This window comes from Cellulomonas humilata, from assembly GCF_030814415.1.
Classification (GTDB): domain Bacteria; phylum Actinomycetota; class Actinomycetes; order Actinomycetales; family Cellulomonadaceae; genus Cellulomonas; species Cellulomonas humilata_A.
Genome location: NZ_JAUSVB010000001.1, coordinates 1 through 57671, shown reverse-complemented (window position 1 = coordinate 57671; position 57671 = coordinate 1). Strand labels below are relative to the sequence as shown.

At 72.4% G+C, this 57671-nt stretch carries 51 protein-coding genes and 1 pseudogene (1 of these 52 running past the window's edge); 45 read left to right on the top strand and 7 right to left on the bottom strand.

The window, feature by feature from the left end:
• On the top strand, positions 1-1026 hold the 3' portion of the coding sequence (locus tag J2X26_RS00260; RefSeq protein WP_307488789.1) for a glycoside hydrolase family 68 protein. Its footprint begins 753 nt before the window's first position; the window shows 1026 of its 1779 coding nt (coding positions 754-1779); its start codon lies off the left edge, out of view; the stop codon is at positions 1024-1026.
• Between the two features lie 12 nt (positions 1027-1038).
• Positions 1039-2598 (top strand): glycoside hydrolase family 32 protein, encoded by a 1560-nt coding sequence (locus tag J2X26_RS00255; protein WP_307488787.1) that lies wholly within the window; start codon positions 1039-1041, stop codon positions 2596-2598.
• A gap of 24 nt (positions 2599-2622) precedes the next feature.
• Here the strand turns inward: J2X26_RS00255 and J2X26_RS00250 are convergent, their stop codons facing one another.
• On the bottom strand, positions 2623-3273 hold the full coding sequence (locus J2X26_RS00250) for a FadR/GntR family transcriptional regulator (protein WP_307488786.1): 651 nt from the start codon (positions 3271-3273) through the stop codon (positions 2623-2625).
• Between the two features lie 116 nt (positions 3274-3389).
• Here J2X26_RS00250 and J2X26_RS00245 point away from each other — a divergent pair, with 116 nt between their 5' ends.
• The 7 genes from J2X26_RS00245 to rho all read left to right on the top strand — a co-directional run bounded on the left by J2X26_RS00245 (position 3390) and on the right by rho (position 13428).
• Positions 3390-4646 (top strand): MFS transporter, encoded by a 1257-nt coding sequence (locus J2X26_RS00245; protein ID WP_307488784.1) that lies wholly within the window; start codon positions 3390-3392, stop codon positions 4644-4646.
• Between the two features lie 30 nt (positions 4647-4676).
• Positions 4677-6356, top strand: a complete 1680-nt coding sequence (gene argS, locus J2X26_RS00240; RefSeq protein ID WP_307488782.1) for an arginine--tRNA ligase — start codon at positions 4677-4679, stop codon at positions 6354-6356.
• Entirely contained in the window at positions 6353-7714 is a 1362-nt protein-coding gene (gene lysA, locus J2X26_RS00235) for a diaminopimelate decarboxylase (RefSeq protein ID WP_307488780.1), read from the top strand. Before argS ends, lysA begins: the two co-directional genes overlap by 4 nt.
• A 90-nt stretch (positions 7715-7804) precedes the next feature.
• A complete protein-coding gene (locus J2X26_RS00230) occupies positions 7805-9127 on the top strand; it encodes a homoserine dehydrogenase (RefSeq protein ID WP_307488779.1) in 1323 nt (440 codons plus the stop codon).
• Positions 9127-10218 carry a threonine synthase gene (gene thrC, locus J2X26_RS00225; protein WP_307488776.1) on the top strand — a complete coding sequence of 364 codons (1092 nt, stop codon included), beginning with the start codon at positions 9127-9129 and terminating at the stop codon, positions 10216-10218. The genes J2X26_RS00230 and thrC overlap by 1 nt, the downstream gene beginning before the upstream one ends.
• Before the next feature lie 8 nt (positions 10219-10226).
• A complete protein-coding gene (gene thrB / locus J2X26_RS00220) occupies positions 10227-11159 on the top strand; it encodes a homoserine kinase (RefSeq protein ID WP_307488774.1) in 933 nt (310 codons plus the stop codon).
• 280 nt (positions 11160-11439) lie between these two features.
• Positions 11440-13428 carry a transcription termination factor Rho gene (gene rho, locus J2X26_RS00215; protein WP_307488772.1) on the top strand — a complete coding sequence of 663 codons (1989 nt, stop codon included), beginning with the start codon at positions 11440-11442 and terminating at the stop codon, positions 13426-13428.
• 57 nt (positions 13429-13485) lie between these two features.
• On the opposite strand, the gene J2X26_RS00210 is transcribed toward rho, so the two are convergent.
• A complete protein-coding gene (locus J2X26_RS00210; protein WP_307488769.1) occupies positions 13486-13974 on the bottom strand; it encodes a DUF6326 family protein in 489 nt (162 codons plus the stop codon).
• A 160-nt stretch (positions 13975-14134) separates the two neighbouring features.
• On the opposite strand from J2X26_RS00210, the gene J2X26_RS00205 reads away from it, so the two are divergent.
• The 23 genes from J2X26_RS00205 to J2X26_RS00095 all read left to right on the top strand — a co-directional run bounded on the left by J2X26_RS00205 (position 14135) and on the right by J2X26_RS00095 (position 33601).
• Complete coding sequence (locus tag J2X26_RS00205) at positions 14135-15283, top strand: sensor histidine kinase (protein ID WP_307488767.1); 1149 nt, start codon at positions 14135-14137, stop codon at positions 15281-15283.
• Positions 15280-15927 (top strand): response regulator, encoded by a 648-nt coding sequence (locus J2X26_RS00200; RefSeq protein ID WP_307488766.1) that lies wholly within the window; start codon positions 15280-15282, stop codon positions 15925-15927. The genes J2X26_RS00205 and J2X26_RS00200 overlap by 4 nt, the downstream gene beginning before the upstream one ends.
• A gap of 133 nt (positions 15928-16060) precedes the next feature.
• A complete protein-coding gene (locus tag J2X26_RS00195) occupies positions 16061-16915 on the top strand; it encodes a polyphosphate kinase 2 family protein (RefSeq protein WP_307488764.1) in 855 nt (284 codons plus the stop codon).
• Positions 16916-17038: 123 nt separating this feature from the next.
• Positions 17039-17254 (top strand): 50S ribosomal protein L31, encoded by a 216-nt coding sequence (rpmE, locus tag J2X26_RS00190; RefSeq protein ID WP_055918063.1) that lies wholly within the window; start codon positions 17039-17041, stop codon positions 17252-17254.
• Positions 17255-17370: 116 nt separating this feature from the next.
• The gene (gene prfA / locus J2X26_RS00185; protein ID WP_307488761.1) at positions 17371-18459 is read left to right on the top strand and encodes a peptide chain release factor 1; all 1089 of its coding nucleotides are present in this window, start codon (positions 17371-17373) and stop codon (positions 18457-18459) included.
• Entirely contained in the window at positions 18456-19343 is an 888-nt protein-coding gene (prmC, locus tag J2X26_RS00180) for a peptide chain release factor N(5)-glutamine methyltransferase (RefSeq protein WP_307488760.1), read from the top strand. The genes prfA and prmC overlap by 4 nt, the downstream gene beginning before the upstream one ends.
• Entirely contained in the window at positions 19340-19990 is a 651-nt protein-coding gene (locus J2X26_RS00175; protein ID WP_307488758.1) for an L-threonylcarbamoyladenylate synthase, read from the top strand. Before prmC ends, J2X26_RS00175 begins: the two co-directional genes overlap by 4 nt.
• A complete protein-coding gene (locus J2X26_RS00170; RefSeq protein ID WP_307488756.1) occupies positions 19987-21111 on the top strand; it encodes a glycosyltransferase family 4 protein in 1125 nt (374 codons plus the stop codon). Before J2X26_RS00175 ends, J2X26_RS00170 begins: the two co-directional genes overlap by 4 nt.
• Entirely contained in the window at positions 21108-21545 is a 438-nt protein-coding gene (locus J2X26_RS00165; protein WP_307488755.1) for a hypothetical protein, read from the top strand. The genes J2X26_RS00170 and J2X26_RS00165 overlap by 4 nt, the downstream gene beginning before the upstream one ends.
• A 147-nt stretch (positions 21546-21692) precedes the next feature.
• Positions 21693-22511, top strand: coding sequence for a F0F1 ATP synthase subunit A (atpB, locus tag J2X26_RS00160; RefSeq protein ID WP_307490667.1), 819 nt, complete (start codon positions 21693-21695; stop codon positions 22509-22511).
• An 88-nt stretch (positions 22512-22599) separates the two neighbouring features.
• Positions 22600-22806: an ATP synthase F0 subunit C gene (gene atpE / locus J2X26_RS00155; RefSeq protein ID WP_055918092.1), complete on the top strand. Its 207-nt coding sequence runs from the start codon at positions 22600-22602 to the stop codon at positions 22804-22806.
• Positions 22807-22844: 38 nt separating this feature from the next.
• Entirely contained in the window at positions 22845-23390 is a 546-nt protein-coding gene (locus tag J2X26_RS00150) for a F0F1 ATP synthase subunit B (RefSeq protein WP_307488751.1), read from the top strand.
• The gene (locus tag J2X26_RS00145; RefSeq protein ID WP_307488748.1) at positions 23390-24202 is read left to right on the top strand and encodes a F0F1 ATP synthase subunit delta; all 813 of its coding nucleotides are present in this window, start codon (positions 23390-23392) and stop codon (positions 24200-24202) included. Before J2X26_RS00150 ends, J2X26_RS00145 begins: the two co-directional genes overlap by 1 nt.
• Before the next feature lie 81 nt (positions 24203-24283).
• Entirely contained in the window at positions 24284-25912 is a 1629-nt protein-coding gene (atpA, locus tag J2X26_RS00140; protein WP_307488746.1) for a F0F1 ATP synthase subunit alpha, read from the top strand.
• 1 nt (position 25913) lies between these two features.
• A complete protein-coding gene (locus J2X26_RS00135; RefSeq protein WP_307488744.1) occupies positions 25914-26807 on the top strand; it encodes a F0F1 ATP synthase subunit gamma in 894 nt (297 codons plus the stop codon).
• 34 nt (positions 26808-26841) lie between these two features.
• A complete protein-coding gene (atpD, locus tag J2X26_RS00130; protein WP_307488742.1) occupies positions 26842-28329 on the top strand; it encodes a F0F1 ATP synthase subunit beta in 1488 nt (495 codons plus the stop codon).
• A gap of 80 nt (positions 28330-28409) precedes the next feature.
• A complete protein-coding gene (locus J2X26_RS00125; RefSeq protein WP_307488741.1) occupies positions 28410-28703 on the top strand; it encodes a F0F1 ATP synthase subunit epsilon in 294 nt (97 codons plus the stop codon).
• Positions 28704-28716: 13 nt separating this feature from the next.
• The gene (locus tag J2X26_RS00120) at positions 28717-29124 is read left to right on the top strand and encodes a DUF2550 family protein (protein WP_307488737.1); all 408 of its coding nucleotides are present in this window, start codon (positions 28717-28719) and stop codon (positions 29122-29124) included.
• A 20-nt stretch (positions 29125-29144) separates the two neighbouring features.
• Entirely contained in the window at positions 29145-29840 is a 696-nt protein-coding gene (gene nucS / locus J2X26_RS00115) for an endonuclease NucS (protein WP_307488735.1), read from the top strand.
• A 60-nt stretch (positions 29841-29900) separates the two neighbouring features.
• Positions 29901-30548: a TetR/AcrR family transcriptional regulator gene (locus J2X26_RS00110; RefSeq protein WP_307488733.1), complete on the top strand. Its 648-nt coding sequence runs from the start codon at positions 29901-29903 to the stop codon at positions 30546-30548.
• 64 nt (positions 30549-30612) lie between these two features.
• On the top strand, positions 30613-31947 hold the full coding sequence (locus tag J2X26_RS00105) for a YndJ family transporter (RefSeq protein WP_307488731.1): 1335 nt from the start codon (positions 30613-30615) through the stop codon (positions 31945-31947).
• Entirely contained in the window at positions 31944-32420 is a 477-nt protein-coding gene (locus tag J2X26_RS00100) for a hypothetical protein (RefSeq protein ID WP_307488730.1), read from the top strand. Before J2X26_RS00105 ends, J2X26_RS00100 begins: the two co-directional genes overlap by 4 nt.
• The gene (locus tag J2X26_RS00095) at positions 32399-33601 is read left to right on the top strand and encodes an N-acetylglucosamine-6-phosphate deacetylase (RefSeq protein ID WP_307488729.1); all 1203 of its coding nucleotides are present in this window, start codon (positions 32399-32401) and stop codon (positions 33599-33601) included. Before J2X26_RS00100 ends, J2X26_RS00095 begins: the two co-directional genes overlap by 22 nt.
• Here J2X26_RS00095 and J2X26_RS00090 read toward each other — a convergent pair.
• Both J2X26_RS00090 and J2X26_RS00085 read right to left on the bottom strand, forming a co-directional pair.
• Complete coding sequence (locus J2X26_RS00090; RefSeq protein ID WP_307488727.1) at positions 33598-34053, bottom strand: nitroreductase/quinone reductase family protein; 456 nt, start codon at positions 34051-34053, stop codon at positions 33598-33600. The genes J2X26_RS00095 and J2X26_RS00090 overlap by 4 nt on opposite strands.
• Before the next feature lie 19 nt (positions 34054-34072).
• Positions 34073-36820: a glycoside hydrolase family 3 protein gene (locus tag J2X26_RS00085; protein ID WP_307488726.1), complete on the bottom strand. Its 2748-nt coding sequence runs from the start codon at positions 36818-36820 to the stop codon at positions 34073-34075.
• Positions 36821-37068: 248 nt separating this feature from the next.
• Here J2X26_RS00085 and J2X26_RS00080 point away from each other — a divergent pair, with 248 nt between their 5' ends.
• The 4 genes and pseudogenes from J2X26_RS00080 to J2X26_RS00065 all read left to right on the top strand — a co-directional run.
• The gene (locus tag J2X26_RS00080) at positions 37069-38727 is read left to right on the top strand and encodes a sugar ABC transporter substrate-binding protein (protein WP_307488723.1); all 1659 of its coding nucleotides are present in this window, start codon (positions 37069-37071) and stop codon (positions 38725-38727) included.
• Positions 38727-39725 carry an ABC transporter permease gene (locus J2X26_RS00075; protein WP_307488722.1) on the top strand — a complete coding sequence of 333 codons (999 nt, stop codon included), beginning with the start codon at positions 38727-38729 and terminating at the stop codon, positions 39723-39725. Before J2X26_RS00080 ends, J2X26_RS00075 begins: the two co-directional genes overlap by 1 nt.
• Positions 39722-40672, top strand: coding sequence for a carbohydrate ABC transporter permease (locus J2X26_RS00070; RefSeq protein WP_307488720.1), 951 nt, complete (start codon positions 39722-39724; stop codon positions 40670-40672). The genes J2X26_RS00075 and J2X26_RS00070 overlap by 4 nt, the downstream gene beginning before the upstream one ends.
• Positions 40669-42615: pseudogene (locus tag J2X26_RS00065) on the top strand (beta-galactosidase); the annotation flags it as partial. The gene J2X26_RS00070 and the pseudogene J2X26_RS00065, both read left to right, overlap by 4 nt.
• A 9-nt stretch (positions 42616-42624) precedes the next feature.
• Here J2X26_RS00065 and J2X26_RS00060 read toward each other — a convergent pair.
• Positions 42625-43629: a LacI family DNA-binding transcriptional regulator gene (locus J2X26_RS00060; protein ID WP_307490666.1), complete on the bottom strand. Its 1005-nt coding sequence runs from the start codon at positions 43627-43629 to the stop codon at positions 42625-42627.
• A gap of 179 nt (positions 43630-43808) precedes the next feature.
• On the opposite strand from J2X26_RS00060, the gene yicI reads away from it, so the two are divergent.
• The 6 genes from yicI (at position 43809) to J2X26_RS00030 (ending at position 50544) form a co-directional block, all read left to right on the top strand.
• Positions 43809-46076, top strand: a complete 2268-nt coding sequence (gene yicI, locus J2X26_RS00055; protein WP_307488718.1) for an alpha-xylosidase — start codon at positions 43809-43811, stop codon at positions 46074-46076.
• A gap of 141 nt (positions 46077-46217) precedes the next feature.
• Positions 46218-47660: a GH1 family beta-glucosidase gene (locus J2X26_RS00050; RefSeq protein WP_307488716.1), complete on the top strand. Its 1443-nt coding sequence runs from the start codon at positions 46218-46220 to the stop codon at positions 47658-47660.
• Positions 47661-47853: 193 nt separating this feature from the next.
• Positions 47854-48153 (top strand): hypothetical protein, encoded by a 300-nt coding sequence (locus J2X26_RS00045; protein WP_056022526.1) that lies wholly within the window; start codon positions 47854-47856, stop codon positions 48151-48153.
• Positions 48150-48995, top strand: coding sequence for an HAD family hydrolase (locus tag J2X26_RS00040; protein WP_307488712.1), 846 nt, complete (start codon positions 48150-48152; stop codon positions 48993-48995). The genes J2X26_RS00045 and J2X26_RS00040 overlap by 4 nt, the downstream gene beginning before the upstream one ends.
• Positions 48992-49756, top strand: coding sequence for an alpha/beta hydrolase (locus tag J2X26_RS00035; protein ID WP_307488709.1), 765 nt, complete (start codon positions 48992-48994; stop codon positions 49754-49756). Before J2X26_RS00040 ends, J2X26_RS00035 begins: the two co-directional genes overlap by 4 nt.
• Entirely contained in the window at positions 49753-50544 is a 792-nt protein-coding gene (locus tag J2X26_RS00030) for an alpha/beta fold hydrolase (protein WP_307488708.1), read from the top strand. The genes J2X26_RS00035 and J2X26_RS00030 overlap by 4 nt, the downstream gene beginning before the upstream one ends.
• On the opposite strand, the gene J2X26_RS00025 is transcribed toward J2X26_RS00030, so the two are convergent.
• Together J2X26_RS00025 and J2X26_RS00020 are read right to left on the bottom strand one after the other, a co-directional pair.
• Positions 50541-50960: a hypothetical protein gene (locus J2X26_RS00025; protein WP_307488706.1), complete on the bottom strand. Its 420-nt coding sequence runs from the start codon at positions 50958-50960 to the stop codon at positions 50541-50543. The genes J2X26_RS00030 and J2X26_RS00025 overlap by 4 nt on opposite strands.
• 28 nt (positions 50961-50988) lie before the next feature.
• Positions 50989-53229, bottom strand: a complete 2241-nt coding sequence (locus J2X26_RS00020) for a hypothetical protein (protein WP_307488705.1) — start codon at positions 53227-53229, stop codon at positions 50989-50991.
• 217 nt (positions 53230-53446) lie between these two features.
• Here J2X26_RS00020 and J2X26_RS00015 point away from each other — a divergent pair, with 217 nt between their 5' ends.
• From J2X26_RS00015 to J2X26_RS00005, 3 genes are read left to right on the top strand one after another with little or no spacing between them, the layout of a single operon-like run.
• Positions 53447-55054: a hypothetical protein gene (locus J2X26_RS00015; protein WP_307488703.1), complete on the top strand. Its 1608-nt coding sequence runs from the start codon at positions 53447-53449 to the stop codon at positions 55052-55054.
• A complete protein-coding gene (locus tag J2X26_RS00010; protein WP_307488702.1) occupies positions 55051-56058 on the top strand; it encodes a hypothetical protein in 1008 nt (335 codons plus the stop codon). Before J2X26_RS00015 ends, J2X26_RS00010 begins: the two co-directional genes overlap by 4 nt.
• 52 nt (positions 56059-56110) lie before the next feature.
• The gene (locus J2X26_RS00005; RefSeq protein ID WP_307488700.1) at positions 56111-57049 is read left to right on the top strand and encodes a tetratricopeptide repeat protein; all 939 of its coding nucleotides are present in this window, start codon (positions 56111-56113) and stop codon (positions 57047-57049) included.
• Positions 57050-57671 lie beyond the last annotated feature (622 nt).

The following is a 57671-nucleotide window of genomic DNA, read 5'->3' as shown; positions in this document are numbered from 1 at the left end:
CTCATGGACGGCAACAAGCTGCGGCTCTTCTACACCGCGGTGGCCTTCTACCGGAACGCGAACGACGAGGACATCAAGCCCGCGGACCCGCGGATCGTGCAGACGGAGGGCCGGATCTTCGCCGACGAGAACGGCGTCTGGATGACCGGTTTCCGGGACCAGCACCAGCTCCTGGTGCCGGACGGCACGTACTACCAGACCAAGGAGCAGAACCCGTTCGTCAACTTCCGCGACCCGTTCACCTTCGAGGACCCTGCCCATCCGGGAAAGACCTACATGGTGTTCGAGGGCAACACTGGGGGTCAGCGCGGGGCTGTGACCTGCACCGCGGCCGACCTGGGCTACCGCGACGGCGATGCGTACGCCGAGGACCCGGCGACCGTGACGGCGAACGGTGCCAACTTCCAGATGGCCAACGTCGGTCTGGCGGTCGCCGAGAACAAGGCGCTGACGCAGTGGCGGTTCCTCCCGCCGATCCTGTCCGGCAACTGCGTGAACGACCAGACCGAACGGCCGCAGATCTACCTGGAGAACGGCAAGTACTACCTGTTCACGATCAGCCACCGCAGCACCTTCGCGCGGGGTCCCGGGGTGGACTCCACCGATCCTCGGTTCTGGTACATGGACGGACCGGACGGCGTGTACGGGTTCGTCGGCAACGGGATCCGGTCGGACTTCCAGCCGCTCAACGAGGGCAGCGGGCTCGCGCTCGGCAACCCGACCAACCTCGCCTACGGGATCGGCACGTCGGCCGCGCCCGCCGAGGGTCAGTCGCCGTACACGTTCCAGGCCTACTCGCACTACGTGATGCCGAACGGGCTCGTCGAGTCGTTCATCGACGCGATCGGCAACCCGGACGTGCGACGCGGCGGGACGCTCGCCCCGACCGTGCACCTGTCCATCGCGGGGGCGTCGGCCGTGGTCGACCGCAGCTACGGGGACGGCGGGCTCGGCGCGTACGGGGACATCCCGGCGAACAAGGTCCAGCCGGTCGATCCGGCGCCCGATCCGAGGCCGGTCCCCTGACGGCGTCGGGCCATGTGCGCAGCTGACCCCCGCGTCAGCGGGGGTCAGCTGCGGCGCGCACTCCGAGGGCTCGTCGTCGCCGTCGTCGCGCCGGTCCTCGTCCTTTGCGCGTGCACGCCGCCGCACGATCCGCGTCCGGCCCCGTCGCCGCTGACCTCGTACGCCGAGCCGTGGCGCCCGCAGTTCCACTACACGCCGCCCGACGGGCGGCTCGCCGACCCGAACGGCCTGGTGTTCGACGCCGGCGAGTGGCACCTGTTCCACCAGCAGGGCGGCACGTGGGCGCACGCGGTCAGCCCGGATGCGGTGCACTGGACGACCCTGCCGAACGCGCTGCAGCACGACGATCTCGGGCAGGCCCTCTCGGGCAGCGCCGTCGTCGACGGCGCGAACACGAGCGGGCTGTTCGACGGACCGGACGGAGGCCTCGTCGCGATCTACACGAGCACCACGGGCGGCGAGGCCCAGAGCCTGGCGTACTCGTCCGACGCCGGGCGCACGTGGGACCGGTATGGGGGCAACCCCGTCATCCCCAACGACGGGCGCAAGGACTTCCGTGACCCGAAGGTGTTCTGGCACGAGCCGACCCGCCGCTGGGTGATGGCCGTGAGCCTGGGCGACGAGATCGGGCTGTTCTCGTCGACCGACCTGCTCGACTGGGAGGAGCTCAGTCGGTTCGGGGCGGGGCACGGGCTGCACAGCGCCGTGTGGGAGTGTCCCGACCTGTTCCCGCTGCGTGTCGACGGGGACCCGGACCAGGTGCGGTGGGTGCTGACCGTCTCCGTCGGGGCCAGCGATGCGACGGACGGTTCGACGGCGCAGTACTTCGTCGGCGACTTCGACGGGACCACGTTCGTCCGCGACCCCGCGGTCCCACCGGAGACGGTCCAGGAGACCGACGTCGGGCAGGACTTCTACGCCGCGCAGTCGTACGAGCAGGCTCCCGACGGGCGACGCGTGTGGATCGGGTGGATGGGCAACTGGCGGTACCCGTATTCCGCGCCGACACGCCCCTGGACCAACGCCATGAGCGTGCCGCGCGACCTGGGTCTGCGTACCGTCGACGGTCAGGTGCGGCTCGTCCAGGCGCCGGTGCCGGAGCTCGGGTCGCTCCGCGGCGAGCCGACCCGCATCGGCCCGCGGGCGATCGGGCCCGACACGGTCCTGCCGTTCACGGGCTCGACGTTCGAGCTGGAGACCGAGATCGAGACCCGCGGCGCGCGACGGGTGAGCGTGCGGCTGCTCGAGAGCCGGGACGCGGCGGAGCGCCTCGTGGAGGCTGTCGAGGTCGGCTACGACGACGGGCAGCTCGTCATGGACCGCACTCGCGGCGGGACCACCGGCTTCAGTGTCCGACGCTCCGTGCCCTACCACCCCCGCGGCGGCGTCATCCGGTTGCACGTCCTGGTCGACGAGTCCTCGGTCGAGGTGTTCGTCGACGACGGGGCGCTGACCGGCACGATGGTGGTGTTCCCGAAGCGGGACGGTCGGGGGATGTCGTTGACCGCCGAGGGCGGTGATCCTCGCGTGCGCGAGCTGACGTACTGGCCGCTCCGCTCGATCTGGCGCTGAGCCCGGTGCCCGACGAGCCCCCGCTCACTCTCCCAGGAGTGCGGACAGGTACCGGGTGGTCTCGTCGGCGGCCACGCCGTCGTCGCCCGCGACGATGGCCTCGACCAGGTGGTCGTGCGCGTCGTGGCCGTGCGCGTCGGTGACGAAGTTGAACCGGATGTTCTCGCCGATGGCGTCCAGCAGGTTCTCGTAGAGGGTCACCAGCAGAGGGTTCGCGGTGGCGCGGACGATCGCGCGGTGCAGGTCGAGGTCGGTGGCGACCATCGCCTCCAGGTCGCCCGCGTGGTACGCGGCGGCGCGTTCGTCGCGACGCTGGAGCAGCGCGGCGGCGTCGGTCGCGCTGCGCCGCCGGGCGGCCAGCCGGGCGGCCTCCACCTCGAGGGCGCGACGCACCTCGACGACGTCGCGCTGGCGGGCGTCGGCGATCTGCCGGCCCATGGTCACCGCGAGCTCGGAGCGGGACAGCACGTAGGTGCCCGATCCCTGCCGACGTTCGAGCAGACCCGCGTGGACCAGGGACTGCACGGCCTCGCGGACGGTGTTGCGTCCGACCCCGAGGAGGTCGACGAGCGCAGGCTCCGGCGGGATCCGCGTCCCCACGGGCCACTGCTCGGTCTCGATCCGTCCCCGGAGCTCCTCGACCGCGGTGTCGATCAGTCCGGTCCGTCGCACCATCCGGTTAGGCTCCGTTCCGAGGCATGCGGTGCAGTCAACACCGGTGGTCGGGCGCACGCCAGACCCCCGGACGGATGATTCCGGTCGCCGCGGCGCCCGGATCAGGAGTCTTCGTCGTGCAGTCCGTCATGCCGCCGCTCGCCCCGTGGCGCGGCCGGCTCGTCGTGCTGGCCGGCATCGTGCTCGTCGGCCTCAACCTGCGCATCGCGGTCGCGGCGGTCTCGCCGATCATCCAGGTGGTCCGGCAGGACTTCGCGCTGACCGACACCCAGGTCGGCCTGCTCGGCACCGTCCCCGTCGCGTCGTTCGCCCTGTTCGGCTCGCTGGCCACCCCGGTGGCCCGGCGCCTCGGCCTCGAGCCGACGATGATCCTCGCGCTGCTGCTCTCGATGACCGGCGAGCTCCTGCGGGCGCTGGCCGGTGGCGCACCGGCGTTCATCGGGTGGTCGGTGATCGCGCTCGGTGGCCTGGGGATGGGCAACGTGCTGCTCCCGCCGTTGGTCAAGCGGTACTTCCCCGACCGCATCGGCACCGTCACCGCGTCGTACTCGGTGGCGATGTCCGTGAGCGCGGCGGTGCCGCCGCTGGTCGCGCTGCCCGTGGCGCAGGCCGCCGGGTGGCGCTGGTCGGTCGGGATGTGGGCGATCCTCGGGTTCGCGGCCGTGGTGCCGTGGGTGGTCGTCATCGTGCAGTCCGTCTCGGCCCGCTCGCACCTGAGAAAGCTCTTGCGACGAGCACCGCGCAGCGACCGACCTGCAGCCCTCGTCCGGGCGGGTGCACAGGAGAGCCGGATCGTGTGGCGCTCGCGGCTGGCCTGGGCGCTGGTCCTCGCGTTCTTCGCCAACACCACCTGCACGTACGTGCTGTTCGCGTGGCTGCCGGAGATCCTGGCCGACGCCGGTCTGGGGGCTGACGTGGGCGGGCGGTGGCTGGCGGTCTTCGCGATCCTCGGGCTGCCGGCGTCGATCGTCTCCCCGGTCCTCACCGCCCGGATGCGCAACCCGTTCCCGCTGGTCGTCGGCTTCGCCGCGTGCTGGGTGGCCGGGCTCCTCGGCCTGATGCTCGTGCCCGCGCAGGGGACCGCGCTGTGGATGGTCCTGGTCGGCATCGGGCCGGGGACGTTCCCGATCATGCTCGCGCTCATCGGCCTGCGGTCCCGGACGCCGGCGATCGCCGTCGCGCTGTCGGGGATGGTGCAGGGTCTGGGGTACGCGCTCGCGGTCGTGGGGCCGGTGGGCATCGGCGTGCTGCACGTCGCGACGGGCTCGTGGCGCGAGCCGTTCCTGGTGCTGCTCGGCCTCGTGGCGCTGCTGCTCGTGGCGGGCTGGTTCGCCTGCCGGCCGACGATGCTGGGTCCCGAGCCCGCTGCATAAGGGCTCCCCCCGGCTCGGTACCCTTCTCCGGTGACTCCCGCCCAGCTCTCCGAGGCCCTCCGGGCCGCCCTCGTGCACGCCGTCGACGACGGAACCTTCGCCCTCGACCCCGCCGCGATCCCCGCGACCGTGCACCTCGAGCGACCCCGGCAGCGCGACCACGGCGACTGGGCCACCAACGTGGCGATGCAGCTGGCGAAGAAGGCCGGCACCAACCCGCGCGCGTTCGCGGAGGAGCTCGCGCGGCGTCTCGCGCAGACCGAGGGTGTGGCGACCGTCGAGGTGGCCGGCCCCGGCTTCCTCAACATCCGGCTCGACGCGGCCGCCGCCGGCGAGCTGGCCCGCTCCGTCGTCGAGCAGGGCAACGAGTACGGGCAGAACGAGACGCTGGCCGGCGTCGCGCTCAACCTCGAGTTCGTGTCCGCCAACCCGACCGGCCCGCTGCACATCGGTGGCGTGCGCTGGGCGGCGGTCGGCGACAGCCTGGCGCGCGTGCTGCAGGCGTCCGGTGCCGCCGTGAGCCGGGAGTACTACTTCAACGACCACGGTGCACAGATCGACCGGTTCTCCCGCTCGCTGCTCGCCCGTGCGCTGGGGGAGCCGGCACCCGAGGACGGCTACGGCGGCGGCTACATCTCGGAGATCGCGGAGCAGGTGGTGGCCGACGCGCTCGCCGCCGGCGAGACCGACCCGCGCACCCTGCCGTTCGACGACGCCAACGAGGCCTTCCGGGCGCGCGGCGTCGACCTGATGTTCGCGGAGATCCGCAAGTCGCTGGAGGACTTCGGCGTCGAGTTCGACGTCTACTTCCACGAGGACTCGCTGCACAAGTCGGGTGCCGTCGACCACGCGGTCGCACGCCTGCGGGAGCTCGGCCACGTCTTCGAGGCCGACGGCGCGACCTGGCTGCGCACCACCACGTTCGGCGACGACCGCGACCGCGTGATCATCCGGTCCAACGGCGAGGCCGCCTACATCGCGGGCGACATCGCGTACTACCTGGACAAGCGGGAGCGCGGCTTCGACCGCGTCGTGATCATGCTCGGCGCCGACCACCACGGGTACATCGGCCGTATGATGGCGATCTGCGCGGCGTTCGGAGACACGCCGGGCGTCAACCTGGAGATCCTCATCGGGCAGCTGGTGAACCTGGTCAAGGACGGCGCCCCGGTCCGGATGAGCAAGCGTGCCGGCACGGTCGTGACCATCGACGACCTCGTGGACGCCGTCGGCGTGGATGCTGCCCGGTACGCGCTGGCTCGCTCGTCGGCGGACTCGATGATCGACCTGGACCTCGACCTGCTGTCCAGCGCGAAGAACGAGAACCCCGTCTTCTACGTGCAGTACGCGCACGCCCGCACGGTGAACGTCGGCCGCAACGCCGCCGAGGCGGGAGTCCGCCGCGAGGACGGCTTCGACGCCTCCCTGCTGGACCACGAGAGCGAGTCGGTGCTGCTCGGACGCATCGCCGAGTTCCCGCGGGTGGTCGCGCAGGCGGCCGAGCTGCGCGAGCCGCACCGCGTCGCGCGGTACCTCGAGGAGCTCGCCGGCAGCTACCACAAGTGGTACGACCAGCGCCGCGTGGCCCCGTTCGGCGACGAGGTCGTCGGCGACGTGCACCGCACCCGCCTGTGGCTGAACGACGCCACCCGCCAGGTCCTGGCCAACGGCCTGGGGCTGCTGGGCGTGTCCGCCCCGGAGCGCATGTGAGCACGTCGATCCCCGGTGAGCCCTGGTCCACCGGGGTCGCCCGGGCGTCCGACGGTGCCGTGACGGTCGCCGGGGTCGGCGTCCGCGCGTTCGCCGACGAGCACGGCACCCCGGCCTACGTCCTCGACGAGAGCGACCTGCGCGCCCGCGCGCGTGGGTACCGCCGTGCGTTCGAGACGGCGTTCGCGGAGATCGGTGCGGGTGTCGACGTCTACTACGCGGGCAAGGCGTTCCTGTCCGTCGCGGTCGCGCGCTGGGTGCACGAGGAGGGTCTGCGCGTCGACACCGCCACGGGCGGTGAGCTCGCGGTCGCGCTGCGGGCCGGCATCCCCGGTGCGGACATCGGCCTGCACGGCAACAACAAGTCGGACGCGGAGATCGCTCGGGCGCTCGACGCGGGGGTCGGCCGGATCATCGTCGACTCGCTGGTGGAGATCGACCGGGTGGCCGACGCCGTCGCCGCCCGTGGGGGAGACCCTGCGCCGGTGATGGTCCGCGTGACCACCGGGGTGCACGCGGGCGGTCACGAGTACATCTCGACGGCCCACGAGGACCAGAAGTTCGGCCTCTCGATCGCGTCGCCCGACGGGGACTCGCCCGCGATGCTCGGGCTGCTCGCCGTGCTGGCGCGGCCCGAGCTGCGGCTGCTGGGCATCCACTCGCACATCGGCTCGCAGATCCTGGACCCGTCCGGGTTCGAGGTCGCCGCCCGCGCGGTGCTGACCCTGCGCGCGCAGCTCGCGGAGCGCACCGGGGTGCTCGTCGACGAGGTCGACCTCGGCGGCGGCTACGGCATCGCATACCTGCCGGGGGAGGTCGCCCTCGACCCCGACCGGATCGCGAAGGACGTCGCCGCGTCGGTCCAGGCGACCGCCGCGGAGCTGGGCACCCCGCTCCCGCGCTTCTCCATCGAGCCCGGCCGCGCGATCGTCGGCCCGGCAGGCCTGACGCTCTACACGGTCGGCACGGTCAAGCCCGTGCGGATCGACGACGGCAGCGTCCGGACCTACGTGTCCATCGACGGCGGGATGAGCGACAACATCCGCCCCGCCCTGTACGGCGCGAGCTATCACGCGGAGGTCGTCGGCCGGCTCTCGGACGCCCCGACGGTGCTGGCGCGCGTCGTCGGCAAGCACTGCGAGAGCGGCGACATCGTCGTGCACGAGGTGCAGCTGCCCGCCGACGTCCGCGCCGGGGACCTGCTCGCCGTCGCGGCGACGGGGGCGTACGGGCGGTCGATGGCGTCCAACTACAACCACGTGCCGCGCCCGCCGGTGGTCGCCGTCGCGGACGGCGCGTCCCGCGTGCTGGTCCGTCGCGAGACCGAGGACGACCTCCTGGCGCTCGACCTCGGCTGACCGGACCACCCGTCGGACCGCACGTCCCGACAGGCGGGACGCACCCCTATCCTGGGGGCGCTCCCGCCCGATCCGACTGGAGGCCGTCCCGTGCCCTCGCCCGTGCCCGCCCACCCGCCCCTGCGCGTCGCCGTCCTCGGCTGCGGCGTCGTCGGCACAGAGGTGGTGCGGCTGCTCACGACGCAGGCGACGGACCTGGCCTCGCGCGTGGGCGCGCCGCTGGAGCTCGTCGGCGTCGCCGTCCGTGACGTCGATGCCGAGCGGGACCCCGTGGTCGACCGCGCGCTGCTCACCGCCGACGCGGAGTCGCTGGTCGAGCGCGCGGACGTGGTCGTCGAGGTCATGGGCGGCATCGAGCCGGCGCGGAGCCTGCTGCTGCGGGCGATCGCGGCCGGCGCGTCCGTCGTGACCGCCAACAAGGCCCTGCTCGCGCAGGACGGTCCCACGCTCTACGCCGCCGCCGACGAGGCCGGCGTGGACGTGTACTTCGAGGCCGCCGTCGCGGGTGCCATCCCGATCGTCCGCCCGGTGCGCGAGTCGCTCGCGGGGGACCGCGTGACCCGCGTGCTCGGCATCGTCAACGGCACCACCAACTACGTGCTGGACAAGATGGCGTCCGAGGGGCTGGACCTGGACCAGGCCGTCAAGGAGGCCCAGGCGCTGGGCTACGCGGAGGCGGACCCGACGGCGGACGTCGAGGGGTACGACGCCGCCGCGAAGGCCGCGATCCTCGCCTCGCTCGCGTTCCACACCCGGGTGTCCATCGAGGACGTCTCCCGCGAGGGGATCACCTCCCTGACCGCCGACGACGTCCTGTGGGCGCAGCGCACGGGCTACGTGCTCAAGCTCCTCGCGATCGCCGAGCGCGGCACCGCGGACGGTGTCGAGGGCGTGCAGGTCCGGGTGCACCCCGCCCTGGTCCCCGTCAGCCACCCGCTCGCGAACGTCCGGGGTGCCTACAACGCGGTGTTCGTCGAGGCGGAGGCCGCGGGCGAGCTCATGTTCTACGGCCGCGGCGCCGGCGGCGAGCCCACCGCGTCCGCCGTGCTCGGCGACGTCGTCTCGGTGGCCCGCCACCGCGTGCTCGGCGGCAAGGGCCCGATCGAGTCCCGCTACGCCGAGCTGCCGGTCCTGCCCGCGGCCGCCGCGCGCACCCGCTACCAGGTGCGGCTCGAGGTCGCGGACCGCCCCGGCGTGCTCGCGCAGGTGTCCTCGGTGCTGGCGTCGCACGACGTCTCGATCGAGGCCGTGCGTCAGACGCCGGTGCTCGACGCGCCCGACGCCGACTTCGCGCGCCTGGTGATCACCACGCACGCGGCCCCCGAGCACGCGTTGCGCAGCACCGTCGAGGCCATCGCCGACCTCGACGTGGTGCGTCGTGTCGTGTCCGTCCTGCGAGTCGAGGGAGCCTGATGGCCCACCAGTGGCGTGGCGTGATCGCCGAGTACGCCGACCGTCTGCCGGCCCACGTCCAGGAGCGCGTCATCACGCTCGGGGAGGGCGGCACGCCGCTCGTCCCGTCGCCGACGCTCTCGCAGCGCACGGGCGCCGAGGTGTTCATCAAGGTCGAGGGCATGAACCCGACCGGCTCGTTCAAGGACCGCGGCATGACGACCGCCATGTCGGCCGCGGCCGGTCGCGGTGCCAAGGCCGTGGTCTGCGCGTCCACCGGCAACACGTCGGCGTCGGCAGCGGCCTACGCCACCCGCGCGGGCATGCTCTGCGCGGTGCTGGTGCCGGACGGCAAGATCGCGATGGGCAAGCTCAGCCAGGCCATCGCGCACGGGGCCACCCTGCTGCAGGTCGACGGCAACTTCGACGACTGCCTGGTCGCCGCCCGCAAGCTTGCCGAGTCGTACCCGGTCGAGCTGGTGAACTCGGTCAACCCCGACCGCATCGAGGGCCAGAAGACCGGTGCGTTCGAGATCGTCGACGCCCTGGGCGACGCCCCCGACATCCACGTGCTCCCCGTTGGCAACGCCGGGAACATCACCGCGTACTGGAAGGGCTACCGCGAGTACGCGGGGCTCGACGCCGGTGCCGCGCACACCGCGGTCGCCACGCGCACCCCGATCATGTGGGGCTTCCAGGCCGCCGGCGCCGCCCCCATCGTCAAGGGCCACCCGATCGACCAGCCCGAGACCATCGCCACGGCGATCCGGATCGGCAACCCCGCCTCGTGGCAGCAGGCCGAGGAGGCCCGCGACGTGTCCGGCGGCCTCATCGAGGCGGTCACCGACGAGCAGATCCTCGCCGCGCACCGCGTCCTGTCGGCCGAGGTCGGGATCTTCGTCGAGCCCGCCTCGGCGTCCGGCGTGGCGGGGCTGCTGAGGCTGAGCGACGAGGGTCGCGTCCCGGCCGGCGCGCGCATCGTCATCACGGTCACCGGGCACGGGCTCAAGGACCCGCAGTGGGCGCTGCGCACCCCCGACGGCAGCGACGTCGTGCCGGTGCGGATCTCGTCCGACGTGGTGTCCATCGCCACCGCTCTCGGCCTGGACTGAGGCCCGCGATGCGCCTGGGTGCGGACCACGTCCGCGTCCGCGTCCCCGCCACCAGCGCCAACCTCGGTCCCGGCTTCGACGCGTTCGGCATCGCGCTCGGGCTCTACGACGAGCTCGAGGTGCGGGCGCTCGCCTCACCGGGCGTCACCGTCGCGGTCACGGGGGAGGGTGCCGGGCAGGTGCCCGACGACGAGCAGCACCTCGTCGTCAGCTCGCTGCGCGCCGCCCTCGACCAGGTCGGTGCGTCGCAGACCGGCCTGCACCTCGTCTGCCACAACCGCATCCCGCACGGCCGCGGGCTCGGGTCCTCGGCCGGGGCGGTCGTCGCGGGGATCGTCGCGGCCCGCGGGCTGATCGCGGAGCCCGAGGCGCTGTCCGACGACGTCGCGATCGACCTGGCCGGCCGGATCGAGGGGCACCCCGACAATGCCGCGCCGGCGGTGCTGGGCGGGGCGACCCTCGCGTGGAGCGACGACGCCCGGTTCCGCGCCATCGACCTCCAGGTCCACGACGACGTCGCCCTGCTCGCGATCGTCCCCCCGAACCACCTGTCCACGAAGGCCGCCCGCGGCGTGCTCCCCGCGACCGTCCCGCACGCGGACGCCGCGTTCCAGGCGGGTCGCGCGGCCCTGCTGGTCGAGGCCCTGGGCCGCCGCCCCGAGCTGCTCCTGACCGCCACGCAGGACCGGCTGCACCAGGAGTACCGGCGGTCGGTGATGCCGGGCTCGTTGGCGCTCGTCGACGTCCTGCGGGCCGCGGGCGTCGCCGCCGTCGTGTCGGGCGCGGGGCCGACGGTGCTGGTGCTCGCACGACGCGACGGCGACGAGAGGACCGACGCCGACGACGCCGTGCGTGCTGCCTTCGGAGGCGCCATGGGGGGCTGGCAGATCCTGCCGCTGCCGGTGGACCGCACGGGCGCGACTGTCCAACGGGTGACATGACCGGGTGAAGTACACCCGCGTCGTTCACCCTGCCAGGTGACCGAGCCGACAGTGGTAGCATCGACGCGTTCCCCGGATCTCGACCTCTGGTGGCCCGCGTCGTACGTGACCGGCCGCCTCAGAATGAGTAGACGAGCCGGGAGCGATCCAGCCCACCGTGCGCAGACGTCGTCGTACGCAGCGCGTGTGTGGCTCCAGCACCGTCTCGGTCACCTCGACCGGACGTCGGCCGATCCCCGAACCATCGGGTCCCGGCCACCGACGAGGGGAAGGGTCCTTCGTGACAGACATCATCGAACCCGCCGTGAGCAGCTCCGGCGGGTCCGCCCGCAGCGCAGGCATCTCGGCACTCCGCCTGCCCGAGCTGCAGGCGATGGCGTCCGACCTGGGCGTCAAGGGCACCTCCAAGATGCGCAAGGGCGACCTCGTCCAGGCCATCTCGGACGCCCGGGGGGGTTCGCGCCCGCAGGCGCTGGAGCCGCGCCGCGACCAGAGTGTCGCCGTGGCCGACGCGCCGCCGGCGCGCCGCGCCCGCGCACCGCGGACGCAGGCCCCGCAGCTCGACCTCGGTGGCGACGTCACCGCCGCGCCGACGCAGGACACGGCCTCCCAGGACGGGTCGCGCGCCCCCCGCGGCGACGCGCTGGCCGGCCTCGAGGCCGCGCTGGACGCCAAGCTTGCCCCCGTCGAGCAGCGTGACGACCGCGCCGCACGGGCGGCCGACGCCGTCGGCGGCGTGACCGGTGAGCGGCGCTCGCGCCGGGCCGGCCGCGGTGCCGGTGCGCCGCAGGGCGACGAGGGCGACCGCACGCAGAGCAATGGTCAGCAGAGCAACGGCCAGCAGGGCGACCGCCAGCAGGGCCAGCAGCGCGACAACCAGCAGGGCAACCGCCAGCAGGGTGGCAACCAGCAGGGCGCCGCGCAGCAGGGCACCACCCAGCAGGGCACCCAGCCGCGCCGCGACGGCGACGAGGACGGTCTCGACGAGCGCGGCGGTCGCCGTCGCCGGTCGCGCGACCGCTACCGGGACCGCGACCGTGACCGCAAGGGCCGCGGTACGCGCGGTCGTCCCGGCGCCGGCGAGCTCGCTGGTCTCGACGACATCGAGGTCACCGACGACGACGTGCTGCTTCCCGTCGCGGGCATCCTCGACCTGATGGACAGCTACGCGTTCGTCCGCACGACGGGCTACCTGCCCAGCGCCAACGACGTGTACGTGTCCCTCAACCAGGTCAAGCGTTACGGCCTGCGCCGCGGTGACGCGGTCACCGGTGCCGTCCGGCAGCCGCGCGAGGGCGAGCAGCCGCCGCAGGGCAACCGCCCCAGCAAGTTCAACGCGCTGGTCCGGCTCGACTCGGTCAACGGCCTGGAGCCCGACGGCGCCCGCGTGCGCCCCGAGTTCAACAAGCTGACGCCGCTCTACCCGCAGGAGCGCCTGCGCCTCGAGAGCGAGCAGAACCGGCTGTCGCCGCGTGTGATCGACATCGTCGCGCCCATCGGCAAGGGCCAGCGCGGCCTCATCGTCGCGCCCCCCAAGGCGGGCAAGACGATCATCATGCAGCAGATCGCGAACGCCATCACGACCAACAACCCCGAGGTCCACCTCATGGTCGTGCTCGTCGACGAGCGCCCCGAAGAGGTCACGGACATGGAGCGGACGGTCAAGGGTGAGGTCATCGCCTCGACCTTCGACCGCCCCGCCTCCGACCACACGATCGTCGCCGAGCTCGCCATCGAGCGCGCCAAGCGGCTGGTCGAGCTGGGCCAGGACGTCGTCGTGCTCCTCGACTCGCTCACGCGACTGTCGCGGGCCTACAACCTGGCCGCCCCGGCGTCCGGGCGCATCCTCTCGGGTGGTGTCGACGCCTCGGCGCTGTACCCGCCCAAGCGGTTCTTCGGTGCGGCGCGCAACATCGAGCACGGTGGCTCGCTGACCATCCTCGCCTCGGCGCTGGTGGAGACCGGCTCCAAGATGGACGAGGTCATCTTCGAGGAGTTCAAGGGCACCGGGAACATGGAGCTCCGGCTCTCCCGCTCGCTCGCGGACAAGCGCATCTTCCCGGCGGTCGACGTCAACGCGTCGGGCACCCGCCGCGAGGAGATCCTCATGCCGCACGACGAGCTGAAGATCATCTACAAGCTCCGCCGGGTCATGGGTGCGCTCGACCAGACGCAGGCCATCGAGCTGCTCATCGGCAAGCTCAAGGACACCAAGTCGAACGTCGAGTTCCTGCTCCAGGTCCAGAAGACCACCCCCGGCAGCGACTGACCGCCGACGCACGGCCGACGGCCCCGTTCCCCGAGAGGGAGCGGGGCCGTCGTCGCGCTAGTGACGCTGCGTCTGCAGAGGCTCGTGCGCGCTCGCGACCGCGGTCACCGGCGGTGCGACGCGGCGGGGCCAGGTCCAGGCCACCCGAAGGATGACGGCGAGCAGGACCACCTCCAGGACGACGGCGAGCCCGTAGTAGTACGTCCAGGACTCGCCCACCGCGTTGAACATCGCGAAGGGGACCTGGACCGATGCCACGACAAGGTTCGTGATCCGGGCCGCGCGGGCCGGCAGCATGGCGGACAGCACCACCATCAGGATCGGGATGGCCATGAGCACGAGGAACGTGGTCATCAACGTCTGGGTGATGTCGAACTCGAAGACGACGCCGACCAGGATGTCGTCGATCTTGCCCGGCACGAAGAAGCCCAGGATGTCCACGTAGGCGTACAGGAACATGACGCTCGTCCACGCCCCGACGAGCTTCGCTCTCACGGGTAGGCGCGAGTCGTCCAGCGCGGTGGTGGTGTCTCGGCGAGTGCTCATCACGTGCTCCGATGTCTGGGTGAGGTGGCTCCTCCACGATCGCGGACCCCCGTGCTGGGCAGACCCGCCCCAGAGCCCGACCTGTACTGGCCTCTTGCTCAGTCGCCCTCTTGTGCTTTCGGCTGATCCGCCGCGCACGGCGCATCCCTAGGCTGACCGGATGGTCACCGACGTGCTGCGCGCGCTGTGGGCCGAACCTCGACCGGCGAACCCTCCCGCCCGGATCCCCCGGGACTGGGCGCTCGTCGCCGTGCTGACCATCTGGTCCGTGGCCGAAGCGGTGCTCCGTGACGGCCTTGCTCCGCTCCCGCTGGTCCTCGTCGCAGCGCTCGTGATCATCGCCCCCCTGCTCTGGCGACGCACTCACCCGCTCGGCGCGGTCGTGCTCTGCTTCGGCGCGTTGACCGTGGTCGACCTCGTCAGGATCGGGGCGGGCTCGGGGGGCGGTCTGCTGATGAGCACCGGCGCAGCGCTCGTCCTGGCCTACACCCTGTTCCGGTGGGGAGCGGGTCGCGAGGCAGTGATCGGGCTCGGCGTCATCCTTGTCTGGCTGGCCGTCACCACCGTGGCAGACCCGACCAGCCTGGCGGATGCGGTGGGCGCCTACGCCTTCTTCCTGTTCTCCGCGGCGCTCGGCGCTGCCATCCGCTTCCACGCGGGAGCCCGCATCCGCGACATCGACGAAGCCAAGACCCGCGAGCGCGAGCAGATCGCTCGCGAGCTCCACGACACGGTCGCCCACCACGTCTCCGGCATCGCCATCCAGGCTCAGGCGGGCCGTGCCGTCGCGGCCTCGGACCCCGAGCGGGCCGTCGAGGCCCTGGTCACCATCGAGGACGCCGCCACCCGGGCGCTCCTCGAGATGCGTGCCATGGTGGGCGTCCTGCGCGCCTCGCAGGATGCGGAGTTCGCGCCGCAGCCCTCAGTGGCCGACCTCGAGCGGCTGACCAGCGGTGCCGAGGCGCGTCCGCACGTCCAGGTGACGCTGTCCGGGGAGCTCGAGGACCTCAGCCCGGCCGTCGGGGCCGCGATCTACCGCCTGGCCCAGGAGTCGATCACGAACGCACGCCGGCACGCCCGCCACGCGACGCGGGTCACCGTGGTCGTCGTCGGTCACGCCGAGGGCGTGCGGCTGACCGTCGACGACGACGGAGCGCCCAGCACGGCCGACGGCGGCATCGCGGGATACGGCCTGGTGGGAATGCAGGAACGCACCACGCTGCTCGGCGGGACGTTCCACGCGGGCCCGACCGCCGACCGCGGCTGGCGGGTCCAGGCGACGTTGCCCCGCACCTGGACCGCACGATGAGCATCCGGGTCCTGATCGCCGACGACCAGCACATCGTCCGCTCCGGTCTGACGATGCTGCTCGACGCCCAACCCGACATCGAGGTGGTCGGCGCCGCCTCAGACGGCCGCGAGGCGGTGCACCTGGCGCGCCAGCTCCGCCCGGACGTCGGCCTGTTCGACGTCCGCATGCCGCTGATGGACGGCATCGAGGCCACCCGTCACCTTGCCGGACCCGACGTCACCGACCCGCTGCCCATCGTGGTGATCACCACCTTCGATCTCGACGAGTACGTCCACGAGGCGCTCAAGGCCGGCGCCCGCGGGTTCTTGCTCAAGGACGCCGGACCCGCGCTGCTGACCCAGGCGATCCGCGCCGCGGCCGACGGAGATGCGCTCATCGCACCCAGCGTGACCGTCCGCCTCCTCGCAGCGTTCGCGCACTCCCAGCCCGGACCCGCACGGCAACCCTTCGAGCCGCTCACGGCCCGTGAGGAGGAGGTTCTCGTCCCGGTGGCGCAGGGCCGCACCAACGACGAGATCGCCGCTGAGCTGTACATCAGCACGAGCACCGTGAAGGCCCACCTGGCGAGCCTCATGAGGAAGCTCGGCGCCCGCAACCGGGTGGAGCTCGCCATGTGGGCTCACGAGACCCGCCGTATCTAGAGCTCGGCGAGGCCGTCGCATCGCCACGGGGAGACTGACCGGTCGACGGCCCTGTTCCCTCGGGGCAGGCCGTCGTCAGGTGCGCGCGCTAGCGTGCGGGTGTCCGCACCGTCGCGCAGCCGGAAGGTCCGAGATGACGAAGTCGTGGAGCATGCCGCCGGGGAAGGCCCAGCGTGTCCGGCCCGGGTTCGACCTGGCGGCCGTCGACGCGTCGTCGACCCCCGGCTGGGAGCACGGGCGGTCGTCGGCGGAGAGCAAGCTGGAGGCGGACGGCAACCGGCTCAGCGAGGTGCAGGAGCGCCTGTACGCGCACGGCCGGACCGGTGGCTCGCGGGCGGTGCTCCTGGTGCTGCAGGGCATGGACACCGCCGGCAAGGGCGGGATCGTCCGGCACGTCCTGGGCATGGTCGACCCGCAGGGCGTGCAGCTGCACTCGTTCGGGGTGCCGACGGAGCGGGAGCGGTCGCAGCACTACCTCCAGCGGATCCGTGAGGCGCTCCCCGCCGGCGGGCGCATCGGGGTGTTCGACCGCTCGCACTACGAGGACGTCCTGGTGGTCCGCGTGAACGAGCTGGTGCCGCGCGAGGTGTGGGAGCCGCGGTACGACGAGATCAACGCCTTCGAGCGCGAGGTCGTCGACTCAGGCACCGTGATCGTCAAGGTGATGCTGCACATCTCCCAGCAGGAGCAGAAGGCGCGACTGCGGGAGCGGCTGGAGCGCCCGGACAAGTACTGGAAGTTCAACCCGAAGGACGTCGACGAGCGCGCCAAGTGGCCCGCCTACCAGGAGGCGTACCAGGCCGTCCTGGACCGGACGAGCACCGAGCACGCGCCGTGGCACGTGGTTCCCGCCGACTCCAAGTGGTACGCCCGGCTGGCCGTCGGCGCCCTGGTGCTCGCGGCAGTCGAGAGCCTCGACCTGGACTGGCCGCCCGCCGACTTCGACGTCGAGGCGGAGACGGCCCGGCTGGACGCGCAGCCGTTCTGACGGTCGTGCACGGGATGATTTCGGGCCCCGTCGCTGTTCTGGCACAATGGTTCGCTGGTCTGCGGTTCACCGGCGCCAGTCGCGCGTCCGGACCCGGAGACACCCACCCAAGGAGAAGTTTTCGTGAAGGCTGACATCCACCCCGAGTACGTCCTGACCGAGGTCACCTGCACCTGTGGCAGCACCTTCGTCACGCGCTCGACCGTGACCTCCGGCAAGATCCACGCCGACGTCTGCAGCGCCTGCCACCCGTTCTACACGGGCAAGCAGAAGATTCTCGACACCGGCGGCCGCGTGGCCCGGTTCGAGGCGCGCTACGGCAAGAAGGCCGGCAACTAGCAACCTCGCAGCGCCGGTGCCCGGCGCGGACCACTGCCCTCCATGGCAGTGTCCGCGCGGGCACCGGCGCTGTGTCGTTGTCTGAGCAGTTCCCGCCACCTGAAGGACACACCCGCATGAGCGAGGCATTCGCCGCCGCCGAGCCGCTGCTCGCCGAGCACGCCCAGATCGAGGCCCAGCTGGCCGACCCGGCGGTGCACGCCGACGCAGCGAACGCCCGCAAGCTCGGTCGTCGCTACGCCGAGCTGGGCCGGGTCGCGCAGGCGTACACGGCGTGGAAGGCCGCGTCCGACGACGCCGAGGCCGCCGCCGAGCTGGCGGAGGTCGACGAGAGCTTCGCCGCCGAGCTGCCGTCGCTGCAGCAGGCTGCCGACGCGGCCGCTGCCCGGCTGCGCGAGGTCCTCATCCCGCGCGACCCCGACGACTCGCGCGACGTGATCCTCGAGGTCAAGGCGGGAGAGGGCGGCGAGGAGTCGGCGCTGTTCGCCGCGGACCTGCTGCGGATGTACACGCGGTACGCGGAGAAGATGGGCTGGGCGACGCAGCTGCTGGGTGCCACCGAGTCGGACCTGGGCGGCTACAAGGACGCTCAGCTGGCGATCAAGGCGCGCGGCACGGTCGCTCCCGAGGACGGCGTCTGGGCGCACCTGAAGTACGAGGGCGGCGTGCACCGCGTGCAGCGGGTCCCCGTGACCGAGTCGCAGGGCCGCATCCACACCTCCGCCGCGGGCGTCCTGGTGTTCCCCGAGGCCGAGGACGAGGCGGAGGTCGCGATCGACGCCAACGACCTGCGCATCGACGTCTACCGGTCCTCCGGCCCCGGCGGGCAGTCGGTGAACACCACCGACTCCGCCGTGCGCATCACGCACCTGCCCACGGGCATCGTCGTGTCCATGCAGAACGAGAAGTCGCAGCTGCAGAACCGGGAGGCCGGCATGCGCGTGCTGCGCGCGCGGATCCTGGCCGCCCGCCAGGAGGAGGCCGCCGCGGCCGCGAGCGAGGCTCGCCGGTCCCAGGTCCGCACGGTCGACCGCTCCGAGCGCATCCGGACGTACAACTTCCCGGAGAACCGCATCGCCGACCACCGCACCGGCTACAAGGCGTACAACCTCGACGCGGTCCTCGGCGGTGAGCTGGCGCCCGTCGTGCAGTCCGCGATCGACGCCGACGAGGCTGCGCGGCTGGCGTCGGCGGGGCAGTCATGACAGCCCCTGACCTGCGCGCGCTCGTCGAGGGCGCCTCGCGGATCCTTGCCGACGCGGGCGTGCAGTCCCCGCGGCACGACGCCACCGCGCTCGCCGCGCACGTGCTCGGGCAGGAGCGGCTCGAGCTCGTGCTCGCGCCGCCCGTGCCGGACGGGTTCGCGGAGGAGTTCGCCGGCCTGGTCGAGCGCCGTCGGAACCGCGAGCCGCTCCAGCACCTGGTCGGGTCGACCGGGTTCCGGTACCTGACGCTCCTGGTCGAGCCCGGCGTGTTCGTGCCGCGCCCCGAGACCGAGGTCGTCGCGCAGGTGGCCATCGAGGAGGCCGCGCGGCTGACGGACCCCCTCGTCGTCGACCTCTGCTGCGGAGCCGGCGGCATCGCCCTGTCGGTCGCCACGGAGGTCCCCGGAGCACGGGTGGTCGCGGTGGACCTGTCCGTGGAGGCCGTCGACCTGACCCGTCGGAACGCGGTCGCGGTGCAGGCGGACGTGCGCGTCGAGCACGGCGACGTCGCCGACCCGGCGCTGCTGCGGGAGCTCGACGGGACGGTCGACGTGCTCGTCGCCAACCCGCCGTACATCCCGCCCGACGCGGAGCCGGTGGACCCCGAGGTGCGCGACCACGACCCCGACCTGGCCCTCTACGGCGGCGGGCTCGACGGTCTGGACGTCCCGCGGGCGGTCCTGCGCGCGGCCGCCCGGCTGCTCGTGCCCGGCGGGCTGCTGGTGATGGAGCACGCCGAGGTGCAGGACGCCGCCGCGCGCGAGGCGGCGCGTGCCACGGGCGCGTTCGTCGACGTCGAGTCCCGGCCGGACCTGACCGGTCGGCCCCGGATGCTCGTCGCGCGACGAGCCCCCCAGCCGCACGTGACAGACTCGGCGCCGTGAACGAGCGGATCACCCCCGCGAGCGACCCCACCACCTGGGGCCCGGCGCTCGACGAGGCGGTCAACGTCCTGTCCCGCGGGGGACTCGTGGTGCTCCCCACCGACACCGTCTACGGGATCGCCGCCGACGCGTTCACGCCACCCGCCGTCCAGGCGCTCCTCGACGCCAAGGGCCGCGGCCGCCAGATGCCGCCCCCGGTGCTGATCGGCGACGTGCGCACGCTCGACGGCCTGGCCACGGACGTGCCCGCGGGTGCGCGCGCCCTCGCCGAGGCGTTCTGGCCGGGCGGGCTCACGCTCATCGTCCGTGCCCAGCCGTCGCTGGCGTGGGACCTGGGGGAGACGCGGGGCACAGTCGCGCTGCGGGTCCCGGACCACGAGACCGCGTTGGCCCTGCTGCGCCGGACCGGACCGCTCGCGGTCTCCAGCGCGAACCGGACGGGCTCGCCCGCCGCCGTGACCGCCCAGGACGCCTACGACCAGCTCGGCGACTCCGTCGCGGTCTACCTCGACGGCGGCGACGCCCCCGGCCAGATCGCCTCGAGCATCGTCGACGCCACGGGCCCGACCCTGCGCCTCGTGCGCGTCGGGGCGCTCAGCCTCGAGCAGCTCAACGAGGTCACCCCGGTGGAGGGACCCACCGCGTGAGGGTCTACCTGCTCGCCCTGCTCATCTCCGCCACGGTGGCGTACCTGATGACGCCGCTGGCACGGTGGTGCGCGCTGCGCTGGGGCGCCATCACGGCCGTCCGAGACCGCGACGTGCACGCGATCCCGACGCCACGGCTCGGCGGCATGGCGATGTTCGCGGGCATGCTCGTCGCCGTCCTCATGTCGAGCCAGCTCCCGTTCCTCGCCGGTGTCTACGCCAACCCGCGACCGCTCGTCGGCATCATGGGCGGTGCAGCGATCGTGTGCGCGCTCGGGGTCGCCGACGACATCTGGGACCTCGACTGGCTGACCAAGCTGATGGGCCAGGTGCTGGCCGGCGGTTTCCTCGCGTGGCAGGGCGTCCAGCTCTACCAGCTACCCACCGGCAGCTACCAGGTGCTCAGCTCCACCCGGATGGCGACCTTCCTCACCGTGCTCACGGTGGTCATCGCCATGAACGCGGTGAACTTCGTCGACGGGCTCGACGGGCTCGCGGCGGGCGTGCTGGCGATCGGCGGCACCGCGTTCTTCCTCTACGCCTACCTGCTGACCGAGGGTGCCAACCCGGGTGCGTACGCCAACGCCAACCTCGCGGCGCTGGTGCTCGCCGTGCTGGTGGGGGCGTGCGTCGGGTTCCTGCCGCACAACGTGTACCCCGCCCGCATCTTCATGGGCGACTCGGGCGCCATGCTGCTCGGCTTCGTGTTCAGCGCCGCGGCCATCTACGTGACGGGCCAGATCGACCCCGACGAGGTGCTCCAGCGCCAGCGGTTCCCCGCGTTCCTGCCGATGCTCCTGCCGTTCGCGGTGCTCCTGCTCCCGCTGCTCGACATGGGGCTCGCGATCATCCGCCGCGTCGGCGCCGGCAAGTCCCCGTTCCACCCGGACCGCATGCACCTGCACCACCGCATGCTGCAGCTGGGCCACTCGCACCGCCGTGCGGTCGCGATCATGTACGTCTGGACCGCGGTGTTCGCCTTCGGCGTCGCCGCCCTGGTCCGGTGGGAGACCACCGTCGTCCTCGTCACGTTCGGCGTCGCCGTGCTCGTCGCCACCGTGCTGACCCTCGGACCGCTGCGCGGCAGGTCCGCCACCCCACCCCTGGAGGCCGTCCGATGACCACCCCCGCACCCGCCCCGGCCCCCACCCCGCCGTCGGCGAACGAGGCCGTCTTCCGCAAGTCGCTGCGGGACATGCTCGTCCTGCTCGGCGTGCTCACCGTGCTGGGTGTCGGCGTCGGCTACCTGGTCGACGGCATGGCCGGCGTCTGGGGTGCGCTGCTCGGCGTGGGCATCGCGCTGATCTTCTCGGGGACCACCGTGATCTCGGTCCTGCGCACGGCGCACTCGGCGCCGACGACGATGATGGCGGTCATCATGGGCGCCTGGCTGGGCAAGCTCGTCGTCGTCATCGTGGTGCTCGTGATCCTCAAGCAGTTCGACTTCTACAACCCGCAGGTGCTGTTCCTCGTGTCGATCGCGGGGGTCATCGGGTCGGCCGTCCTGGACGCCCGTGCGGTGCAGCGCGGACGGGTCGGATATTTCGAGGCGTAGCCCCCTGTCCGGGCCCCTCGGGGGCCTCTGCGCAGGTCCTGACCAAGCCCGTCCATAGGTTAGGCTTTCGCCATCCAAGACGGCCCGGCGCCGTGCTCGTGCCCGCACTGATGCGGCACTCGGCGCACACGACCACAGGAGACCGCCCTGTTCAGCCTTGCGACGATCCTGCCGCTCGCCGCGGAAGAAGACGGCGGCGGCGGCTTCCATCCCCCCTCGCTCGCCGACTTCTTCCCGCCGGCCATCTGGTTCGAGGGCACGCCGTTCGAGATCAACCGGATCATCCTGGTCCGGTTCATCGCGGTGATCGCGCTCATGCTGATCTTCATCATCGGGGCCCGCCGCGCCAAGCTCGTTCCCGGCCGGTTCCAGAGCGTGCTCGAGATGGGGCTGGACTTCTGCCGCAACTCGATCGCCTACGAGATCCTCGGCGAGAAGGACGGCAAGAAGTACGTCCCGATCATCACGACGATCTTCTTCGCCGTCTTCTTCTTCAACATCACGGGTGTGATCCCGTTCCTGAACATCGCGGGAACGTCCGTGATCGGCCTGCCGATCATCTTCGCCCTGTGGGTGTACTTCCTGTACCTGTGGCAGGGCGTCAAGAAGTTCGGCGTCGGCGGCTACCTCAAGCACAGCCTGTTCCCGCCCGGGGTGCCGTGGCCGATCTACATCCTGCTGACGCCGGTCGAGTTCCTGCAGGTCTTCCTGCTGCGGCCCGCCACGCTCGTCATCCGGCTCCTGGCCAACATGATGGCCGGCCACCTGCTGCTCGCTCTGTGCTTCGCGGCGACCTCGTTCCTGTTCTTCGAGGCGTCCGGTGCGGTCAAGGCGTTCGGCGCCGTGACGTTCGTCGCCGGCTTCGCCTTCTTCCTGCTCGAGGTCTTCGTGGCCGCCCTGCAGGCGTACGTGTTCTCCATCCTGACCGCCGTCTACCTGCAGATGTCGATCTCCGAAGAGCACTGATCGACAGCCCCACCGCGACGGGCTGATCCCCGGACCGTCGCCCCTGACCGGACGCGCCGCGCGGCGCGCAGATGAAAGGAACCACCCCGTGGAAATCACCGGACTCGCTCTCGTCGGATACGGTCTCGCGGCCATCGGCCCCGGCATCGGTCTCGGCATCCTGTTCGGCAAGACGATCGAGGGCATGGCGCGCCAGCCCGAGATGGCCGGCCAGCTGCGCTCGACCATGTTCGTCGGCCTGGCCTTCATCGAGATCCTCGCCCTCCTGGCCATCGCCACCCCGTTCTTCCTGTGATCACCGCGCCGCTCGTCGCTGCCGCGCACAGCGCGGTGGTGGCTGCTGAGGAAGTCGAGGAGGTCAACCCCCTCCTCCCGCACACCTACGACATCGTCTGGTCGTTGGTGATCGTGGTGATCATCGCCGTCGTGTTCATCAAGTACGCCCTGCCGAAGTTCCAGGCCGTCCTCGACGAGCGCGCGGAGAAGATCGAAGGTGGGCTGCAGCACGCCGAGGCCGCCCAGGCCGAGGCGGCCGAGCTGCGCGCGGAGTACGAGCAGCAGCTCGCCGACGCACGCACGGAGGCGGCCCGCATCAAGGAGGCGGCCCGCGCCGAGGGCGGTGCCATCGTCACCGAGCTCAAGGCGAAGGCGGCGGCCGAGGCTGCGCGCACGGTCGAGACGGCCCAGCGCCAGATCGAGGCCGAGCGTCAGCAGGCGGCGGTCTCGCTGCGCAACGACGTGGGTGCGCTCGCCACCGAGCTCGCCTCGAAGATCGTCGGCGAGTCCCTCGAGGACACCGCCCGCCAGTCGCGGGTCGTCGACCGCTTCCTCGCGGAGCTCGAGGCGTCTGCTACCACGAGCGCCGGCAAGGAGAACTGATGCGCGGCACGAGTCTGGCGTCGCTCGGCGCGGTACAGCACCGGTTCGAGCCGGTGCTGTCCGCGGCGGGCGCGCAGGGGATCACGCTCGGCGAGCAGCTGTTCGCCGTCGTCGACGCCTTGGACTCCTCGGGCTCGCTGCGGCGGACCCTGTCGGACCCCGCCATCGACGGCGACGCCAAGGCAGGGCTGGTGTCGAGCGTGCTCGGCCGGCTCGACGCCCGGGTCGTCGACGCGGTGTCGGACCTCGTGAAGTCGCGCTGGTCGTCCGCCGAGGACCTCATCGAGGCCGTCGAGCGCCTGGGCTTCGACGCCGTGCTCGCTTCGGCGCAGGCCGGCAAGGAGCTCGAGCGCGTCGAGGACGAGCTGTTCCGCATCACGCGGTCGCTCGTCGGCCAGCGTGAGGTGCGCCAGGCGCTGTTCGACCCGCGGGTCCCCGGCGACAAGCGCGCCGACCTCGCGGAGAACCTGCTGCGCGGCAAGGTCACCGACGCCACCCTCGCGGTGGCACGGCGAGCGGCCGCGTCCCCGCGTGGTCGTCGCTTCGTCGCGACCCTCGGTCTCGTGGGCGAGCTCGCCGCGGCGCGGCGCGAACGCCTCGTGGCGTCCGTGACGTCCGGCAGCGAGCTCTCGCAGGCGCAGCTGGACCGGCTCGGTGCCCTCTTGCAGCAGGAGTACGGGCAGGACCTGCAGCTCAACGTGACGGTGGACCCCGCGATCCTCGGGGGACTGCGCATCCAGGTGGGCGCGGACGTGGTCGACTCGACCGTGCTCGCCAGGCTCGCCGACGCACGACGACGACTTGCCAGCTGAGAATCGGCCCCAGGCCGGTCCCTTGAACGACGTGCACGAACGTACGACCGCCCGACCGGCGGTCACGACAGGAGAAGAGCAATGGCTGAGCTGACGATCCGGCCGGACGAGATCCGGGCCGCGCTGGACAGCTTCGTGAAGTCCTACGAGCCGACGGGCGTGGTCTCCGAAGAGGTCGGCCGCGTGACCCTGACGGCCGATGGCATCGCGCAGGTCGAGGGCCTCCCGGGCGCGATGGCGAACGAGCTGCTGCGGTTCGAGGACGGCACGCTCGGCCTCGCGCTCAACCTCGACGTCCGCGAGATCGGCGTCGTCGTGCTGGGCGAGTTCACGGGCATCGAGGAGGGCCAGGAGGTCCGCCGCACGGGCGAGGTGCTCTCCGTCCCGATCGGTGACGGCTACCTCGGCCGCGTCGTCGACCCGCTGGGCCAGCCCATCGACGGTCTGGGCGAGCTGAAGACCGAGGGCCGCCGCGCCCTCGAGCTGCAGGCCCCGGGCGTCATGGCGCGCAAGAGCGTCGACGAGCCGCTGCAGACGGGCCTCAAGGCCATCGACGCGATGATCCCGATCGGCCGTGGCCAGCGCCAGCTGATCATCGGTGACCGCCAGACGGGCAAGACGGCGATCGCGATCGACACGATCATCAACCAGAAGGCCAACTGGGAGTCGGGCGACGAGACCAAGCAGGTCCGCTGCATCTACGTCGCCATCGGTCAGAAGGGCTCCACCATCGCCGCCATCCGCGGCGCCCTGGAGGAGGCCGGCGCGCTCGAGTACACGACCATCGTCGCGGCCCCCGCGTCCGACCCGGCCGGCTTCAAGTACCTCGCGCCCTACACCGGCTCGGCCATCGGCCAGCACTGGATGTACCAGGGCAAGCACGTCCTGATCGTCTTCGACGACCTGTCCAAGCAGGCCGAGGCCTACCGTGCCGTGTCGCTGCTGCTGCGTCGCCCGCCGGGCCGCGAGGCGTACCCCGGTGACGTCTTCTACCTGCACTCCCGTCTGCTGGAGCGTTGTGCCAAGCTCTCGGACGAGCTGGGCGGCGGCTCGATGACGGGTCTGCCGGTCATCGAGACCAAGGCCAACGACGTGTCGGCGTACATCCCGACCAACGTCATCTCCATCACGGACGGTCAGATCTTCCTGCAGTCCGACCTGTTCAACGCGGACCAGCGCCCGGCCGTCGACGTCGGCATCTCGGTGTCCCGCGTCGGTGGTGCCGCGCAGGTCAAGGCCATGAAGAAGGTCTCCGGCACGCTGAAGCTGGACCTCGCGCAGTTCCGGTCCCTCGAGGCGTTCGCGATGTTCGCGTCCGACCTCGACGCCGCCTCGCGCGCCCAGCTGACCCGCGGCGCCCGCCTCATGGAGCTGCTCAAGCAGGCGCAGTACACGCCGTACCCGGTCGAGGACCAGGTCGCGTCGATCTGGGCCGGCACCAAGGGCAAGCTGGACGACGTCCCGATCGCCGACGTGCGCCGGTTCGAGACCGAGCTGCTCGACCACCTGCGCCGCAACACGGACGTCCTGTCGACCATCGCGTCGTCGGGCAAGCTCGAGGACGACACCGAGAAGGCTCTCGGGGACGCGATCGACGAGTTCCGCAACGGCTTCCTGGTGGGCGACGGCACGACGCTGGTCGGCTCGTCCGACGACGGCGCCGAGGTCGAGATCGAGCAGGAGCAGATCGTCCGGCAGAAGAAGGGCTGACGTGGCAGGTCAGCAGCGCGTCTACCGGCAGCGGATCCGGTCGACAGAGTCGCTGAAGAAGATCTTCCGTGCGATGGAGCTCATCGCTGCGTCGCGGATCGGCAAGGCGCGCGACCGGGTGACGGCGGCGACGCCGTACTCCCGCGCGCTGACCCGTGCGGTGTCGGCCGTGGCCACGCACTCGAACGTGACCCACCCGCTCGTCACCGAGCGGACCGACACGGACCGGGTCGCGGTCCTGGTCGTCACGTCCGACCGTGGCATGGCCGGCGCCTACTCGGCGAGCGCGATCCGGGAGGCCGAGCGCCTCATCGGTCGACTCACCGAGGCGGGCAAGAAGCCGGTCGTGTACGCGACCGGCCGCCGGGCCGTCTCCTACTACTCGTTCCGCGGGCGTGAGCTCGCGGCGCAGTGGACGGGGAACTCCGACGCACCGTCGGTCGAGGTCGCCGCCGAGATCGCCGACACGCTGCTCGCGGCGTTCGAGGCACCGGCGGACCAGGGTGGTGTCTCCGAGCTGCACGTCGTGTTCACGCACTTCCGGAACATGGTGTCGCAGAGCCCTCGGGTCATCCGGCTGCTGCCGCTCGAGATCGTCGAGGGTGTCGAGGCGCGCGACGAGAACGAGATCCCGCCGCTGTACGAGTTCGAGCCGTCCCCGGAGGCCGTGCTCGACGCGCTGCTGCCGATGTACGTGCGCAGCCGCATCTACACCTGCCTCCTGCAGGCGGCGGCCTCCGAGCTCGCTGCGCGGCAGCGCGCGATGCACACCGCTACCGAGAACGCCGAGGACCTGGTGCGCATGTACACCCGGCTCGCCAACCAGGCCCGCCAGGCCGAGATCACCCAAGAGATTAGCGAGATCGTGTCGGGCGCCGACGCTCTCGCCTCCTGACGACTACGTCCCACAGACGAACCGGAGAAACACCATGACTGCTACCACTACCGAAGCTGCCGTCGAGCACGCGTCCGGTCCTGGCGTGGGTCGGGTCGCGCGGGTCATCGGCCCCGTCGTCGACATCGAGTTCCCGTCGGACCAGATCCCCGAGATCTACAACGCTCTCCAGGTCGACATCGACCTGTCGGCGCAGGGCGAGGGCGAGGCCGCGGGCGTCTCGACGATGACGCTCGAGGTCGCCCAGCACCTCGGCGACTCGCTCATCCGCGCCATCGCGCTGAAGCCGACCGACGGCCTGGTCCGCGGCGCGCTCGTGCGCGACACCGGCAAGGCGATCAGCGTGCCCGTCGGCGACATCACCAAGGGTCACGTCTTCAACGTCATCGGCGAGGTGCTCAACCTCAAGGAGGGCGAGAAGCTCGAGATCACCGAGCGCTGGCCCATCCACCGCAAGCCCCCGGCCTTCGACCAGCTCGAGAGCAAGACCGAGATGTTCGAGACCGGCATCAAGGTCATCGACCTGCTGACGCCGTACGTGCTCGGCGGGAAGATCGGCCTCTTCGGTGGTGCGGGCGTCGGCAAGACGGTGCTCATCCAGGAGATGATCCAGCGCGTCGCGCTCAACCACGGTGGTGTGTCGGTGTTCGCCGGTGTCGGCGAGCGCACCCGTGAGGGCAACGACCTCATCGTCGAGATGGAGGAGGCCGGCGTCTTCGACAAGACGGCGCTCGTCTTCGGCCAGATGGACGAGCCGCCGGGCACGCGTCTGCGGGTCGCCCTGTCGGCGCTGACGATGGCGGAGTACTTCCGCGACGTGCAGAAGCAGGACGTGCTGCTCTTCATCGACAACATCTTCCGGTTCACGCAGGCTGGTTCCGAGGTGTCGACGCTGCTCGGCCGCATGCCGTCCGCGGTCGGCTACCAGCCGAACCTCGCCGACGAGATGGGCCTCCTGCAGGAGCGCATCACCTCGACGCGCGGTCACTCGATCACCTCGCTGCAGGCGATCTACGTGCCCGCCGACGACTACACCGACCCGGCCCCGGCCACGACGTTCGCGCACCTCGACGCGACGACGGCACTGTCGCGCGAGATCGCGTCCCGCGGTCTGTACCCGGCCGTGGACCCGCTGACGTCGACGAGCCGCATCCTCGACCCGCGCTACGTCGGCCAGGCGCACTACGACGCCGCGACGCGCGTGAAGTCGATCCTGCAGCGCAACAAGGAGCTCCAGGACATTATCGCGATCCTCGGTGTCGACGAGCTGTCGGAGGAGGACAAGACGGTCGTCGCACGCGCCCGCCGTATCCAGCAGTTCCTCTCGCAGAACACGTACATGGCCGAGAAGTTCACCGGTGTCGTCGGCTCGACGGTCCCGCTCACGGAGACGGTCGAGGCCTTCGGCAAGATCGCCGACGGCGAGTTCGACCACATCTCCGAGCAGGCGTTCTTCAACATCGGTGGCCTCGAGGACCTCGAGCGCAACTGGGCCCGCATCCAGAAGGACTACGGCGTCTGACCTGTCAGGCCAACGCAGGGGCGTCCACCACGGACGCCCCTGCGTACCCGTAGTCCCGCACAACATCGAAGGAGGGTCCCGTGGCAGACATCGAGGTCGAGCTCGTCGCCACCGCCGGAAAGCTCTGGTCCGGCACCGCCCGCATGGTCTCGGCCAAGGCCGGGGAGGGTGAGATCGGCATCCTGGCCGGTCACGAGCCCGTGCTGTCCGTGCTCCAGCCCGGCGAGCTCCGCGTGTTCCCCGTCGGGGGCGGCGAGCCGAAGCGCTGGCAGGTCGAGGGCGGCTTCCTGTCCTTCGACTCGAACCACCTGACCATCGTCGCCGACAACGTCATCGAGGGCGCTCGCCCCACGACGTCGCCTGCCACGCACTGAGGGCGCCGAGACGGTGAGCGGACACGTCGTCGCACTCCTGAGTGTGATCGTCGTGGTGCTGCTCGCCGTCGTCGCCCTGTGGTTCTCCCGGGTGCACACGCTCAACCGTCGGGTCGGGTCGTTCCACTGTGCGCTGGGCCGGACCACCTCGGGGCCCTGGTCCTCGGGTGTCGCGCAGTACGGCACCGACCGGCTCTACTGGTGGCGCTACCGGTCGCTGGCAGCCCGGCCGCACGCCCGGTGGCAGCGCGTGGGTCTCGAGGTGCTGGCGCGCACCGACTGGCATGCCGGTCAGGTGGTGGTGACGTGCCGCCCCGGTTCCGAGACCGAGCCCGTCCACCTGCTGATGAGCGCCGAGGCCTACGCCGGCCTCACGTCGTGGATCGAGGCGACGCCGTCGCGCGTCGGCTCGGTCATCTGACTTCTCGGAAAGAGTTCTTCATGCGCCTCGTCGTGGCGTCCTGCTCGGCCCGCTACAGCGGCCGGCTCAACGCGCACCTGCCCCTGGCCACGCGCCTCCTGGTGGTGAAGGCCGACGGCAGCGTGCTGCTGCACTCCGACGGCGGGTCGTACAAGCCGCTGAACTGGATGAGCCCGCCGTGCACGCTCGCGGTGTCGGAGCCGTCCGCGGAGGCCATGGCCGCCGGTGTCACGGAGGTGTGGACCGTCCAGCACCAGAAGTCGGACGACCGCCTCGAGATCGACCTGTACGAGGTCCTGCACGACTCCGCGCACGAGCTGGGGGTGGACCCCGGACTGGTGAAGGACGGTGTCGAGGCCCACCTGCAGGAGCTCCTGGCGGCGCAGATCCTGCTGCTGGGCACCGGGCACACGCTGGTGCGGCGGGAGTACCCGACGGCCATCGGCCCGGTGGACATCCTGGCCAAGGACCCCGCGGGCGGCACGGTCGCCGTCGAGATCAAGCGGCGCGGGGACATCGACGGCGTCGAGCAGCTGACGCGGTACCTGGAGCTGCTCAACCGCGACCCGCACCTGGCGCCGGTGCGCGGGGTGTTCGCCGCGCAGGAGATCAAGCCGCAGGCCCGCGTGCTCGCCACGGACCGGGGGATCGGCTGCCTCGTGCTCGACTACGACACGATGCGCGGCGTCGACGACAGCAGCACGCGCCTCTTCTAGGACCCACCTCACACCGCCGGGCTCTTGAACATGTTCAGTTGAACATGTTCAACTGGCCGCATGAGCGACGACACGAAGGCCCTCGTCCGGTCCACGGCCCTCCGCCTGTTCCGTGAGCGCGGCTACGCGGCGACGACGATGCGGGCGATCGCGCAGGAGGCCGGGGTCGCCACGGGGAACGCGTACTACCACTTCGCGTCGAAGGACCACCTGGTCCAGGAGCTCTACCTCGACGTCACCCGGGAGCACGCGACGGCCGCCCGGGCCGTGCTGGCGCAGGGCGGCGACCTGACGGCACGGCTGCGCGGGGTGATGCTGGCCGGGGTCGACGCGTTCGCGGAGTACCACGCGTTCGGTGCCGAGTTCGTGACGGTCGCCATCCGGCCCGGCTCGGCCGCCAGCCCGTTCTCCGCCGAGTCGGGCGAGTCGCGTGAGCTGAGCCAGGGGCTCTTCCGCGAGCTGGTCGAGGGTGCGTCGCCCGCCGTCCCGCCCGGCCTGCGCGACGAGCTGCCCGAGCTCCTGTGGCTGGCGCAGCTCGGGGTCACGCTCTTCTGGGTCTACGACGGCTCACCCGGGCAGCGGCGGACGCGGACGCTGGTCGAGGGGATCGCGCCCCTGATCGGACGACTGGTCAAGCTGTCGCGCCTGCCCGTGCTGCGCGGTGCGTCCGAGGACGTGCTGGCACTCGTCCGAGCGGTCCGGGCATGAGCGAGCTGCCGGTCGTGCGCGATGCAGCCGACGACGTGCTCGCGCCGGTGCAGGCGGTGCGCGCATGAGCGGGCTGTCGCCGGTCGCTGCCGACGTCGTGCGGGTGGTGGTGGGGCTCGGGACCGTCGTCGTGCTGCCGCTCGGGCTGCGGCTGCTGGGCGACCGGGCGGTGCCGCACTCGCGCTCGGCGCTGTGGCCGTCGGTCGGGGTGCTCGCGGCGGTGAGCGTGTGGCTCCCGGTGGGGGCGTTCGCCGCGCTGCTCGCGGTGCCGTTCGCGCTGGCCGGCGTCGTCCTGGCCGGCTGCGCGCTGCGCGTCCGGGGGTTCTCCACGGCGATCGCACTGGCGACTCCGCTGGTGGGTGCGCTCGCGCTCGTCGCGGAGCGGGCGGGCTGGGGTCTGCTCGGGTTCTCCGGGGACTACCTGGCGCTGACCGTTCCCCACATGCTGTTCGCGGGGTTCGGGGCGTGCCTGGTGGTGGGGCTCGTGGCGAGGACGGACGGCTCGCGCGTCGCGAGGACGGCGGCCGTGGCGGCGCCGACCGGCGTGCTCCTCGTGCTGGCCGGCTACTTCGTCTCGGACGCCGCCGAGCTGGTGGGAGCGGTGGTCCTGACGATCGGGCTCTGGTGCGCTGCAGCCGCCGCCGTGGGGCTCGTCGGGTCGAGCGGTGCCCGGGCGCTCCTGCGGGTCGGTGCGGTGACCATCGTCGTCTCGATGCTCCTGGCGCTCTGGTGGGCGGTCGGCGAGGCGACGGGTCTGGCGCACCCGAGCCTGTCGTGGATGGCCGCGACGCACGGGGTCGCGAACGCGCTCGGCTTCGTCCTGTGCACCCTGCTCGGGCTGCGGCTCCTGCCGAGGGCTCCCGAGCCGACCGGGCTGACCTATGCGGAGGTCGGCGCCACGCAGGCGGGACCGCTCCCCGACGGCTACCGGCACCTGCGGGTGCGGCACCTGCTGATGCCGGGCGCGACGGCACTCGACCTGGGAGCGGTCGGCGACGCGCTGCTGCGCTGGCAGGTGCACGAGGCGGCTCTTGTCGAGGTGATCCCGGACGGTCCGGAGGCCGTCCCCGGCCTGCGGGTCGTGAGTCGTCCCGGACTCGGGCCGGTGTACCTGCCCGTGCCGTGCCAGGTGGTCTGGGTCGAACGCGGGGCGGATCGGATCGGCTTCGGCTACGGCACCTTGACGGGTCATCCGTTCCGTGGCGAGGAGGCGTTCACCGTGGAGCGCGACGCCGCGGGGGACCTGTGGTTCGTCGTGACCGCCTTCTCGGTGCCGGACCGCTGGTGGGTCCGGCTGGCGGGCCCGCTCACCGTGGTGGGGCAGCGGCTCTACCTGCGGGTGCTCGCGCGGGGCGCGCGCCGCATGGCCGGTGTCCGTCAGCTCGGGGGTGTGGCATGAGTGTCCGCGGCCCGGGCACGATCGCGGCGCTGTGCCTGCGGTGCCTCGTCGTGCTCGCGGGCGTCAACGTGGTGGGACTCGGGATCGCGGCTGCGGCCCTGGGGCAGGAGCGGACCGGTTCGGGCCTGATGGTCGCCCTTGCGTACCTCCCGTACGCGCTGCTGGTGGCGATCGTCCCGGTGGGGGTGGTCGGGTTCCCCGCCGGACTGCTCACGGCGCGGCTGCTGGCCGGTGTGAGCCGCGAGCTGGTGCACGTCCTGGTGTTCGCTCTGGTCGGCGCGGTCCTGTCGGTCGCGCTGTGCGCGTGGTGGGGCATGCTCGACATCGCCGGCTGGTCCTGGATCGTCGCCGCCGCTGAGGGGGCTGTCGGAGCCGGTGGCGCGCGGTGGTGGACCGGGCGCGCGCACGCCCGCAAGGTCCGCTGGTCGGACGCGCAGGGAGCGGCGCTGCCATGGGGAAGGATTGGGGCGTGAGCACCGACACCCCTCTCGTCCTGCGCGGCCGGCTCGTCACGCCTCGCGGCATCCTCGACGACGGCATCGTGGTCGTCGACGGCCCCACCATCGTCTGGGTCGGCCCGACCGATCGACTGCCCCGAGGGTGGGCAGCGCCCGAGCCGAGCGACGCGACGATCCTTCCCGGCCTGGTCGACCTGCACTGCCACGGGGGCGGTGGCGCGAGCTTCCCGGACGCGGTCGACGCCGCCGACGCGCAGCGTGCCGTCGACGAGCACCGCCGGCACGGCACCACGAGCCTGGTCGCGTCGCTCGTCACGGCGTCGCCGGAGATCCTCCTGCTGCGGACCGCCGTGCTCGCGGAGCTCGCGGACGCGGGAGAGATCGTCGGCATCCACCTCGAGGGCCCGTTCCTGTCGGCGCACCGGTGCGGGGCACAGAACCCCGCGGACATGCTCGACGGCGACCCGGAGCTGGTGCGCAGCATCGCCGGGGCGGCCCGCGGCCACCTGGTCACCATGACCGTGGCGCCGGAGGTGCCGGGGGCCGAGGAGGTCGTCGCGGCGCTGGTCGACGTCGGCGCGGTGCCGTCCATCGGGCACACCGACGCCTCGGCGGAGCAGGTCGACGAGGCCGTGGACCGCGGGTTCGACCTGCTGGCGTCCCGGTCCAACGGTCGGCTCACCGCGACGCACCTGTTCAACGGCATGCGGCCGCTGCACCACCGCGACCCGGGCCCGATCGCGGCCTGCCTCGCGGCCGCGGCGCGCGGGGAGCTGGTCGTCGAGCTCGTGGCGGACGGCACCCACCTGGCCGACGGGACCGTCCGGTCGGTGTTCGACCTCGTCGGTGCGGGCTCGATCGCGCTGGTCACGGACGCGATGGCGGCCGCCGGGATGCCCGACGGCGAGTACCGGCTGGGCCCGATGGCCGTGCGGGTGGCCGACGGGGTCGCGCGGATCGCCGACGAGACCGGCGCGATCGCCGGCGGAGTGGCGCACCTGCTCGACGTGGTGCGGAACGTGGTCGCCGCGGGGATCCCGCTCGAGGACGCGGTGCTCGCCGCGGCCACGGTGCCGGCCGACGTCCTGGGCCGTCGCGACCTCGGCGCGCTCGCCGCGGGCCGCCGCGCGGACCTCGTCGTCACGGACGCCGACCTGGCGCCGCTGCGCGTCCTGCGCGGGGGCGCCTGGGTCTAGCGGGGCTCGAGCACGACCACCGGCGTCACGGTCGTCCGCGTCGCGGCGTAGGCGTCGAGCTTCGGGTTCATGTCGGTCCAGACCTTCCACAGCCGTTCGCGTTCCTGCCCGACCACGGTGCGAGCGCGCACGGGTCGCGGCTCCTCGCCGTCCAGGCGGACGACCGCCTCGGGCTGCGCCTCGAGGTTCAGCCACCACGCGGGGTGGCCCTCGATCCAGCCGTTCATCGCGAGGGTCACCAGGTTCGGGCCGTCCTCGAGGTAGCCGAGGATGACGCTGCGCTCCTGCCCGGACGTCCGCCCGGTCGTGGTCAGGCGCAGGGCGCCGTAGCCGCGCTTGTTCGACGGAGCCCACAGGAACCGGCCGCCGCTGATGCGGTGGAGACCGCGGTGCACGCGCCAGGCCACCCGGATGAACCACTTCGGGGGGAGTGCCGGCGCCGGCGTCGTCATCGCCCCACCGTAGTGGCCGCTACGCGCGGCCCCGCAGGGATCCGAGCCGGATCTCACCGACCAGGACCAGTCGCAGGTCACCGACGGCCGCGGACGACACCGGGATCTCCACGCTCGACCAGTCGTACCGGCCGCCGGTCGGCGAGGACGCCGTCCCGAGCGACCGCCACCCGCGCGCGTCGCGCACCTCGACCCGCACCGACCCACCTCGCGCCACGGCCAGCTCGACGCGGCCGACCCCCGTGAGGTCGACGTCCCGGAACACCACCCAGCCGGTGCGCCGCCCCCGCGTGACCTCGAGGGCGTCGCCAACCTCGCGGGTACGTTCGGCGAACGTGATGTCCTCGCGCTCGTCGTGGTCGATGGCGCGCACCCATGCGTCGAGCCTGCGCGCGGGGACGGGCTCGCCGTCGACGTCGACCTCGACCACGAGGGGCAGGTCCGCCGAGGACGGCCCCGCGTGCAGCTCGTACCGCCCGGGCTCGACGACGAACCGTCCGCTCGTGACGTCCCAGACCGCGAACGCGTCAGCGGCGATGTCGAGGTCGACGACCGCCGTCTGCGCGGGCTCCAGCCGGACCCGTCGGTGCGCGACGAGCCGGCGGTGCGGCACCGGCAGCCGGTGCTCCGGGGCGGCCGCGTAGACCTGGACCAGCTCGTCGACCGGCCGGTCGCCCGTGTTCCGGACGGTCACCCGGACCGAGTCGGCGGTCCGCTCGATCGCCTCGTAGGCGACGGTCGTGTAGCTCCGGCCGTGCCCGAACGCCCACCGGGCGGGCCGGGGCGCGTACCAGTGCGTGAGCCCGCCGCCGATGACGTCGTAGTCGAGCAGGTCACCGGCGTCCTGCTCGGTCTCGGGCCAGGCCTGCGCCAGCCGGCCGTACGGCTCGGCGTCGCCGCGGAGCACGTCCGCCAGCCCGTGGCCGAGCTCCTGGCCGCCGTGCGCGGACCACACGACGGCCGCGGCGTCGTCGCCGAGCGCTCCGAGGACGTACGGGTACGACGAGACGACGACGAGGACCGTCGCGGGGTTGGCCTCCAGCACCGCGCGGGCGAGCTCCGCCTGCGACTCGGGCAGCCGCAGGTGCGGGCGGTCCTCGGTCTCCCGGCCGAGCAGGTGGGGGTCGTTGCCGACCGCCAGCACGACGACGTCGGCGTCGCGCGCCGCGTCCACTGCGCGCGCGGTCCCGGACCGGACGGTGCGCAGCGTGAACCGCTCGGCGGTCGCCGCGGAGGACGCGTCGGCCACGAGCACGCCGCCGTCGCGCTGCACCATCACCCAGCGGCCGGAGCCCGTGTGCTGCAACGAGACGGAGCCGTCGTCGTGCCGGTGCGCCCGGAAGCTCTCCTGCGCCACCCACCCGTGCACGCTCGGCGCGTCCGCGCGCAGGATCCAGCCGGCGCCCGTCCAGAGCAGACCGGATCCCACGGCACGGAGCGTCAGGACGCCCTCGCCCCAGTCGGTGACGTCGTGGGGGGCAGCCGTGCGGGCGGTGGCGACGAGCATCCCGTCCGTGCCGACGTCCACGTAGTCACCCGTCGTGCGGGACCGCAGCGCGACGGTGTCGGCGCCGTTGACCACGTCGACCGGGTCGAGCGCCTCGGCGATCGAGACCGTGTAGGGCGGCGTGCCCGAGTACCAGTCGGCGAGGACCTGGTCGGCGTGGGGTCCGACGACGGCCACGCGGGAGCCGTGTCGCAGGGGCAGCACGCCGTCGTTCTCCAGGACGACGACCGCACGTGTCGCCGCCTCGCGGGCCAGAGCGCGGCTGGCGGGCAGGTCGAGGTCGGCGGCGTTCACGGAGGCCCAGGGGTCGAGGTCGGGGTCCAGCTCGCCGGTCGCCAGGCGCAGCTCGAGCTGGCGCAGCGCGGCGCGGTCGACGTCCGCCTGGTCGAGGAGCCCGCGCTCCAGGGCGGCGGTCAGGTGCGCGATCGTCCGGGTCGGGTCGGCGTCGTGGTCGGTGAACGAGTCCACGCCGGCCCGGACCGCGGCGGCGGCGGCCTCGACGTGGTCGTCGTAGTAGCGCTCGCCGACCACCAGGTTGGTCGGTGCGCCGGCGTCCGAGACGACGAACAGGGACGCCTGCGTCCACCCGCGGACCTCGTCCAGGAGCTCGCGGGCGACGTGGTTCGGGCGGCCGTTGACCAGGTTGTACGACGGCATCACCGCGCCCACGACACCGGCCTCGATGGGGCCGCGGAATGCCGGCAGCTCGTACTCGTGCAGCACCCGGGGCGACAGTTGCGCGCTGGTGACGCTGCGGTCGGTCTCGTTCCCGTAGGCGACGAGGTGCTTCAGTGTGGGGACCGTGCGCCAGTAGGTCGGGTGGCCGCCGCGCAGGCCCCGGGCGTACGCGGTGGCGAGGTACGCGGTGAGGTGCGGGTCCTCCGAGAACCCCTCCTCGTTGCGACCCCACCGCGGGTGGCGCAGCGGGTTGACCACCGGCGCCCACACATTGAGCGAGACGGTGGGGTCGGCGGCGTGCTTGGCCCGGACCTCGGTGCCGACGACGGTGCCGACGCGCTCCAGCAGGTCCGCGTCCCACGTCGCGGCGAGCCCGACGGGCTGCGGGAACGTGGTGGCCGTCCCGAGCCACGCGACCCCGTGCAGCCCTTCGGTGCCCGTGCGGAACGGACCGAGACCGACGCGGGGGACGGGGGCGGCGTGCTGGTGCAGGAGGGCGAGCCGCTCGGCCGGGGTGAGCTGGTCCAGGAGCTCCTGGGCGCGCGCCGCGAAGGGCCGATCGGTCGGGGTCGGGTCGGCCACGGGGTCCTCGTCGTCGAGTGGTCAGGGACAGCCTGCAAAACGTTTAAGCCTGGAAACGTCGAACCGATTCGACGATGGTTCGACGGCGCGCGAGCAGGCATCGTGCGGCATTCATGGTGCTTGACGGCCCTGTTTGTCGCAAGTGCCGATCCAGGTCCCGTAGGTCTTGCCTCGCTCGGGGCATGGCCATAGAGTCTCGCCGTCGAACCGCTTCGACGCGATCTCCACGAGGAAGTGAAGGGACGCAGATGAACGCCACGCCTACTTTCGGCCGGCTCGGCGACCACGCGGTCGACCGCCGCCGGTTCCTGGGCCTGATCGCGACGGGCGCGGCCGTCGTCGGGATCCCCGGTCTCCTGACAGCCTGCTCGACCACCCCGCCCCCGGCCGCGAACAACTCCGCCGCCGCCGCGGGCGACGTGATCCCGAAGTACATCCCGGTCACGTACATCGACCCGGACTACCCGAGCGTCAACGGCTCCGTGCCGGGGTACGAGTCGATCCCGCCCGAGCTCGTCCAGTCCGTGAAGGACGCCCCGGGCACCGGCGTCGTCTACACCGCGATGACCCCGCTGTGGGGCACCATCCCGCCCACCAAGGGCAACAAGTACTACGAGGCCGTGAACGAGCTGCTCGGCTCGGACATCCAGTTCCAGATCACGGACGGCAACGTCTACGGCGACAAGCTGGCCACCGTGCTGGCCTCGGCCAAGGACGTCCCGGACTGGGTGTGCGTCCCCACCTGGAACCTGCCGCCGCGGTTCGGCTCCGAGATCGTCAGGAACGTGTTCCAGGACCTCACGCCGTACCTCGCGGGCGACAAGGTCACGCCGTACCCGAACCTGGCCAACATCTCCTCGGACGCGTGGAAGTTCTGCGTCTTCAACGGCAAGCTCTACGGCCTGCCGTTCCCGGGCGAGGTCATCACCGACGCGATCTTCTACCGGCGCGACGTCCTCGACGGGCTCGGCATCACCCCGGACGTGAAGAACGGCCAGGACCTCCTGGACCTCGCGCTCGAGCTGACGGGCGGCAGCGTCTGGGGCGCCGAGGACCTCTGGAACTCGGCCGCAATCATCCACGCGGTCCCGCCGAAGTGGAAGCTCGACGGCGACAAGCTGGTGCACCGCGTCGAGACCGACGAGTACCGCGCCGCGCTCGAGTGGAACGCCGCGCTGTTCGCCAGCGGTGCCGTCCACCCCGACGCCGTCGCCGACCAGTCCGGCGAGGCCAAGGCGCGGTTCCAGTCCGGCAAGTCGCTGATCGCCAACGACGGCGTCGGCGGCTGGCACGAGGCCATGCGCGACAACCTGGCCAGCAACCCCGCGTACTGGCAGCAGCCGTTCGACCCGTTCGACGCCGACGGCGGCACGCCGATCCTCTGGAAGGGCAACCCGGCCAACATCTTCTCGTTCATCAAGAAGACGGACGACGAGGCCAAGGTCAAGGAGCTCCTCGCGATCGCCAACGTGCTCGCGGCGCCCTACGGCACCACCGAGTACGACACCATCAACAACGGCGTCGAGGGCGTGCACTACACGCGCGGCGACGACGGGCTCCCGGTGCCCACCGACCTGGCAGCCACCGAGCTCCAGCCGACCTACATCTTCCTCGTCGACCCGCCGATCTCGGAGACCCACGTGCAGTACCCGGGCTACGTCAAGGCGGCGTCGGAGTGGAAGGCGAACGCGGCCCAGTACGCGACCGACCCGCTGTTCTACGCGCAGCAGATCGTCGAGCCGCAGGAGTACGCATCGATCGGGCAGCCGTTCGTCGACCTGGAGAAGGACATCTCCCGCGGTCGCAAGGACATGAGCGACCTCGACGCGGCCGTCGAGACGTGGCGGGCGTCCGGCGGCGAGGAGCTCCGGGCGTTCTACCAGGACATCCTGGACCAGCAGAGCTGATGTCCTTGTCCGAGCTGGTCCGGCGCCGCCCCCCTGTGGTGACTCCCGGGGAGGCGGCGCCCCCGGCGCCCGTACCGACGCGCAAGATCGGCTGGCGCGTCCGCCTCAAGCGCGACCGGTCGCTGCTGCTCATGGTGACGCCGGCCATCCTGCTCCTCGGCGTCTTCGCGTACGTGCCGATGCTGGGCAACGTCATCGCGTGGCAGGACTACTCGCCGTACACCGGGTTCCTGCACAGCCAGTTCGTCGGCTGGGCCAACTTCGAGCGCGTGTTCACCAACCCGGCGTTCCTCAACGCGGTCGAGAACACCCTCGTCATCACCGCGTTCCAGCTGGTGTTCTTCTTCCCGATCCCGATCTTCCTGGCGCTGCTGCTCAACAGCGTGATCACGCCGCGGACGCGCACGACCATCCAGTCGATCGTCTACCTGCCCCACTTCTTCTCGTGGGTCCTGGTGGTGACGGTGTTCCAGCAGATCTTCGGCGGTGCGGGGCTGATCAACCAGACCCTGCGCGACCACGGCCTGGGCTCCGGGTTCGACATGATGACCAACCCCGACACGTTCCTGATCCTCATCACCATGCAGTCGGTGTGGAAGGACGCGGGCTGGGGGATCATCATCTTCCTCGCCGCGCTGAGCACGGTGCCGCCCGAGCAGTACGAGGCGGCCGCGGTGGACGGGGCCAGCCGGTGGCGTCGCATGTGGCACGTGTCCCTGCCCGCGCTGCGGCCGGTCATCATCCTGCTGCTGATCCTGCGGCTCGGCGACGCGCTGACCGTCGGGTTCGAGCAGCTCATCCTGCAACGCGGCGCGGTCGGCGCCGACGTCTCCGAGGTCATCGACACCTACGTCTACTACCAGGGCGTCGTCTACGGGGACTGGAGCTTCGCCGCAGCGGCGGGGCTGGTCAAGGGTGTGGTCAGCCTCGCGCTCGTGCTGGGTGCGAACAAGCTGGCGCACGTGTTCGGTGAGTCGGGGGTGTACAAGCGCGCATGAGTGCCCAGACAACGGTGGGCTCCGCACCTGCTGCACGGCGGCCACGTCGCTCGAAGCACCGCCCTGCGTGGGAGGGTCGCCCGTCCATCGGGGGCCAGACCCTCAAGACGATCGTGCTCACGTGCGTCGTGCTCGCGGTCCTCTTCCCGCTGTACACGGTGATCCTCACCAGCCTGTCGACGCAGGCCGAGACCATCCGCGTCGGCGGCCTGGTGACGGTGCCCGGCGAGCTGACGATCAACGCCTACACGCAGATCCTGGGCGGCGGGATCGTCACGCGTGCCGCCCTCGTGAGCACCTTCATCACGATCGTCGGCACGGTCCTGTCCACCACGGTGTCGGTCATGGGCGCCTACGGGCTGTCGCGACCGGGCTCGTTCGGGCACCGCCCGATCCTGTTCATCTTCCTGATCACGATGTTCTTCGGTGCCGGCCTCATCCCGACGTACCTGCTGGTCAGCTCGCTGGGGCTCATCAACAGCTACTGGGCGCTGATCCTGCCGGGGGCCGTCTCGGCCTTCAACGTGCTGATCCTGCGCAACTTCTTCATGGGCATCGACATCGGCATCCTCGACGCCGCTCGCATCGACGGTGCGGGCGACTGGCGGATCCTGGGCCGGATCGTGCTGCCCATGTCGCGTGCCGTGATCGCGGTGGTCGCCCTGTTCTACGGCGTCGGGTACTGGAACGCGTTCTTCAACGCGATCCTCTACATCAACGACAACGCCAAGTGGCCCCTGCAGCTCGTGCTGCGCTCGTACGTGCTCCAGGGCGTGACGCTGCCGGGCAGCGGGGTGGGCCAGGTGGACGTCGCGACGGGCGCGGTGACCGGTCTGCCCATCAAGATGGCCGTGATGGTCCTCGCGATCGTGCCGATCCTCATCGTGTACCCGTTCGTGCAGCGACACTTCACCAAGGGCGTGATCTTCGGCGCGATCAAGGGATGACGTTGAGCGTGAACTCGTTCGAGGCGCTGACCCGGGAGCGCGGCATCCTGTACGGGGGCGACTACAACCCGGAGCAGTGGCCGCGCGAGGACGTGGCGCTCATGCGCGAGGCAGGCGTCAACCTGGTGACCGTCGGGGTGTTCTCGTGGGCGATGCTCGAGCCCCGCCCGGACGAGCTGCGCTGGGACTGGCTCGACGAGGTGCTCGACCTGCTGCACGAGGGCGGGGTCGCGGTCGACCTGGCGACGCCGTCCGCGTCGCCGCCGCCGTGGCTGGCACGGCTGGACCCGACGACCTCCGCGGTGGACGCGTCGGGTGTCCGGATGAGCGTCGGCTCGCGCAACCAGTTCTGCCCGGGGTCGGCCGTGTACCGCGACCGCGTGGCACTGTTCGTCCGCGCGCTCGTCGACCGGTACGCCGAGCACCCCGCCGTCGCGATGTGGCACGTGGGCAACGAGTTCGGGCAGGCGTGCTTCTGCGACCTGTGCGCGGACCGGTTCCGTTTCTGGCTGGAAGCCCGGTACGGCGACCTCGACGCCCTCAACCGTGCCTGGGGGACGGCGTTCTGGAGCCAGCGCTACGACGACTGGCAGGAGATCGTCCCGCCGCGCGCCGCCCCCTACGTGCACAACCCGACGCAGCTGCTGGACTTCCGGCGGTTCACCTCCGACCAGCTGCGCGACGTGTACCGCCTGCAGGCGGAGATCATCCGCGCCTCCTCGACGGCTCCCGTCACGACGAACGCGATGGGCTTCTTCCCGCTGGTCGACCAGTTCTCCTGGGCGGACGACCTCGACGTCGTCGCCGACGACCACTACGCCGACCCGGCCGACCCGGCGGCCCCCGCGCGGGCCGCGCTCACCCACGACCTGACGCGCGGGATCGGCGGCGGCCGCCCCTGGGCCCTGCTCGAGCAGGCGGCCGGCGCGGTGAGCTGGCGCCCGCACAACCTGCCCAAGCCGGACGGCGGGATGCTGCGGGACTCGCTGCGCGCGGTCGCGCACGGCGCGGACGCGGTCTGCTACTTCCAGTGGCGGGCCTCGGCGCAGGGCTCCGAGCGGTTCCACTCGGCGATGCTCCCGCACGCCGGCCCGGACACCGACCTGCATCGCGCCGTCCGCGAGCAGGGCCGGTTGCTGGGCCGGCTGCGGTCCGTCGTCGGCACCGCGGTGGACGCCCGCGTCGCGTTGGTCTTCGACTGGCCGTCGCTGTGGGCCGGTGAGGCGGACTCGGTGCCGAGCACGCACCTGCGCGTCCCGGACCAGCTCGCGGCGTACCACGAGCCGTTCTGGCGGGCGGGCATCGCGACCGACGTCGTGCCTCCGGGAGCCGACCTCGACCGGTACGACCTGGTCGTCGTGCCGTTCCTGCACCTCGTCTCCGACGCGGACGCCGCGAACCTCGCGCGCGTGGCGTCGCGGGGCGGCACGCTGCTGGTCGGCCCGTTCAGCGGGATCGCCGACGAGGACCAGCGCATCCGGCAGGGTCGCTTCCCGGTGCCGTGGGCCGACGTGCTCGGGGTGTCCGGCGAGCAGCACCGGCCACTGCCGGCGGCCGGCGTCCCGGTGCGCTCCGCGCAGTACGGCGCCTTCACCGCCTCCCTCTGGTCGGAGCACCTGACGGCGGACGGTGCCGAGGTTCTCGCCGCCTACGGCGGTGCGGGCCTCGACGGCCGCCCGGCGATCCTCCGCCACGGCAGCGCGTGGTACGTCTCGACCGTGCCGCCCGCACCGGTGCTCGCCGCGATCGTGGCGGACTGCGTCGCTTCTGCCGGTGTGGTGCCGCCGGTCCCGAGCGTGCCGGAGGGGGTCGAGGTCGCACTGCGCGGCGGGCTGCTGTTCGCGCTCAACCACGGGGAGACCGCCGCGGAGCTGGCGTGGACGGGCCGCGACCTGCTGACGGCCACTGACGTGGACGGGGTGCTGCGGCTCGCCGCCGGCGGTGCCGCGGTGCTAGCGGGGCGGGGGAGCAGTGCTGCTCCGCGTGGTCAGGACCGGCGCGAGGAGGCGGGTCTCGGCGGGCTGGTCGCCCGTGAGCCGGCCGATCGCCATGTCGACCGCGACGGCGCCGATGGTGTGCGCCGGCAGGTCGACGGCGGTCAGGGCCTGGGTCTGCCCGAGGGCCACGTCCTCCGGGCAGACGGCGACGACGGAGATGTCCCGGGGCACGTCCTTGCCGCGGGACCGCAGCGTCTCGAGCACCGCGGGCAGGGCGACCTCGTTGTGCACGATGACGGCCGTGACGCCCGGCAGGGCCGCCAGCACCTGGTCGACGGCCTCGATGGCGCCGCTGTGGGAGGACTCGCAGGTCTCGAAGACCGCGTCGAGGCCGAGGCGCGCGGACTCCTGAGTGAACCCGCGCACCAGGCGGGCGGCGTAGGTGGTCCGGCGGCTGAGCACCGCCCGGGGGGAGCCGATGAGGGCGATCTGCCGGTGCCCGAGCCCGGCGAGGTGGGCCACCGCGGACCGTCCGGCCGCCTCGAAGTCCAGGTCGACGCAGGAGAACCCGGTGGCGTCGCGCGGCAGCCCGATGAGCACGGCGGGCTGGCGCTGCTTGCGCAGGATGGGCAGCCGGGGGTCCTCGGCCTCGACGTCCATCATGATCACGGCGTCGACCATGGAGCCGGCCGCGACCCGCTCGATCCCGTCGTGGTCGTCCTGGGTGAGCAGCAGGACGTCGTGCTTGAACGACTGCGCACGAGTGACGACGCCGGTGACGAACTGCATGATCACGCCGACGTTGACGTCGACGCGCAGCGGCGCCATGAGGGCGAGGACCTGGGTGCGCTGCGACGCGAGCGCACGGGCGCCCGCGTGGGGCCGGTAGTCGAGCTCGCGGACGGCGCGCTCGACGCGGGCGCGGGTCTCGGCGGAGATCGGTCGCTTGCCGGAGAACGTGTAGGACACGGTCGACACGGAGACCCCGGCCACGCGCGCCACGTCGTCGATCGTCGCCATCTCGTCATCCCCTCGTCGCCACCCGCCGGGGACACCCTAGCGAGTCGAACCGCCGTCGAAACGACGGCCGTCAGTCCACCATCCTGGACAGCGTTCACGCTGCCCTTTAACGTAATACCAGCATCGAAACGCTTCGATGAAGGAACCGGTCCTCTGACCCACGACGCGAAGGCGCCACGATGAAGTTCACGGACGGCTACTGGCAGCACCTTCCGGGCGTCACGGTCCTGCGACCGCGCGAGATCGCGGACGTCGTCGTGGGCGAGGAGTCCCTGACCGTGTACGCCTCGACGGTGCCGCTCACGTCCCGCGGCGACACCCTCAACAGGGCGCTCGTCACGGTCTCGTTCCACAGCCCGATGGACGACGTGATCGGCGTGCGCATCGAGCACCACCGCGGCGGCGTCGACCGGGGTCCGTCCTTCGCCCTGACCCGGACCCCAGCGGACATCAAGGTGGTCGAGGCTGAGGACGCCGCGGACGGCGTCGCGACCTTCCGCTCCGGAGCCCTGACCGCGCGCGTCTCCACGCGCGGCGCCTGGAACGTGGAGTTCGAGGCCGACGGCAGGGTGCTGACCTCGTCGACCGCCCGCTCCGTCGGCGTGGTGACCGACGCCCGCGGCGACGCCTACGTGCACGAGCAGCTCGGCCTCGGCGTCCGCGAGCACGTCTACGGGCTGGGGGAGCGGTTCGGCGCGTTCGTGAAGAACGGGCAGTCCGTCGACATCTGGAACGAGGACGGCGGCACGGCCAGCGAGCAGGCGTACAAGAACGTGCCGTTCTACTTGTCGGACGCGGGCTACGGCGTGTTCGTCGACCACCCAGGGCTCGTCTCGTTCGAGGTCGGCTCCGAGGCCGTCTCCCGCACGCAGTTCTCCGTCGCCGGCGAGGCCCTCGAGTACTACGTCATCCACGGCCCGACGCCCAAGGACGTGCTGCGCCGCTACACCGCGCTGACCGGCCGCCCGGCACAGGTCCCGGCGTGGTCGTACGGGCTGTGGCTGTCGACGTCGTTCACCACGCAGTACGACGAGGCGACCGTGATGTCGTTCGTCGACGGCATGGCCGAGCGCGGGCTGCCGCTGAGCGTCTTCCACTTCGACTGCTTCTGGATGCGGGCGTACCACTGGACCGACTTCACGTGGGATCCCGCTACGTTCCCGGACCCCGAGGGGCTCCTGGCGCGGCTGCACGCCAAGGGTCTGAAGGTCTGCGTCTGGATCAACCCGTACATCGCGCAGCGCTCCGCACTGTTCGACGAGGGCCGCGCGGCCGGCTACCTGGTGACCCGGGCCGACGGCACGGTCTGGCAGACGGACCAGTGGCAGTCCGGCATGGGACTCGTCGACTTCACCAACCCCGACGCGCTCGCCTGGTACCAGGGCTACCTGCGGCGCCTGATGGCCCAGGGCGTCGACTCGTTCAAGACCGACTTCGGCGAGCGGATCCCCACGGATGTCGTCTGGCACGACGGCTCCGACCCCGAGCGGATGCACAACCACTACACGCACCTCTACAACCGAGCGGTCTTCGACGTGCTCGAGGCCGAGCGTGGCGAGGGTGAGGCCGTGCTGTTCGCCCGGTCGGCCACTGCGGGGGGCCAGCAGTTCCCGGTGCACTGGGGCGGCGACAGCGAGTCCACGTTCGTGTCGATGGCGGAGACCCTGCGCGGCGGGCTGTCGCTCGCGTCGTCGGGCTTCGGTTTCTGGAGCCACGACATCGGCGGGTTCGAGGGCGAGCCCGACGCGGCCGTGTTCAAGCGCTGGCTGGCGTTCGGGCTGCTCTCGTCGCACAGCCGCCTGCACGGCTCGGACTCCTACCGGGTGCCGTGGGCGTTCGACGAGGAGGCCGTCGACGTCGCGCGGCTGTTCACGCGCCTCAAGCTCTCGCTCATGCCGTACCTCGCCTGGCTGGGCCAGGACGCCCACACCTCCGGCGTCCCCGTGATGCGGCCGATGGTGCTGGAGTTCCCCGACGACCCGGGCGCGGCGACCGTCGACACGCAGTACATGCTCGGCGAGAACCTGCTCGTCGCTCCCGTGTTCACCGCGGACGGGGACGTCGACGTCTACCTCCCCGAGGGCACGTGGACGTCGCTGCTCACCGGCGACCAGGTGTCCGGACCGCGCTGGGTCCGCGAGCGGCACGGCTACCTGTCGCTGCCCCTGTACGTCCGCCCGGACAGCGTGCTGCCCGTCGGCGCCCGCTCGGACCGGCCGGACTACGACTGGGCCGACGGCGTCACGCTGCGCCTCGTCGAGCTCGCCGACGGCCACCGCTCCGTGACACGGGTGGGCGACGCGAGCTTCGTCGTGACCCGGGACGGGTCGACGGTCCGCGTCGAGGCGAGGGGTACGGACGCGCCGTGGTCGGTCGCCGTGGCGGGCGGCGCGACGGTCGCGGCCGACGCCGGCCAGGACGTCGTGACCCTGCCGATCGGAGACTGAGCCGGGCGAGACCGGGCTGTTCCGGCGGGCCGGTACCGTGTATCGTATCGATTCGATCTTTCTGTACCCGACCGTTCGGATCGCGCGTGGTTGCGCTCCCACGGTCACCGACGACCTCCGCCCGACCGAAGGAACATCCCTATGACGACCTCGCGCCCCTCCGGACGCCAGTTCCCCTCCGACTTCCTCTGGGGCTCGGCCACCGCCTCGTACCAGATCGAGGGGGCGTTCGACGAGGACGGTCGCGGCCCGTCCATCTGGGACACGTTCTCCCGCACGCCCGGCAAGGTGCTCGACGGCGACACCGGCGACGTCGCGGCCGACCACTACCACCGCGTCGAGCAGGACGTCGCGATCATGAAGGACCTCGGGCTGCAGGCCTACCGGTTCTCGATCGCGTGGCCCCGCGTCCAGCCCACCGGCTCGGGCGAGTTCAACCAGGCCGGTCTCGACTTCTACGTCGACCTCGCGGACCGCCTCATCGCCGCCGGCATCAAGCCCGTCGCGACGCTCTACCACTGGGACCTCCCGCAGCCGCTCGAGGACGAGGGCGGCTGGGCCAACCGCCAGACCGCCGTCAACTTCGGCGCGTACGCGCGCAAGCTGGCCGAGGTCCTGGGCGACCGGATCCACGTGTGGACCACGCTCAACGAGCCGTGGTGCTCGGCGTTTCTCGGCTACGCGTCGGGCGTGCACGCCCCCGGCGTGACCGACGACGCCGCCGCGCTCGCCGCCGTCCACCACCTCAACCTCGGTCACGGCCTCGCCGGCCGGGCGATCAAGGACGTGCTCGGCGAGGACACCCCGATCTCGGTGACCCTCAACCTGCACGTCACCCGCGCCGCGTCCGACTCCCCGGCGGACATCGAGGCCAAGCGCCGCATCGACACCATCGCCAACGAGGTGTTCCTGGGCCCGATGCTCGACGGTGAGTACCCCAAGGCGGTCTTCGCCGACACCGAGCACATCACCGACTGGTCCTTCGTGCAGGAAGGCGACCTCGACGTCATCAAGGTGCCGCTCGCGCTGCTCGGCGTGAACTACTACTCCACCGGTCGGGTCCAGCACGGCACGCCCGCCGGCGGCGACGGCACCCCGGGTCCCGACGGCCACCGGTCCTCAGCGAACAGCCCGTGGGTCGGCGCGACGTCCGTCGAGTGGCTCCCGCAGCCCGGCCCGCACACCGCGATGGGCTGGAACATCGAGCCGCAGGGCCTCGTGGACCTGCTCCTCGAGATCCGCGACCGCTACCCGAGCCTGCCCATGGCCATCACCGAGAACGGCGCCGCGTTCTACGACGAGGTCAGCGCCGACGGCCGCGTGCACGACGCCGACCGCGTCGCGTACCTGCACGACCACATCGACGCCGTCGGCGAGGCCATCGAGCGCGGCGCCGACGTGCGCGGCTACTTCGTCTGGTCGCTCATGGACAACTTCGAGTGGTCGTACGGCTACGACCGTCGCTTCGGCGTGGTCCGCGTCGACTACGACACCCTCGAGCGCACCGTGAAGGACTCGGGCCTCTGGTACCGCGAGCTCCTGCGCACGAAGACGATCCCGACCCCGGAGTCCGCAGCCCTCTGACCCACTGCCGACGGCCGAGCCCCCACGGGGAGCTCGGCCGTCGCGCTGTCCCCACCCACAACGTCCGAGCAAGAGGTTGCTATAGCCCCTACACGCTCGGACTCCCGCTCCATGAACCCGCAACGTCCGCGCATTCGGTCGTCTGGGCGCGCGATCGTGCGGACGTCCTGAGTCGGTGGGGGAGGATGGACCGGTGGGACGACGATCGACCAAGCGGCCGTACGGCGCCGAGCACGTCGAGCTCGACGTCGACCGGGCGACCGGCGGCCGGCGCTCGGAGTCCGGAGCCGACGGCGAGTGGACGGTCCAGCAGGTCCGCGGGTCCGACCGCGAGTACCGGTGCCCCGGATGTGACCAGCTGGTGAGCGCCGGGACCGCCCACGTCGTCGCGTGGCGCACCGACGGGCTGTTCGGCGAGGCCCTCGACGACCGCCGCCACTGGCACACCTCGTGCTGGCAGGCCCGCGCCCGCCGCGGACCGACCCGCCGATGAACCACGAGCAGCGCGCGCCGCGGCTCGTCGCCACCGATCTGGACGGCACGCTGCTGCGCCCCGACGGCACGGTCTCCCCGCGCACCGCGTCCGCACTCCTGCGAGCAGCCGAGGCCGGGGTGGAGGTGGTGTTCGTGACCGCCCGGCCCCCGCGCTGGCTCCGGGAGCTCGCGTCGCACGTCGCCGGCCACGGTGTCGCCATCTGCCTGAACGGTGCCGCGGTGCTCGAGGTCGGCACGGGACGGATGCTCGCGGAGCGGGGGATGCCCCCGGAGCTGGTGGGCCGCATCGCCGACCGCATCCGCACGGCCTGGGGCGGTCCGGACGTGGTGCACCTCGCGGTGGAGCGCGCCGCCGGGTTCGCCCACGAGACGCGGTTCCGCTCCAGCCACCCGGTGCCGCCGGGCAGCCCGTCGGCCGACCGCATCGAGGACGTCCTCGGCCCGTCGACGTTCAAGCTGCTGGTCCGCAGCACACGTCCACCGAGCGACGCCTATTCCGACGAGCTCGCCGTCGTCGTCGGCGACCTGGCGATCGTCGCCGACTCGGGAGCCGAAGGGCTGGGGGAGATCTCCGGCCCGGGTATCACCAAGGCCGCGACGCTCGCGGACTGGGCGGCCACTCGCGGTATCGACCCGGCGGACGTCTGGGCGGTCGGTGACGCTCGCAACGACCTGTCGATGCTCGGCTGGGCGGGGACGTCGTTCGCCGTGGCCAACGCGCACCCGACGGTCCTCGCGGCTGCGACCCGCCGCTGCGCCTCGAACGCCGACGACGGCGTCGCCGACGTGCTGGACCTCGCGGGTGCCCTGGCCGAGGGCGTCCTAGGCTCGTCCCGATGACCACGCACATCTCGGACCCCAGCCCCATCCGGTCGCTCACCGTCCTTCCGGCGGTCCGCCAGGACGTCGAGCTGCACACCGCGGACGGGCTCACGCTCGTCGGCGAGCTCGCCCGGCCCGCCGACGCACCACCCGCGGCCACGCTCGTGACGCTGCACCCGCTGCCCACGCACGGCGGCTACATGGACTCGCACGTCTACCGGAAGGCGGCCTGGCGGCTGCCGGCCCTCGCGGACCTGGCCGTGCTCCGGTTCAACACGCGCGGCACCGTGAGCCCGCGGGGGACCAGCGGGGGAGCGTTCGACGGCGGGGTCGCCGAGCGGTTCGACGTGCACGCCGCGATCGAGTTCGCCGAGTTCCACGACCTGCCGAACCGGTGGCTGGTCGGCTGGTCGTTCGGCACCGAGCTGGTGCTCATGCACGGCCGCGACCCGTCGATCGAGGGCGCGATCCTGCTCTCCCCGCCGCTGCACCGCGCGACGGAGACCGACCTGGACGCGTGGGCAGCGTTCGGCAAGCCGCTCGTGGTCCTGGTCCCGGAGCTCGACGACTACCTGCGCCCCGACGAGGCCCGGCGACGGTTCGCGCGCGTGCCGCAGGCGGAGGTCATCGGGGTCGACGGCGCGAAGCACCTGTGGGTCGGCGAGTCCGCCGTCCGGCGCGTGCTGGACGAGATCGTCGCCCACGTGCTGCCCGACCACCCGGTCCCGCTGCCCACCACCTGGACCGGTCCGAGCACGACCGCGGAGGACGACGCATGAGCCTGCACACGTACCGCGAGGACGGCGACGGACTGCCGCTGGTCCTGCTGCACGGGTTCCCCCTGGACCACCGCATGTGGGACGACGTCGCCCGTCAGCTCCCCGCCGGCCGCCCGGTGCACGCCGTCGACCTGCCCGGGACGCCGGGCAACGCCTCCGACCTGCCGGAACCGGCACTGGAGGCGTCGGCAGACCTGGTCGCGGCCGCGATGCGTGCTGCGGGCGTCGAGCGAGCGGTCGTCGCCGGCCTCTCGATGGGCGGCTACGTCGCGCTCGCGCTCGTCGAACGCCACCCTGACCTCGTCGCTGCCCTGGCGCTCGTGGACACCAAGTCGACGGCCGACGCCCCCGAGGCGCGCGCCAACCGGCTGCGCATCGCGGCCGAGGCGGAGGAGTCCGGCTCGGTCGACCCCGTCCGGCCCATGGTGTCCTCGTTGCTGGGGGAGTCGACGAGGTCCTCCCGGCCGGAGGTCGCCGACGAGGTCATGGCGTGGATCGACCAGCAGGAGCCCGCCGGCATCGCCTGGTCGCAGCGCGCGATGGCGGCACGACCGGACCGTTCGGAGGTGCTGCACGCGTTCGGCGGGCCCGTCGTCGTGGTGGTCGGCGACGAGGACACCGTGACCCCCGTCGAGGCGGCCGAGCACCTGGTCGCGACGTCGGAGCAGGCGCGGCTCGTCGTCGTCCCGCGCGCTGGGCACCTGTCGTCCGTCGAGGAGCCCGCTGCGGTAGCGGCCGCGCTCGCCGACCTGGCGCAGGCCGCGGACGCGACGAGCGACGAGGGCTAGCGCCCGAGCACGCGCGCGAGCGCCTGCGACATGTCGAGGGACTCGCCGTCCTTGCCGCCCGCGCCGATCACGAGCGGGGGAGCGGACGGCTCCGGGGTCACGCCGCGGAACCGTGCCGCGAGGCTCGACGGCACCGTGAGGACGTAGAACTTCCCGTCGGTGTCGATCGCGACCGTCTCGTCGCGCCGCAGGTACCACCCGACCAACGGGGTCTTGTAGTGGGCCCGGCCGTCGTAGCTGCGCGCCGAGAGCGGCTCCGGGGTCGGGCCGTACTTCAGCGCCCGGCGCAGGAACGCGTCGATCTGCTCCTGCGCCTGGGCGGACTCGGCTCGCTGCCGGTTGGCCAGCAGCTCACCGTGCGCGGCAGCCGCCGCCCGCCGCTCCTCGCGCCAGCGGGCAGCCTTCTCGTCGGTCACGTTCGCCTCTGCTTGTGCCGGGAGCCCGTCAGCGGGTCGGCGCGGCTGCGTCGTCCTTGGTGGGCTGCTCGCCCTCGACATCGGCAGCCTCAGGCGCGTCCTTGACCTGCTCCTCTGCGGGAGCGGCGTCGCCCGGCGCCTTCTCGTCCGACGCCTTCTCGTCCGAGCCGGTCTCGTCGGCCGGAGCCTCCGCGACGACGGGGATGGCGGCCGAGACGGGAGCGGGACGCGACTTCGTGGGCCGCGAGGCCGGTCGGGCCGGCTTTCCGGCGGGCGCGACGGGAGGCTGCTCGCCCTCCGCGTCCGGCGTCGCCGCCGACTTCTGCGGCTGCGCGGGCGCGGACTCCGACGACGCCTTCTCGGGGGCCGTCTTCGACTTGGCCGCCGGGGCCGACTTCTGCTCCTGCTCGAACGCGGCCTCCGCCCGGCTGGCGCGCTCGAGGGTGGCCCGGTCGGGGTTGTGCCCCAGGAGGTTGCGCAGCTCGTCGAGGTAGGACGTGATCGACTCGCGCTGCCGGTTGAGGTCCTCGACCTGTCGGGTCGCGGTCGTCCGCTCGCGCTCGGACTCGATCATCGAGTCGGAGATCTGCTTCTCGGCGTGCTCGCGGGCCTCGGCCACCACGCGGTCGGCGTTGCGGCGCGCGTTGGAGAGGAGCTCCTTGGCGTGCTGCTCGGCGTCCGTCCGCACCTTGTCGGCCTGCGCGAGCGCCTTCGCCACCCGCTGCTCGGCCTCCGCCGCGTGCGCCTCGGCGTCGCGCACGAGGCGCTCCGTCTCCGCCCGCGCGGTCTCGTGCCGGTCTGCGTCCTCGCGCTCGGCGGCCTCGCGGCGCGAGGCGATGCTCAGCTCGGCGTCGGCCAGCTGCTGCTCCGCGTCACGGACCAGCTCGTCGGCGCGAGCCTTGGCCGAGGAGGTCACCTCGGCCGCCGACCGGCGGGCCTCGGTGATCGCGCGCTCGACCTCGAGCCGGGCACGCTCGCGCAGCTCGGCGCTCTCGCGCTCGGCCGCGGCCCGCAGCTCGGTGGTCTCCCGCGCGGTGACCTCCTGCAGCTCGGCAGCCTCGCGCGTCGTCACGTCGCGCAGGTGCGACGTCTCCTGACCGGCACGCTCGCGCAGCTCGGTGGTCTCGCGCTCCGCCTGCGTGCGCAGGTCGGCGGCGTACCGCTCAGCGTCGCCGCGCAGGGCGAGGACGGTCTGCTCGGCGTCCGCCCGCTGGGCGGCGAGCTCGTCGGACGTCGTCGCGCGCAGCTCGCCGGTCTCGCGGTCGGCCTGCGCGCGGACGAACGCCGCGTACTGCTCGGCCTCGACCCGCAGCGCGGCGACCTCGGACGCGACCCGCTGCTGGAGTGCAGCCGCGTCCCGCTCGGCGGCGGCGCGCAGGCCGTCCGCGTACTCCTGGGTGTGCACCCGGAGCGAGGTGACGTCGTCGGCGGCCTGCTGGCGGGCGGCGGCAACCTCGGCGGCCACGTCGCTGCGCTGCTGCGCCACGTACCGGTCGACCTCGACCCGCGCGGTGGCGAGCTCGCCCTCGACCCGCTGGCGCAGCTCGGTGGTGTCCGCGTCGGCGCTCTGGCGCAGGTCCTGCGCGTACCGCTCGGCCTCCTCGCGCTGCGCGGTGGTCTCCGTCTCGGAGCGCGACCGGAGCTCGCTCGCGGTGCGCTCCGTCGCGATGCGCAGCTGCGTGGCCTCGTGCTCGACGCTCGCACGCAGCGTGCCCAGCTCGCGCTCGAGGGAGCTGCGACGCTCGCTCTCCTCGGTCGTGATGGCGCTCTGGATGCGTGCGGCCTCGCGCTCGGCGGAGCCGACGAGCTCCTCCGCGCGGCGCTGCGCGGCCAGGAGCGTGCTCTCGGCCTCGGCGGCGGCCGTCGTCTTGACCTCGTCCGCCTCCCGACGTGCGGTGGCGACGACCTCGGCGACCTCGTTCTCCGCGCGGGCACGCAGCTGGCCGGAGGCGAGCTTGGCGCGGGCCAGAGCGTCGGCCGCCTGGGCGTTCGCCTGGGAGACGACGTCCGAGGACTGCTCCTCGGCGGAACGCAGGAGCTGCTCGATGCGCGAGCCCAGACCCGAGTAGGTGGGCCGTTCGGCCTCCCGCAGCTGGCGGTGCGCCTCGGACAGCTCGCCGGCTACCTGCATGGCGCGTCCGTCGAGGGACTCCACCTGGGCGCGGGCGTCGGCAAGAGCCTTCTCCAGCCCGGCGATACGAGCATCGACAGCTTCGCGTTCGTAGCCGCGGAAGCTGACGACGGGGAAGGGGGTCCGGGCGTCGGGCACGAGCAGTCCTCCTGGGCACTGTGGCTCCGCTCAGCGGCCTCGGACGAGGCGCTCGTCGACTTCCGGAGCCCGCCGGTCAGGATACGCGTGTTCACGGTGCCGCGGATGTGCGCACCCCCAGGTATGCACGCTCGGGCGGATCCGTCCATTCGTTCCCGGTTCGGCCGCGAGGAGCCCCTCTGCCTATCCTGGGGTCCCCGTCCCTGGAGGATCCTGCGTGCTCAAGCGACTGACCACCGCCGCCGTCGGCGTCGTCGGACTGGTCGTCATCGGTCTCGGCATCGCGTCGGCGACGGTCTGGCGAGCCGATGACGTGCTCGTCGCGACGACGTCCGGCGGTGCGCACACTCTCGTGACCGACCCGGGTGTCCTCGAGCTCGGCGGCGACCCCGTGACCGTCAAGGTGAGCGTGCCCGACGGTGGCAACGTCGTCCTGGCGGTCGGTCGGGACACGGACGTGGCCGGCTGGGTGGGCACCGACGCGCACGGGCAGGTCACGGGCCTGTCGGCCTGGCACACGCTGGCGGTCGACGACGTCGCCGCCCCGGCGCCCACGGCAGAGCCGACGGACGCGGCGACGGCTGCGGCGCCGGCGGAGCCCGTGCCGACGCCCACGCCGACCGACGGGGCCACCGACGGACCGGCCACCGCCGCCGACCCGACCGGGTCGGACCTCTGGGTCGCGCAGGAGACGGGGACCGGGTCCGCCGAGCTGGTCTGGCCGGCGCAGGAGGGCCGCTGGAGCCTGCTCGCGGTCAGCACGGGGGAGTCCGCCCCCACCTTGTCCCTCGCGTGGCCGCGCGTGGTCACGACGCCCTGGCTGTGGCCGTGCGTCGCCGTCGGGACGTTGCTGGTGCTCCTCTCGGTCTGGCTCCTGCTGCGCGAGGTCCGTCGTCGGCGTGCCGGGCTCGACGAGCCGCGGTGGCACCCGGTGACCACCGGCGCCACCCCTGCCGTGGTCGTCAGCGGCGACATCGACGCGATCCCGGTGCTCACGCGGCGCCAGATGCGCGAGGCTGCGCAGGCGCACGCGAGCAAGCCGCGGTCCGCCCCGGTCCCGCAGGTCCCCGCACCTGCGACGGCACCTGTCTCCGCACCTGCTCCGGCGTCGACCGAGCCGTCACGCGTCGCCGTCCCGACGGCCGCGTCCGCGACCCTGCCGACATCGACGGCGACGAGCCGGCGAGCGTTGCGACCGCCCACGGACTCGATCCCTGTGACGCAGGCGAACCCGGCTCATGAGCACCGGCACTCCGCGGGAGCCTGGGCGCCGACGCCGGCCCCAGCGCGCACCTCCGGCCCGGGCACCCCGCCGCCGGCGCCGGGCCGGCCGAGCGGCGCACCGCCCGCCGGACCGACGAGCCGACCGAGCGGCGCACCCGTCGGACCGAGCGGTGCACCCGTCGGACCGAGCGGTGCACCCGTCGGACCGGACCGCGCCGCGGACCAGGGACCGGCCACCCCGCACGGCCGACCGTCCTGGGTCCGAGGGACCGCCGGACCGCCACCATCGAGCGCGACGACGGGAGCCGCGCCGACGCCCGTCACGGGACCGGACCGCAGCGGACCCGCCGGCTGGTCCGCGGTGCCGCCTCCGCCCGGGGCCCGGGTGCGTCCCGGATCAGCGTCCGGACCCGACTCGTCGGTGCACGCCGGCCGGCCCACCTGGGTGCGCCCCGCCGCGAGCGACGCACCCGCGACGGACGACCCGGCGACCGCCGGCTCCCGGGCCGACGCCTGGCGCCGCGCGTGGGGGCTGCCACCGACCGAGGGCACCGCCGACGCACAGCAGAACGACACCGACGCGAGAGAGGAGCAGCGATGACCGGCACGCCACGGTCCCGTCGGCTGCTCGTCGCCGCCGGCTGCGCGCTGGTGCTCGGGCTGACCGCCTGCGCCGCGCCGCTCCCGCAGCCCGAGCCCGAGCCCGTACCGGCCGTCGCCCCGGCGGCGACGACGGTGTTCCAGTCCCAGGACGTGCTGACCGACGTCGGCGAGGTCCTCGCCGCGGCCGACGCTGCTCTGGACGCGGCTCAGCTGCCGCCCCGGGTGGAGGGCCCGGCGCTCGCGGTGCGGACGGCGGAGTACGCCCGCGCCACGGCGACGGCGGGCGCGAAGCCGCCGACCGCCCTGCCCACGGACGAGCAGGCGCTGATCGTGCCGCAGACCGACGTCTGGCCGCGCACCCAGCTGGTCGTCACCAAGCAGCCCGACGACCTCCAGGCGCCGCGCATCCTCGTGATGCAGCAGACCGCGCCGCGGGAGCCGTACCGGCTGTGGGGCTGGGGACGGATGGGCGCGGGCGTGCAGATGCCGGCCACGGCAGCGCCGGAGACCGGCAGCCCCGTGCTGGCGCCCGACGCGACCGGACTCCTCGTGACGCCGACCGAGGCGCTCCAGCAGTACGCGGACGTCCTGGCGAACGGCGCCGCCTCTCCTTACGCGGCGTCGTTCCAGCTGGACACGTTCCGCACCAGCATCGAGGCCGCGCGGGCCGCGACGGTGGCGGGGGTCCAGGCGGCCGGGTCGGCGACGGAGACCTATACCCCTGAGGCTGCGCCGGTCGTCACGCTCCAGACCGTCGACGGCGGCGCGATCGTGGTCGGCCAGCTCACCACCGTGTCCACGGTGACCCTGACCGTGGCCGGCGGGACGATCCCGATCTCCGACCCCTTCTACGCGGCGCTCACCGGCAAGCAGAGCGCTGCGAGCAACTTCGTCCGCACGTTCACCGACGTGCTCGTCATGTACGTGCCCCCGGCCGGCAGCGGGGCTCTCGTGCAGCTGCTGGCCGCCGAGCACGCCGTCACCTCGGCGACCGCCGAGTGACCGTCCCGCAGACCCGCCGACCCTGACACAGGCCACGAAGGAAGAACGCCGCATGTCGCAGCCCACCGGACCCCGTCCCCGCCTCGACGTGCGAGGAGCGGTCGACCTGTCCACGCTCAACCGTCCTGCGACGCCCGCCCCGGGGAGCCCGGGCGGGCTGCCCTCGCCGGGCGCCTACGTGGTGGACGTCGACCAGACCACGTTCCCCGACCTGGTGCAGAGCTCGACGGAGCACCCCGTGGTCGTCGTGCTGTGGTCGCCCCGCAGCGAGGCCAGTGCCACGGTGGCCGCCGACCTGGCGTCGCTCGCCGACGAGGACGGCGGTCGGTGGCTCCTCGCCCGCATCGACGCGGAGGCGAACCCGCAGATCGCCCAGGCGTTCCAGGCCCAGAGCGTCCCGACGGTCGTCGCGGTGCTGGCGGGCCAGCCGCTGCCGCTGTTCCAGGGGTCCTACCCGAGGGACCAGGTCCGCGCGGTCCTCGACCAGGTGCTCGCCGCCGCCGAGGCGAACGGCATCACCGGGCGCGCCGCACCGAACGACGCCGACGCCGCGACCGAGCCGGAGCCCGAGCCGGAGCTCCCGCCCCTGCACCAGGCGGCCTACGACGCGATCGAGCGCGACGACCTGGCGGCTGCGACCGCTGCGTACGAGCAGGCGCTCAAGGAGAACCCCCGCGACTCCCTCGCACGCGCCGGTCTGGCGCAGGTCGGGCTGCTCGACCGCACGCGCGACCTCGACCTGCAGGCGGCCCGTGCGGCCGCTGCCGCGAACCCGGCGGACGTCGACGCCCAGCTCGCGGTCGCGGACCTGGACATCCTCGGCGGCAAGGTCGAGGACGCGTTCGGCCGGCTCATCGACGTCCTGCGCACGACGTTCGGTCCGGACCGCGAGCGGGTGCGCGTGCGCCTCGTCGACCTGTTCGAGGTCATCGGCGGCGAGGACCCCCGCGTGATCGCGGCCCGCCGCGCGATGGCGAGCGCCCTGTACTGAGGGGACCGTGCATCTGCGCAGGTCGCAGCCCTGAACGGGACGTGACCCGCGTCACCGGGCACGGATTTGCCCTTCCGGCCCGTGCCTGCGTAATCTTCTCGATGTCGCCCGGCAGGGAGGAACGGACACCGCGGATCGAACCGCAGTGGCTGGTCCCCCGGAGCGACATCCTCGGACTCTTCGACCGGCGGCCAGATCGTCGGTCACCTGGAGTGTCCGGACGCGGAACTCAGGTTCCTCCCCAGCTGAATCTCCTCTGACCAGGAGGTTTGACGGGGAAGGGCCGCTCCGCTAAGTTAGAACGGTTGCCTCCGGACAGGTTGAAAGGCCTGGAGGGATGCGCGTCTGTTCCTTGAGAACTCAACAGTGTGCCAAATAGTCGATGCCATATGGCTCGTCATCTGCAGGGTGTCTTGTCCCGTTCGGGGTGGGGTGCTGTGGGGGTGGTGGGTCTTGGTTGAGATAGGTTCCGTCGTTTCCACCTCCGTGGGGTGGCGGGGCCAAAATTCAGCCGAATCTGAACGGTTCTTATCGGGACCATTTCGTGTGTCGGTTGCCCTGCTGCTTTGGTGGTGGGGTGCCATGTAGACATTTACGGAGAGTTTGATTCTGGCTCAGGACG

Excerpts from the sequence above, each read along its gene's own strand:
- J2X26_RS00030 (WP_307488708.1), top strand. The coding sequence starts at position 49,753 with ATGAGCCTGCACACGTACCGCGAGGACGGCGACGGACTGCCGCTGGTC.
- J2X26_RS00040 (WP_307488712.1), top strand. The coding sequence starts at position 48,150 with ATGAACCACGAGCAGCGCGCGCCGCGGCTCGTCGCCACCGATCTGGAC.
- J2X26_RS00010 (WP_307488702.1), top strand. The coding sequence starts at position 55,051 with ATGACCGGCACGCCACGGTCCCGTCGGCTGCTCGTCGCCGCCGGCTGC.
- J2X26_RS00110 (WP_307488733.1), top strand. The coding sequence starts at position 29,901 with ATGAGCGACGACACGAAGGCCCTCGTCCGGTCCACGGCCCTCCGCCTG.
- atpD (WP_307488742.1), top strand. The coding sequence starts at position 26,842 with ATGACTGCTACCACTACCGAAGCTGCCGTCGAGCACGCGTCCGGTCCT.
- J2X26_RS00105 (WP_307488731.1), top strand. The coding sequence starts at position 30,613 with ATGAGCGGGCTGTCGCCGGTCGCTGCCGACGTCGTGCGGGTGGTGGTG.
- J2X26_RS00205 (WP_307488767.1), top strand. The coding sequence starts at position 14,135 with ATGGTCACCGACGTGCTGCGCGCGCTGTGGGCCGAACCTCGACCGGCG.
- J2X26_RS00095 (WP_307488729.1), top strand. The coding sequence starts at position 32,399 with ATGGGGAAGGATTGGGGCGTGAGCACCGACACCCCTCTCGTCCTGCGC.
- J2X26_RS00070 (WP_307488720.1), top strand. The coding sequence starts at position 39,722 with ATGAGTGCCCAGACAACGGTGGGCTCCGCACCTGCTGCACGGCGGCCA.
- J2X26_RS00250 (WP_307488786.1), bottom strand. The coding sequence starts at position 3,273 with ATGGTGCGACGGACCGGACTGATCGACACCGCGGTCGAGGAGCTCCGG.
- J2X26_RS00255 (WP_307488787.1), top strand. The coding sequence starts at position 1,039 with ATGTGCGCAGCTGACCCCCGCGTCAGCGGGGGTCAGCTGCGGCGCGCA.
- J2X26_RS00090 (WP_307488727.1), bottom strand. The coding sequence starts at position 34,053 with ATGACGACGCCGGCGCCGGCACTCCCCCCGAAGTGGTTCATCCGGGTG.
- J2X26_RS00145 (WP_307488748.1), top strand. The coding sequence starts at position 23,390 with ATGCGCGGCACGAGTCTGGCGTCGCTCGGCGCGGTACAGCACCGGTTC.
- thrB (WP_307488774.1), top strand. The coding sequence starts at position 10,227 with ATGCGCCTGGGTGCGGACCACGTCCGCGTCCGCGTCCCCGCCACCAGC.
- J2X26_RS00075 (WP_307488722.1), top strand. The coding sequence starts at position 38,727 with ATGTCCTTGTCCGAGCTGGTCCGGCGCCGCCCCCCTGTGGTGACTCCC.
- prfA (WP_307488761.1), top strand. The coding sequence starts at position 17,371 with ATGAGCGAGGCATTCGCCGCCGCCGAGCCGCTGCTCGCCGAGCACGCC.
- J2X26_RS00050 (WP_307488716.1), top strand. The coding sequence starts at position 46,218 with ATGACGACCTCGCGCCCCTCCGGACGCCAGTTCCCCTCCGACTTCCTC.
- atpA (WP_307488746.1), top strand. The coding sequence starts at position 24,284 with ATGGCTGAGCTGACGATCCGGCCGGACGAGATCCGGGCCGCGCTGGAC.
- nucS (WP_307488735.1), top strand. The coding sequence starts at position 29,145 with ATGCGCCTCGTCGTGGCGTCCTGCTCGGCCCGCTACAGCGGCCGGCTC.
- J2X26_RS00060 (WP_307490666.1), bottom strand. The coding sequence starts at position 43,629 with ATGGCGACGATCGACGACGTGGCGCGCGTGGCCGGGGTCTCCGTGTCG.
- J2X26_RS00210 (WP_307488769.1), bottom strand. The coding sequence starts at position 13,974 with ATGAGCACTCGCCGAGACACCACCACCGCGCTGGACGACTCGCGCCTA.
- yicI (WP_307488718.1), top strand. The coding sequence starts at position 43,809 with ATGAAGTTCACGGACGGCTACTGGCAGCACCTTCCGGGCGTCACGGTC.
- J2X26_RS00035 (WP_307488709.1), top strand. The coding sequence starts at position 48,992 with ATGACCACGCACATCTCGGACCCCAGCCCCATCCGGTCGCTCACCGTC.
- J2X26_RS00165 (WP_307488755.1), top strand. The coding sequence starts at position 21,108 with ATGACCACCCCCGCACCCGCCCCGGCCCCCACCCCGCCGTCGGCGAAC.
- J2X26_RS00200 (WP_307488766.1), top strand. The coding sequence starts at position 15,280 with ATGAGCATCCGGGTCCTGATCGCCGACGACCAGCACATCGTCCGCTCC.
- J2X26_RS00005 (WP_307488700.1), top strand. The coding sequence starts at position 56,111 with ATGTCGCAGCCCACCGGACCCCGTCCCCGCCTCGACGTGCGAGGAGCG.
- J2X26_RS00080 (WP_307488723.1), top strand. The coding sequence starts at position 37,069 with ATGAACGCCACGCCTACTTTCGGCCGGCTCGGCGACCACGCGGTCGAC.
- J2X26_RS00100 (WP_307488730.1), top strand. The coding sequence starts at position 31,944 with ATGAGTGTCCGCGGCCCGGGCACGATCGCGGCGCTGTGCCTGCGGTGC.
- thrC (WP_307488776.1), top strand. The coding sequence starts at position 9,127 with ATGGCCCACCAGTGGCGTGGCGTGATCGCCGAGTACGCCGACCGTCTG.
- prmC (WP_307488760.1), top strand. The coding sequence starts at position 18,456 with ATGACAGCCCCTGACCTGCGCGCGCTCGTCGAGGGCGCCTCGCGGATC.
- J2X26_RS00195 (WP_307488764.1), top strand. The coding sequence starts at position 16,061 with ATGACGAAGTCGTGGAGCATGCCGCCGGGGAAGGCCCAGCGTGTCCGG.